Below are 46,672 nucleotides of genomic sequence, written 5' to 3'. Positions count from 1 at the left end.
CCGCCGGCGCCTGGCCGGCCGAGCGGGCGCGGGCGGCGCGGGCCAGGCGACGGGCCACCGGATCGTCGTCGACGGGCGTGGCCAGCACGCGGGCCTCGGCGACCGCGGCGACCAGGCGCTCCAGGTCCTGCGGGCGCGACAGGCGGTGGTCGCCGTCCTTGATCAGCGAGAACACCACGTCGTCGCTCTTGAGGGCGTTGGCCAGTTCCAGCGCGTGGGTCCACGGCACGTCGGCGTCGGCTCCGCCTTGCAGCACGCGCACGGGAACCTCGATCGGCACGGGGCCGGGCAGGATCGACCAGCGGGCGCCGTCCTCCAGCAGGTCGCGGGTGATGGCGTAGCCGCCGTCGTCGTACTCGGACGGGCGGATCCAGAAACCATCGCGGGCGATCGCGGCCCTGGCCTCGTCGGAAAGCTCGGGCTCCATCAGCTTGTCGGTGAAGTCGGGGGCGGGCGCGATCAGCACCAGGGCCTTCACCCGCTCGGGCCGGGCGATGGCGGCCAGGCACGCGAGCCACCCGCCCATGGACGAGCCGACCAGCACCAGGGGCCCTTCGGTCAGTTCGTCGATGATCGCCAAGGCGTCGGCGCGCCAGCGGCTGATCGTGCCGTCCTTGAAAGCGCCCGACGATTCGCCGTGGCCGAAATAATCGAACCGCACATAGGATCCGCCCGTGGCCAGGGCCTGGTCTGCCAGCGCCTGAGCCTTCGTGCCGGTCATGTCGGAGTGAAATCCGCCCAGCCACACGACCGTCGGGCCCTCGCCGTCGATCCTGCGGTAGGCGAGACGTTGATTTTCCTCGCGCAGGTGGAAATCACGGACTTCGGTCATGGCGCGGCCTTGTTCGTTTCGCTAACTAACCCCTCCTAACCTCTTCAGAGCGCGGCGTGTCCATCCTTCCCGATGATTTCACCCTGCTGCAGGTGACTCCGGAACTGGAAACAGGCGGAGCCGAGCAGACCACGATCGACGTCGCGCATGGCGTGGTGGCCCAGGGCGGCAAGGCCCTGGTGGCGACGCGCGGCGGCCGCATGGCCGCGCGGCTCGAGGCCGACGGCGGGCGTCTGGCCCAGATGCCGGCTCAGTCGAAGAACCCGCTGGTGATGCTGGGCAACGCCGCCCGCCTGATCGACCTGATCCGCCGCGAGAAGGTGACCCTGGTCCACGCCCGCTCGCGCGCCCCGGCCTTCCCGGCCCTGTGGGCGGCGCACGCCACCAAGGTTCCGTTCGTGGCCACCTATCACGGGGTCTACAACGCCAAGTCCGCGCTGAAGCGCTGGTACAATGCGGTGATGACCAAGGGCGACCTGGTCATCGCCAACTCCGACTACACCCGCGCCCACGTCATCGCCGAGCACGGCATCCATCCCGACAGGGTGGTGGCCATTCCGCGCGGGGTGGACCTGGCGCGCTTCGAGCCCAGCTTCGTCTCGGGCGAGCGGGTCGAGGCCCTGCGCAAGGCCTGGGGCGTGGCCGGCGACGAGCGGCGGCTGAAGGTGCTGCTGGCTGGACGCTTGACCCGCTGGAAGGGCCAGGGCCTCGCCATCCAGGCGGTCGCCCGCCTCAAGGCGCTGGGCGATGCGCGCGTGCTGCTGCTGCTGGCCGGCGACGACCAGGGCCGCAAGGGCTATCGCGCCGAGCTGGAGCACATGATCGCCCAGGCCGGACTGGAAGACAGCGTCAGGCTTGTCGGCCACTGCGACGACATGCCGGCCGCCTATCTGCTGGCGGACCTGGCCATCGCCCCGTCGCTGGAGCCGGAGGCCTTCGGCCGCACGGCGGTCGAGCCGCAGGTGATGGGCCGCCCGGTGATCGCCGCCGACCATGGCGCCACGCGCGAGACGGTGGTTCCGGGCGAGACCGGTTGGCTGGCCGCGCCGGGCGACGTAGAGGCCTGGGCCCAGGCGCTGAACGACGCCTGCGAGGCCGGCGCGGCCGGGCGCCAGGCGATGGGCATGGCCGCTCGCGCGCGTGCCCGGCGGTTGTATTCTGTGGACGCGATGGTCGAGGCGACCCTTAAGGTCTATGCGCGCGTCATGGCCGCCCGGGGGAACGGGGCGGGAGTTTCGGAGTCGAAGGGTTGAGCAAGGAGATCAAGAAGGTCCTGGTCATCAAGCTGGGCGCGCTGGGCGATTTCGTCCTGGCCCTGGCGGCGATGAAGAAGATCCGCGAGGCCCACCCGCGCGCCAAGATCACCCTGCTGACCACGCCGCCTTTCGAAGCCCTGGCGCGGCTGTCGCCCTATTTCAACGCCGTCGAGGTCGACGGCCGTCCCAGCGACGCGGGCGACCTGTTCAAGATGCTGGGCCGCATCCGCAAGGCCAAATACGACCGCGTCTACGACCTGCAGACCAACAACCGCACCGGCTGGTACTTCCAGGCCCTGCGCCCATTCCCGCCGCAGTGGTCGGGGATCGCCAAGGGCGCGAGCCTGCCCCAGCGCGGCCGCGCCCGCCAGCACATGCACACGCTGGAGCGGCACGCCGACCAACTGCGTCAGGCCGGCATCTGGCCCGATGCGCCGACCGAGCCGGGCAGCGCCCCGCCGCCGGACCTGTCGTGGATCCTGCGCAAGCACAAGGACGCCCGCCCCGTCGCCGGCGCCGTGACGCCCAAGCCCTATGTGCTGCTGGTGCCCGGCGGCTCGGCCCACCGGCCCGAGAAGCGCTGGCCGGTCGAGAGCTACGCCCAGCTGGCGGCGCTGCTGAAGTCCAAGGGGCTGGACATCGTGATCATCGGCGGTCCGCAGGAAAGCGCCATGGCGCGCCAGATCCAGAAGGCGGCCGGCCAGGCCCGCGACCTCACCGGACGCACCGACTTCGCCCAGCTGGCGGTGCTCGGCGCCAAGGCCGCCCTGGTGGTCGGCAACGACACGGGTCCCACCCACCTGCTGGCGGCGGCCGGCGCGCCGACCATCGCCCTGTTCTCCGACGCCTCGGATCCGGCCCTGTGCGGCCCTCGCGGCCATGTGGCGGTGATCAAGTCGCCGGACCTGAAGGCCCTGCCGGTCAGCACCGTGGCCAGCACGGCGATCTCGCTGCTGCCCCGCTAGGATCGCCGGCGCATGAATACCCGGGCGTCCTCGTCGAGGCCCCGCGCCAGGTGCTCGGTCCGGATCGCGGCCATGCCGGGAGTCAGGTCGCGCACCACCTCGAAGCCCAAGCGGGCGTAGTAGGGCGCATTCCACGGCACGTCGCGGAAGGTCGATAGCGTCAGGTCGCCGCCGTTCGCCCGCTCGGCGACGGCGTCCAGCAGGGCTGCGCCAATGCGCCGGCCGGCCAAGGCGGGCAGCACGTCCAGCTGTTCCACATAGAGCCCGCCCTCCAACTGGCGGAACATCACGAACGCGGCGACTGTTTCCCCGATCTCGGCGACCAGCAGGCCGCCCTCGACGATTCGCCGGGCCAGAAGCGGTGCGGGCGTCGGCTCGTCGGCGGCGACGGCGTCCATCAGGCCCAGGAAGCGCTGGGCCGATGCGCGTTCGAGGTCGCGGATCGTCTCGATCTCGACGACGCGCGCGGGACGTTGCAGGATGGGCGCGGGGGCGCTGTTCATCTGGAACCAAGCCGGAAACTGGACGGTTTAGGGTTCCGAGTTAACGAGGAGTCCGTCAATGCGCATCACCCCCGGCAAGCCGTACGCCCCCCGCGCCCTGCCTGGCCGCGAAGCGTTCCAGCCGGACACCAGCGGCAACAGCGCCGGCGCCCAGCTGGCCATCGGCCTGGCCCTGGCGGGCGGCGCGGTCCTGGCCGCCTCGCTGCTGGGCCGCCGCCACGAGCGGGTGATCGACGACGAGGAATACGCTGTCGGCTACGCCGAGATGCACGAGCCGGTCGCCCATCAGCCCAAGCCTCTGACCAGCCTGCTGCTGCCGCCGCTGTTCATCGCCATGACCTTGTCTGGCCTGCGCACCTGGAACGCGCCGTCCAGCCCCGCCCGGACCCGGGCCCTGACGCTGTGGAGCCTGACCCAGGGCTTCAACGCCCTGTGGCTGGCTTTCGGCACGAAACGGGGCGGCGGCCAGCTGGCGGTGGCCACGGCCTCGCTGGGCGCATCGGCCGCCTATGCGGTGGAGGCGCGAAAGGTCGGGGGCGCGTCGGCGCCGGATCTTGGCTGGCTGGGCGTGGCCAACGCCCTGACCGCCCAGCTGTGGCGCCGCTCGCCGGTTCGTCCCACCTTGCACTAGACGTGCCGGCGCGGCTTTCTCCCAGCCTTCGGGGTGGGAGAGGTCATGCGGATTCGCTTCGGTTATCTGGCGCTCGCAATCGCGCTTTTCGCGGTCGAGGTGGTGATCGCGCTGTTCGTGCGCGATGCCTTGGTGCGACCCTACATGGGCGACGTGCTGGCTACGGCGATGGTCTATTTCGGCCTGCGTGGCGTGACGCCCCTGGGGCGGATCGGTGCGGCCGCGGGCGCCTTCGGCCTGGGGGCGGTGGTCGAGATCGGCCAGGCGCTCCATATTCTCGACCTCGTGGGTCTCGGCGCCAGCCGTTGGGCGCGCGTAGTGTTCGGAGGGGTGTTCGATTTCAAGGACCTGGCCTGCTACGCGATCGGTGTCGCCCTGGCCATGGCGGTCGACCGGCGGCAACAGAGCGAGCCGTTCGCCGCCAGATGAGGCGCCGGGCTGCGCACTCACGGTTCACGGCGCCGCTCAACCGTGCATTGATATGGTGTCCACAGGCGCTCCACAGGGCTCGCAGAACGGTGGTATTGACTTCCTCTGCCTAACCTTTACGCATTCGCCCCGGCTTTTGAGATCGCCTCTCACGAGCGCGCCGCCAGGGGACGGGCGGCAGAAAACAAGCCTGTTGCGGGGGGAAGCGGTTGGCCTTCGACGACGCGACCTATGACGACGGCGTGCTCGCCGTGCGGAGGCCCGACGCGTCGGCGTGGCGGCCGAAAGCCACGCGGCCGGCCTGGCGTCTGGCCGAGATCGGCGTCGCGGGCGGCCTGACCGCCCTGCTGCTGGTCTTCTTCTGGCTGGACCTGCGCCCCGATATAAAAGTCGCGCACCAGCAGCCATTCTTCTGGCTGAAGATGGCCTATACCGCCGCGCTCGCGGCTGCCGGCTTCGACGGCCTCGTCCGTCTGATCCGCCGCGGTCCGCCGGCGCCCACGGCGATCGTCGTAGCCGTCATCGCGCTGCTGATCTTCGCCGTCGGCGGGGCCACCGAGGCGACGCAGTTGGAGCCGGCCAGGCTGGCCCGCCTGTTTTCGCCAGCCTCCGTGGGTGCGTGCTTCTTCAACATCATCGCCCTGGCCCTGCCGACCCTGCTGCTGTCCCTGACGGTGCTGCGCGGCGTCGAGAGCGAGCGTCCGATCCTGGCGGGCTTCGCGGCCGGAGTCTTCGCCGGCGGCGTGGCCGCCAGCGTCTACGGCCTGCATTGCCCGCACTCGACCTTCGTCTTCGTGGGCCTCTGGTACCTGGGCGGCGTGCTGTTGTGCGGCCTTGCCGGCGCCGCCCTCAACCGGCTAGCCGCGCTTTAGGACGGCGGCGATCACGGCGCGGAAAGCTCTGGCAGCTGTTGGCCTGGGCGGTCAGCAAGAAATGTCCGGAAAGCGCCATGAGACGAAAAAGGCCCTCCCGGCGAACCGGAAGGGCCTTCGTTTCCGCCTGGGCGGAAAGGCTTATTCGGCGGCGGCCTTGCCGGCCGGAGCGCCGAACTTGGCGTTCAGCTCGCCCGAGATGTAGCGCTTGGCCATGGCCGCGGTCGACAGAGCGCGGATCTTGCCGGCATGGCCGGCCGAACCGAACTGTTCGAAGCGGTCCTGGCAGACCTTGCGCATGGCGTCCTTGGCGGGCTTGAGATAGGCGCGCGGGTCGAACTCGTGCGGCTTCTCGATCAGGATCTTGCGCACGGCGCCGGTGATGGCCAGGCGGTTGTCGGTGTCGACATTGACCTTGCGCACGCCGTGCTTGATGCCGCGCTGGATTTCCTCGACCGGCACGCCCCAGGTCTGGGGCATCTCGCCGCCATAGGCGTTGATGATGTCCTGCAGTTCCTGCGGCACCGACGACGAACCGTGCATCACCAGGTGGGTGTTGGGCAGGCGGCGGTGGATCTCCTCGATCACGTTCATGGCCAGGACGTCGCCGTCCGGCTTGCGCGTGAACTTGTAGGCGCCGTGGCTGGTGCCCATGGCGATGGCCAGGGCGTCGACGCCGGTGGCCTGCACGAAGTCGACGGCCTGGTCCGGATCGGTCAGCAGCTCGTCGTGGCTAAGCTTGCCCTCGAAACCGTGGCCGTCCTCGGCCTCGCCCATGCCGGTCTCCAGCGAGCCCAGTACGCCCAGTTCGCCCTCGACCGACACGCCGCAGGCGTGGGCCATCTCGACCACCCGGCGGGTGACGTCGACGTTGTACTCGTAGCTGGCGGGGGTCTTGGCGTCCTCCATCAGCGAGCCGTCCATCATCACCGAGGTGAAGCCGTACTGGATCGCCGTGGCGCAGGTCGCCGGGCCGTTGCCGTGGTCCTGGTGCATGCAGACCGGGATGTGCGGGTAGATGTCGACCAGGGCGTCGATCATCTTGGCCAACATGATGTCGTTGGCGTAGTTCCGCGCGCCGCGCGAGGCCTGGATGATGACCGGGCTATCGACCGCGTCGGCGGCCTCCATGATGGCCAGGCCCTGCTCCATATTGTTGATGTTGAAGGCGGGCAGCCCGTACTCATGCTCCGCCGCATGGTCCAGCAACTGCCTAAGCGTGATCCTCGCCACGTATTTCTCCTGCAAGCTTTGAAGTCGTTGGGTTGGTTCTTGTTCTTGGGGCGCGACGCTTTTGCGTTCTTTGCCCTGATTTCTCGGGGCCGGTTCCTCGTCCGGCGTCCCGAGAGCGGAAGCCCCGGCTCCCGAAAGGCTCGGGGCGGGGCGTCCGACTTGAATGCTGGTCCCGTGGCCGTCCTCGGCTCGCCGGGATCCTCCCTTTAGGCTTCGAGAGCCGCAACGCCCGGAAGCGTCTTGCCCTCCATCCATTCCAGGAACGCGCCGCCCGCCGTCGAGACGAAGGTGAAGTCGGCCGACACGCCCGCGTGATTCAACGCCGCGACGGTATCACCGCCGCCGGCAACCGCTACGGTCTTACCCGATTTCGCGAGGGCCGCGGCGTGTTTCGCCGCCGAAACGGTCGCTTCGTCGAAAGGTTGCACCTCGAACACGCCCAGCGGGCCGTTCCAGATCAAGGTGACGCTTTGGTCCATGGCGGTCAGCAGCTTCTTGGCGCTTTCCGGGCCGGCGTCGAGGATCAGGTCGTCGGCCTGGACTTCGCCGAGTTCGCGCACGGCCGTCTCGACGCCCGGAGCGACCTTCTTGGCCACCACAACGTCGACCGGAAGCAGCAGCTCGCAGCCGGCGGCGTCGGCCTTGGCGATGATTTCGCGGGCGGTGTCGGCCAGGTCCTTTTCGCAGAGCGAGCCGCCGACGTCGTGGCCTTGGGCGTAGAGGAAGGTGTTGGCCATGCCGCCGCCGATGGCCAGGCGGTCGAGCTTGGCGACCAGGTTGTTGAGCAAATCAAGCTTGGTCGAGACCTTGGAGCCGCCGACGATGCCGATCACCGGCTTCTTGGGGTTGCCCAGCGCGGCGTCGAGCGCTTCGAGTTCGCGCTGCATGGCCAGGCCCGGATAGGCCGGCAGCAGCCTGGCGAGGCCCTCGGTCGAGGCGTGGGCGCGGTGGGCGGCGCTGAAGGCGTCGTTGACGTAGACGTCGCCGTTGGCGGCCAGGGCCTTGGCGAATTCGGGATCGTTCTTCTCTTCGCCGGCGTGGAAGCGGACGTTCTCCAGCAGCGCCACGCCGCCGTTTTCCAGGCCGTTGATCACTTCAGCGGCGGCCGGACCGACGCAGTCCGAGGCGAAAGCGACCGGCTGTTCCAGCAGCTTGCTCAGCGGCTCGGCCACGAAGCCCAGGCTCATCTCCGGCACGACCTTGCCCTTGGGGCGGTCGAAGTGGGCGAGCAGGACGACCTTGGCGCCTTGCTTGGAGAGGTAGTGGATGGTCGGCAGGGCCGCGCGCAGGCGGGTGTCGTCGGTGATCCGGCCACCGTCGACGGGCACGTTGAAGTCCACCCGGACCAGGGCGCGCTTGCCGGCGAGATCGGCGGTGTCGAGGGTGCGGAAGGTCATGGATGAAATCCTGAAAGTCTGTGCGTTGGATCCTCGTCCTTCGACAGGCTCAGGATGAGGATCCAAGAGCGGGCATCTGAGTAGCCCTCATCCTGAGCCTGTCGAAGGACGAGGGCGGCCCCGCGAGAGGCCAAGGAAAACCCCCGTCCCTTTCGGGGCGGGGGTTTTTGAAGGCCTTAAAGGAACTTCGCCATTTCCAGAGCGGTGTCGCTCATGCGGGTCGCGAAGCCCCATTCGTTGTCGTACCAGCTGAGCACGCGGGCCAGCTTGCCCTCGATGACCTGGGTCTGGGGCAGGGCGGCCGTCGAGCTGGCGGCGATGTGGTTGAGGTCGCTCGAGACCAGCGGGTCGGTGGTCACGGCCAGGACGCCCTTCATCGGGCCGTCGGCGGCGGCTTGCAGCGCGGCGTTGATCTCGGCGATCGAGGTCTCGCGGCCGGCGACGACCTTCAGGTCGATGACAGAGACGTTCGGGGTCGGGACGCGGATCGACGAACCGTCCAGCTTGCCCTTCAGTTCCGGCAAGACCAGGCCCAGGGCCTTGGCGGCGCCGGTCGAGGTCGGGATCATGCTCAGGGCCGCGGCGCGGGCGCGGTAGAGGTCCTTGTGCATGGTGTCCAGCGTCGGCTGGTCGCCGGTGTAGCTGTGGATCGTGGTCATGTAGCCACGCTCGATGCCGAACAGGTCGTGCAGGACCTTGGCCACCGGGGCCAGGGCGTTGGTGGTGCACGAGCCGTTCGAGACGATGATGTCGTCGGCGGTCAGGGTCTCGTGGTTGACCTTGTAGACGATGGTCTTGTCGGCGCCGTCAGCCGGGGCCGAAACCAGCACGCGCTTGGCGCCGGCCTTCAGGTGCAGGGCGGCCTTGTCCTTGGCGGTGAAGATGCCGGTGCATTCGAAGGCGATGTCGACGCCGAGGTCGCCGTGCGGCAGCTCGTCGGGGTTGCGGATCGCAGTGACCTTGATCTTGCCGGTGCCGACGTCGATCCAGTCCTCGCCCGAGGTGACGACGCCGGGGAAGCGGCCGTGGACGCTGTCGTAGCGCAGCAGGTGAGCGTTGGTCTCGACCGGGCCCAGATCGTTGATCGCCACCACCTCGATGTCACGGCGGCCGTGCTCGGCGATGGAGCGCAGCACGAGGCGGCCGATACGGCCAAAGCCGTTAATGGCGACGCGAAGGGCCATGTGGTCTTTCTCCTCACGATCGGACCCGCTCGGAAGCGAGCGGCGTTCCTTGATTTTGCAGGGGGTTTCGCGGTCGAAAGCGGCGAAGTCAACCCCAGGAACGCTCACAAGACATTAGCTATTGTTGTGACGCTCGTTACATCGCCCAATTGTGGTCACGCCGGCTGGCGAAGTCGGCGACGATCTATATGTTGCGCCGCATGATGGGAACTTGCCGATGACACCGGGCGAAGGAAGCGCCCTCGACCTGGCCGCACGGCGGCTGGAGCGCGCTGTCGCGAACCTGGAGCAGAAAATCGCCGCTGAACGGGCCGAGCGAGCGCAGGCCGCCGCCCAGCCGGCGTCGGGCGATCTGTTCGCCGCCGCGCCGGCCGCGACCGACGCCGCGGTGGTCGAGAAGGCCGCGCGGCTGGCCGCCGATCTGGAGGCTGCCCGCGTCCGCGAGCGCGCCCTCGAGGAGGCCGGCGAGCAGGCCAGCGAGGCCCTGGGCCGCGCCATCGCCGAGATCCGCGCCGCCCTGGGCGACGAGAGCCTGATCGGCGAAGGCGTCCACGACGACGAGGAGGGCTCCGCGCCCGCCGATTTCGTCGAGGACGAAGCCGAAGACGAACCTGAAGCGTTGTACGACGAGGACGACCCGCCGTTCGACCCCGACCCGCCCGCGAAGGCCTGAGCCCATGGCGCAACTGACCATCCACGTGAACGGCCGTCCTTACAGCGTCGGCTGCGAAGACGGCCAGGAGGCCCACCTCCTGGAGATCGCGCGCCTGTTCGACCGCCAGGTTCGTCAGGTCAGCCAAGAGGTCGGCCAACTGGGCGAGACGCGCCTGTTCCTGATGGGCGCCCTGCTGCTGGCCGACGAGCTGTCGGACCTGAAGCTGCGACTGGCCCACAACCAGTCGGAACTGGCCCGTCTGCAGAACGAACAGACCCGCGTCGAAATCCGAGCCATCAAGGCCATCGACGCCGCGGCCGAGCGCATCGAGAAGCTGGCGGCGGGGTAGGGCGCTCCCTGCCTCTCTCTTGAGGATGTCGGGCAGGCGCGGGCCAGAGCTGACGCCCGCGTCGTGACGCGCCGGGCGCGAAGGTTTCCTTCCGTGACCAATCCAACGCCCAGCCGCGGTCGTCTGGCGTATCGCTTGACGATAGGTATTTAAGGAATTAGCTATTTATCTGTGGGGGCTGAGTTCCAGCGTCAACGTTCCGGGGGCAGGCATGGCGCGGTTCAATTTCGAGGGGCTCTTCGGCGGAGCGCGCTACATGCTGGTCTCGTTCGTGGTTCTGCTCGGTCAGCACCTGATCCTTCTGGCGCTCGTGTGGTGGTCGCGCGAGCCGACCGTTCCGCCCTTGTGGATCTGGATCAATCCTGGTCGCGAGCTGGTGTTCGGAGCCTTCATGGGACGTGAGAGCCTGGCTGCCGCGACGCTGCCCGTGGGCGTGGTCGTGACGCTGGCGGCGGACGCGCTGCTGATCGGCCTGGCTTTCCGGCGCGCCCGTTACGTCCGGGGCCCCTCCTGGATCCCGATCCTGACCATCACGCCGGTGCTGCAGCTGCTGGTGATCACCTGGCTGGCGGCGGCGCCCGCGCGGCGCGGGCCGCTCGAAGACCGGCCGTCGCGGGCCGCCCGCACGGTGGCGTTCGGCCTGCTGGCGGGCGTTGGCCTTACCCTCTTGGTGGTCGCGTTCTCGGTCCTGCTGCTCGGAACCTACGGGTACACCCTGTTCTTGGCCGCGCCATTCGTGATCGCCCTCGTCATCGGATACATCGCCAACAGGCCGGAGCAGGCGAGCAGGCTGAGGACGTCGGGCTTGGTCTCGAGCGCCTTCCTGCTGGGAGGACTGGCGCTGATCGGATTCGCGTTCGAAGGCCTGATCTGCCTGGTGATGGCCTCGCCTCTGATCGCGCTGATGGGTTGGATCGGGGCGCTGACCGGCCGCAGCCTGGCCGGCATGGGGCGGCCAGGGCGAGGAACCACCCTCGCCAGCGTCGCGGTGCTGCCGATCCTGCTGGCGGGCGAGGCCCTGGCGCCGCCGCGCGACGACTTCGAGAGCGTGGAGTCGATCGAGATCGCCGCCCCGCCCGCCGCCGTCTGGGACTCGGTGGTGCACATGGGCCCGATCCCCGGGGCTCCCGCCGCGCCCTTCCGCTGGGGGCTGGCCTATCCGATGCGGGGCGAGATCCAGGGCGAGGGCGTGGGCGCCATCCGTCGCGGCGTCTTCTCGACCGGTGTGGCCTATGAGCGCGTCACCGCTTGGGAGCCGGGCAGGCGGCTGGACTTCATCGTGCTCAGCGATCCGCCGTCGCTGAAGGAGCTTTCGCCCTACGAGCAGGTGAACGCGCCGCATATGAACGGCTATTTCCGCACCCGCGACGCGCGCTTCTCGATCACGCCGCTGCCGGGCGGGCGAAGCCGCCTGACCCTGGCCACGCACCACGACCTGGATCTGGCGCCGGCCGCCTACTGGACGCCGATGGCGCAATGGGCGGTGCACGCCAACAAGCAGCGGGTGCTGCACCACTTCCGCAGGCAGGCGGAGGCAGGGCGCGAAGACGTGGGCGCGACGCCTGCGACATCGATTCCGGAATAGGGCCCTATCGCCGAAGCCTCCGAACCCCTATCTTGTCAGGCGGCGGGTCGTGCTGCGGCTCTCGTCGAAGATTTCTAATCCCAGGGACCTTAATCTCTCTATCGGGATCTGTTCCCTCCCGTGGCCGTGGCTGCGGGAACACGGAGCCCACCTGTATCTAACAGGTTCGAGTGGATTGAAACGTCTTCACGGTTCTTCGCGGCGCCGCCACCCTTTCCCTTTATGCCCGTCGTTCGGCTAGAAGGTCGTGATGACCATCGCCGATCCCGCCGCCGCCAAGGCCGCCCTGCGCGTCTTCGTGCGCAATCGCCGCAAGCAACTGGCCCTTGAACACCCCGAAGCCGACTGGATGGCGGTGGACGTGGCGCGCGAGCCGTTGTCGGCGCGTTTCCCGGATCCGAAAGGCAAGGTCGCCGCGCTCTATCACGGTCTGGGCTCGGAGGTTTCCGCCCGCGCCCTGGCCGACTGGATGGCCGAGCAGGGCTGGTCGCTGGCCCTGCCCAGCGTCGAGGGCGCCGATCCGCACGGCAAGGGCGGGCGGATGGTCTTTCGCGCCTGGACCCCGGGGGAGCCCCTGGCCCGCGACGCGATCGGCCTGGTCGCGCCGATCGCCGAAAAAGCCGTCGTTCAGCCCGACCTGGTGATCACGCCGCTTCTGGCCTGGGATCGCGAGGGCCGGCGTCTGGGGCAGGGCGGGGGCTATTACGACCGGGCGCTGGAGGCCCTGCGCGGTCGCAAGGAGGTCTTCGTCCTGGGCCTCGCCTACAAGGGCCAGGAGACCCATGGCCTGCCCGACGAACGACACGATCAACGATTGGACGCGATCTTGACCGAAAACGAGTATATCGAGGTCCGAAAGGACTGATCGATCATGCGTTTTGCTTTCTTCGGCGACGTCGTCGGCAAGTCGGGCCGCGACGGCCTGGCCGACCACCTGCCGGGCCTCCGTCGCCAACTGGGCCTTGAGTTCGTCATCATCAACGCCGAGAACGCCGCCGCCGGCTTCGGCATCACCGAGAACACCGCGCGCGAGCTGTTCGACGCCGGGGCCGACTGCCTGACGCTGGGCAACCACAGCTGGGACCAGCGCGAGGCCCTGACCTATATCGTGCGCGAGCCGCGCCTGATCCGTCCGGCCAACTATCCGGTCCTGTCCGACGCCCCGGGCCGCGGCAGCCACCTTTTCCAGACCGACAGCGGCAAGACCGTATTTGTCGTGAATCTGCTGGGCCGGGTGCACATGGACGCGATGGACGATCCGTTCGCCGCCGCCGACCGCGAACTCGACAAGGCGCCGCTGGGCCAGGTCGCCGATGCGGTGATCGTCGACATGCACTGCGAGGCCACCTCCGAGAAGATGGCCATGGGTCACTATTGCGACGGCCGCGCCAGCCTGGTGGTGGGCACTCACACCCACGTGCCGACCGCCGACTGCCAGATCCTGACGGGCGGCACCGCCTACCAGACCGACGCGGGCGCCTGCGCCGACTACGACAGCGTCATCGGCAACCAGAAGGAAGAGCCCCTGCGGCGCTTCACCACCAAGATCAGCGGCGGCCGCTACCAGCCCGCCAGCGGCCCGGCCACGGTCTGCGGCGTGTTCGTCGAGACCGACGACCGCACGGGTCTGGCCGTCCGCGTCGAGCCGATCCGGGTCGGCGGGCGGCTGAAGCAGAGCATTCCGCAGGTCTAGAAACCCTCTCCCGGAGGGGAGAGGGAGGGGCCCGCCGCGAAGCGGTGGGAGGGTGAGGGGTGACGCCGCCAACCGCGAAAACCCCGATTCCTCTGCTTGCTGTCTTCATGTCGCCCCTCAAGCTGGCGTCATGGACAAGCTCGCCAACGCCGCCGCCTGCGCCGCGCCCAGACCCTCGCCGAGGAAAAGCTCTGGGCGCTGTTGCGTGGTCGCCGCCTGGGCGGGTTCAAGTTCCGTCGCCAGATGCCGATCGATCGGTACTTCGCTGATTTTGTCTGTCGTGATGCGAACCTGATCGTGGAGCTCGATGGGGCTTCCCACGAAGATCGCGAGCTTCACGACATGGAGCGGACCGTGGCTCTCCAGCGCTGTGGTTATCGCGTGCTGCGCTTCGGCAATGAGTTCGTCCTGACCGACCCTGGCGAGGTGCTGCTGGCTATCGGCGCGGCGCTCCGGCTGAAGGCGTGACCCCTCACCCTCCCATGCTGCGCATGGGTCCCTCCCTCTCCCTCCGGGAGAGGGGCAAATCCATACAATCCACTCACGCTTGCATCCGTCACGATCTCCGGCCCAACCTCCTTCCGAGGCAAGCACAGGAGCCCTCAATGACCGATACCGCCGTCTACACCGCCAAGGCTCACGCCGTGGGCGGGCGCCAGGGAACCGCCAAGACCGACGATGGTCACCTGGACGTGCAACTGGGCTATCCCAAGTCGCTGGGCGGCAACGGCGAGGGCACCAATCCCGAGCAGCTGTTCGCCGCCGGCTATGCGGCCTGCTTCCTCGGGGCGCTGGGCCTGGTCGCCCGCAATCAGAACGTCAAGCTGGGCGAGCACAGCCTCGACAGCGAGGTCGACCTCATCAAGGACGACGTCAGCTTCCACATCGGCGTGCGCCTGACCCTCAACGCTCCCGAGGTCGACCGCGCCGTGGCCGAGGACCTGCTGCACAAGGCCCACCTGGTGTGCCCCTACTCCAAGGCCACCCGCGGCAACGTGGTGGTGGAGCTGAAGGTCGCCTGATCGCGCTTCAACGATGGAATGGGCGCGACGCGAGCGCCGCCTGGGGTGACAAGATGCATCTCCAGGCGGTAGAAGCGCCGCCAACCCATTCCATCGTCAGATCAGAGAAGAGCCTCCGAATGGCCGGCCACTCGAAATTCAAGAACATCATGCACCGCAAGGGCCGCGCCGACGCCGCGCGCTCCAAGCTGTTCTCCAAGCTGTCGCGTGAAATCACCGTGGCGGCCAAGACGGGCCTGCCCGACCCGGCCATGAACCCGCGCCTGCGCCTGGCCGTGAACAACGCCAAGGCCGAAAGCCTGCCCAAGGACGTCATCGAGCGCGCCATCAAGAAGTCGCAGATGGGCGACGCGGCCGACTACACCGAGATCCGCTACGAGGGCATGGGCCCCGGCGGCGTCGGCGTGATCGTCGAAGTTCTGACCGACAACAAGAACCGCGCGGCGTCGAACGTCCGCTCGCTGTTTTCCAAGTACGGCGGCAATCTGGGCGCCACCGGCTCGGTGACCTTCAACTTCGACCGCCTGGGCCAGATCGAGTATCCGGCCGCCAAGGCCAGCGAAGACGACATGATGGAAGCCGCCATCGAGGCCGGCGCCCAGGACGTCGAGAGCGATATGGGCGAAGAGGGCTCGGGCCACACCGTCTACACCGCCTTCGAGGACCTCAACGAAGTGTCGTCGGCCCTGGAAGCCAAGTTCGGCGAAGCCTCCTCGACCAAGATCGTCTGGAAGCCGAAGCTGCTGAACGAGGTCACCGGCGACAGCGTCGCCACCCTGATGAAGCTGCTGGACGCCCTGGACGAGGACGACGACGTCCAGAACGTCTATTCCAGCGCCGACATCAGCGAAGAAGAGCTGGCGAAGCTGGGCTGATCTTCGAGCATCGACGACAGGGCGGCCGCTTCGGGAAACCGAGGCGGCCGTTTCCTTTTGCGGCTTCCCCTTTGCGGGCCGCGCCCGCTCTGCTATCCCCTCGCTCCATGAGTTTCGTTCGGAAGATCGCGCGAATTATCCGCCCGGCGTGACGCCGCAGGACGAGACCTCCAGCGCGCGCCGGGTTCACCCGCCCCTCTCCCGACATTCCAGAGCTGGATAGCCTTCCCATGGCCGATGACGCCGCGCCCGCCCGCGACTACCGCGAAACCGTCTTTCTTCCCGACACGCCGTTCCCGATGCGCGCGGGCCTGCCCAAGAAGGAGCCCGAGATCCTGGAGGGCTGGGCGGCCCTGTCCGACAAGGGCCTCTACGGCGCCGTCCGCGCCAGGCGCCAGGCCGACGGCGCCCCGCTGTTCGTGCTGCACGACGGTCCGCCCTACGCCAACGGCGCGATCCATATCGGCCACGCGCTGAACAAGACGCTGAAGGACTTCGTGGTCCGCTCGCGCTTCGCGCTGGGCTACGACGTCGACTACGTGCCGGGCTGGGACTGCCACGGCCTGCCGATCGAGTGGAAGATCGAGGAGAAGTTCCGCAGCCAGGGCCGCCGCAAGGACGAGGTCCCGGCCGAGGAGTTCCGCCGCGAGTGCCGCGCCTACGCCGCCGGCTGGATCGAGGCCCAGAAGGTCGAGTTCCAGCGCCTGGGCGTGCTGGGCGACTGGTGGAACCGCTACGCCACCATGGACTTCGCCTCGGAAGCCAAGATCGTCGAGGAATTCCACCGCTTCGCCCTGAGCGGCCAGCTCTATCGCGGCTCCAAGCCGGTGATGTGGAGCCCGGTCGAGCGTACGGCCCTGGCCGAGGCCGAGATCGAGTATCACGACCATGTCTCGCCGACGGTGTGGGTGAAGTTCCCGGTCGTCGAGGGCTCGGACGCGACCCAAGGCGCCAAGCTGGTGATCTGGACGACCACGCCCTGGACGATCCCGGCCAACCGAGCGGTCTCCTACAATCCCGATATCCCCTACGCGGTCTTCGAGGTGAAGGCGCTGGAGGAAGGTCTGGAGTTCGAGCCCTGGGCTAAGCCGGGCGATCGCCTGATCGTGGCCGAAAAGCTGGCCGAGGAGGTCTTCAAGGCCGCCAAGGTCGCCGCTTTCGAGAAGATCGAGAGCGTCGACTGCGAGGGCATGGTGCTGGCGCACCCGCTGGCCGACCTCGACAGCCACTACGGCTTCGCCGTGCCGCTGCTGGCCGGCGACCACGTGACCGACGACGCGGGCACCGGCTTCGTTCACACCGCGCCGGGCCATGGCGCCGACGACTATCAGGTCTGGCTGGCCCACGGTCATCGCGAGATCCCCGACACCGTCGACCCGGACGGCGCCTATTATCCGTCGGTCGCTTTGTTCGCCGGCCTCAAGGTGCTGGAGACCGAGGGCAAGAAGATCGGCAAGTTCGGCCCCGCCAACGGCGCGGTCATGGACAAGCTGATCGAGGCTGGAAACCTGCTGGCGCGCGGCCGCGTCTCGCACAGCTATCCGCACAGCTGGCGCTCGAAGGCTCCGGTGATCTTCCGCAACACCCCGCAGTGGTTCATCCGCATGGACCACGAGGTCGAAAGCCTGGGCGGCAAGACCCTGCGCGAGACGGCTGTCCAGGCCATCGCCGATACCGCCTTCCATCCCGACGCAGGCCGCAACCGCATCGGCGCGATGGTCGAGACGCGTCCCGACTGGCTGATCAGCCGCCAGCGCAACTGGGGCACGCCGCTGGCGATGTTCGTCGACAAGCACACCGGTCACCCGCTGGTGGACGCCGACGTCAACGCCCGCATCCTGGCCGCCATCAAGGAGGGCGGCGCCGACGCCTGGTTCACCCGCCCCGACGCCGACTTCCTGGGTAACCACGACCCGGGCCAGTACGAAAAGGTCGTCGATATCCTCGACGTCTGGTTCGACAGCGGCTGCACTCACGCCTTCACCATCGAGGGGCGCGAGGACAGCGCCTGGCCGGCCGACCTCTACCTGGAAGGCTCCGACCAGCACCGCGGCTGGTTCCAGTCCAGCCTGCTCGAAGGCTGCGGCTCGCGCGGCCGCGCGCCCTACAAGGCCGTCCTGACCCATGGCTTCACCATGGACGAGAACGGCGAGAAGATGAGCAAGTCCAAGGGCAACACGATCGAGCCCCAGGCCATCACCAAGGAGTCCGGCGCCGAGATCCTGCGGCTGTGGGCGGCCATGGTCGACTATTCGGAGGACCAACGGATCGGCAAGACGATCCTGGCCACCACGACCGACGCCTATCGCAAGCTGCGCAACACCATGCGCTACCTGCTGGGCGCTCTGGCCGGCTTCACCGAGGAAGAGCGGGTCAGCGACTATGCCGAGTTCCCCCCGCTGGAGAAGTTCATCCTGCACCGCCTGTGGGAGCTGGATGGCCAGGTGAAGGCCGCCTATGAGACCTATCGCTTCAGCGACGTGGTCCGCCCGCTGGTCGACTTCTGCCAGGGCGATCTCTCGGCGCTGTTCTTCGACATCCGCAAGGACAGCCTCTATTGCGACGCGCCGACGGCACTGCGCCGCCGCGCCTATCGCACCGTGCTGGACTACGTGTTCGACCGTCTGACCATCTGGCTGGCCCCGCTGGCCAGCTTCACGATGGAAGAGGCCTGGACGACCCGGTTCCCCGAAGCCGGCCCGGTGGCCCTGCGCGTGATCCCGGAAACGCCGGCCGCTTGGGAAAACCAGGCCGAGGCCGCCCGCTGGGCCAAGGTCGAGACCGTCACGGGCGTCGTCACCGGCGCCCTGGAGGTGGAGCGACGCGAAAAGCGTATCGGTTCGGCCCTTGAGGCTGCGCCGGTGGTTTACATCGCCGACGCCGATCTTCTGGCCGCGTTCGAGGGGCTGGACGCCGCCGAAGTGTTCCGCACCAGCGCCGCGACCCTGGTCGCCGGCGAGGGCGGCGCGTTCGCGATTGACGAGGTCAAGGGCGTGTCGGTGGATCCGGTCAGGGCCGAGGGCCAGAAGTGCGCCCGTTCGTGGCGCATCCTGCCGGAAGTGGGAACCGACCCCCGCTATCCGGAGCTTAGCCTTCGCGACGCCGAAGCCGTGGCCCTCTGGGACGCGGCGCGGGCTTAAGGGCGCGATTTAGTTTCCTTCTCCCCTTGCGGGAGAAGGTGTCGCCGCAGGCGACGGATGAGGGGTTGAAGGCGCGGTCAGCCGCGCACGGCGCCGCCGGTGCGACCCCTCATCCGACCTGCTGCGCAGGCCACCTTCTCCCGCAAGGGGAGAAGGAAGATCGGGATGGAACGCACTTGGCCGCTTTGAAGATCACCCGCCTGGGCTGGACCGCCTACGCCGTCGCCGTCGCGACGGTGGTGCTCGACCAGATCTCCAAGCTCTGGGTGCTGGGCCTGCTGGGCTCGGCCCAGGGCTCCAGCGCCTCGCTGCTGGGTCCGGTCAAGCTGACCATGGTCCATAACTACGGCATGAGCTTTGGCCTGTTGCGCGACCACGCCGAATGGGGCCGCTGGCTGCTGACGGTGTTCTCGGCGGCGGTGGTGATCGGCCTGGGCGTCTGGGCGCGCAAGGCCGTTCGGCCGCTGACGGCGCTGGGCCTGGGCATGATCATCGGCGGGGCGATCGGGAACAACCTGATCGACCGGGTGATCTACGGCTACGTCGTCGACTTCATCGACGTGTCGCGACTCTATTTCCCGTGGGTGTTCAACGTCGCCGACTCGGGCATCTCGATCGGTGTCGCTTTCCTGTTGCTGGACAGTTTCATCGGTGAAGAGAAGAAGCTGTCGCACCAGACGGAATAGGGGCCAAACCAGGGCTTAGCGCCCAAGCAAGGCCACAAATCCGAAGGACATTGGCGCCCGCCTTCGGATGTCGTATCGAGGGCGTCCGATTTTCGGCCCCGGGGGCGGCCGCTGGAGCATGGGTTCATGAAGTTCAACCGGGTTGCGACCCTGAGCGTGCTGGCCGCCGTGGCCGCCACCGGTCTGGCCGGCTGCCAGTCGGCCTCGAAGGCCCTGGGCATGAGCAAGGTGGTCCCCGACGAGTTCCGCGTCGTCACCAAGGCTCCGCTCGTCGTTCCGCCCGACTACAGCCTGCGCCCGCCGGCGCCTGGCGAACCGCGCCCGCAGGAACTGCAGCCGGAAAGCGCCGCCCGTCAGGCGCTGCTGGGCCAGAGCCTGGCCGCCAACCGTACGGACGGCGAGAAGCTGCTGGTCTCCAAGGCCGGCGTCGACAAGGCCGACCCGCTGATCCGCTTCGTCGTCGACGACGAGAACGGCGACCTGGCCCACAAGGACGAGAGCTTCGCCAAGAAGGTCATGTTCTGGCGCAAGGACGACAAGACCGCTGGCGCGGTGACGGCGGCGGAAGCCGGCGCCACGGCCCCGGTGCCGGTCGACGCGGCCGCCGAAGAGGCGCGCCTGAAGACCCTGACCGGCGGCGGCGCGATCATCATCAGCCGCGACAAGCAGGGCAAGATTAAGCTGCCGGGCCTCTAAGGTCCGCAGCGATCGAGCTTTTGGAATTCGACGGCCCGGAGGTTCTGCTTCCGGGCCGTTTTCTTTTCGAGGTCAGTCGCGAGACGTGCGTTCCAGGATGGCGCGCAGTGTCTGGGCCTTCTGCGGCAGATCGGACGACAGCCGAGAGGCCATCTCACGAAGGCCTACGGCATAGGCTTCGCCGCCTTCGGCGATCTGGTGGGCGCGCTCGGCCAGGGCGATCAGGTCCCGTTCAAGGGCCTCGACTTCTTCTCGGGCCAGTTGGCGGGCTTCTTGTTGCAGGCGTTGCAGGCGCTGGGCCGTCGTCTCCGGCCCGCGGGTCAGATTGTAGACTTCGGCGCCGGCGGTTTCTTCCGGCACGACGGTCAGATGCGGACCGCTCATCGTCATCGGCTCCTCGAACTCACGGAACCCCCATGCGATGACAATGAACCTACAAGCCTTGCCGTTCCTGCAAAAAAGCGACGTTCCTTGCGAAGCTGGGCGTTTGTGGCGCACGAGCCACATAAGGTGTTTGGGCTAAGCCTGGCGACTAGGTCTTGGGCGCGGCGGCCTGTTCGTCGCCCTTGGCCTCGCACGGGCCGACATAGACGCTCTCGCTGTGCAGCCGCATGGTCTTGGACGCGCCGTAGGCCTGGACCTTCATCTCGAGGTCGGTCGTGGTGCGGGTTTCGAAGTCGCCCTTCACGACGCCGGAAAGGCTGTAGGTGATAGCGTCCTTGCGGCAGGTCAGCTCGATCGTGAAGCCGTTGATGACGGGCGTGACCTGGGGCGCGCCGCAGGGCGCAGCCTTGGCCGCCTCGGCCGCCGGATCGTGGCCCTCTCCGACGCACTGGGTGGTGCTCTGTTCGCCGCTGGGCGTGCCGGCCGTGGTCTTCCAGAGGCCGGCGCGCAGGGTCTTGGGCGGCCCGCCGGCCGCGGGGGCCGCTTCGCTCTGCGCCGACGGGGCGCTCGCGCCGGCGGCCGGGGCGGCGGCCTTGTCGTCGTTGCGCGAACAGCCGGCCGCCGCGAGGACGGCCAGGAGAAGGGCGAGGCGGGCGGTGGTCGTCATCGGCGTACTGTCCCGAAAAGCGATGCGCGGCGAAGCGCTTCGATCCGAACAATACCCGGACGCACCGCCCGGTTGCCAGGGGATCAGCCGACGGCGGGCGCGTAAGTCGCGGGGGCGGCGGTCTGGACCGGCGCGGGCGCCGGGGCAGGGGCCGGTTGCGGCGCAGGACGGGTGAACTTGACGCTGCGGCCCTGGAAGTCCGCGCCGCTTTCCATGGCCAGTTGCTCGTGGGCGATGTCGCCCTCGACCTTGGCGGTGCCGTAAAGGCGCACCTGGCGGGCGGCGACGGCCCCGATGACCTTGCCGTGAATCTCGACGGCCTGGGCGGCGATCGAGCCTTCCACGCGGCCGTTCGGGCCCAGCACCAGCTTGCCGACCTTGATGTCGCCCTGGACGATGCAGTCCAGGTGCAGTTCGCCGTCGCCGGACACGTCTCCGCGGATGGTCAGGCCCTGGGCGATCAGCGAGGCGGGCTTGGGGCGCGGCGCCGGCGCGGGCGCGGCGGCCTGGGCCTGCGGGGCGGGCGCCGGAGCGACCGCCAGCGGCTCCAGGGCCAGCGGGGCGGGGGCGTCTTTCTTCTTCTGGAACATGAGGCGGCGGCTTTCTCGAATTGGGTCGCTTGCCGCCTTACGGAGCAAGTGCGGCGCCAGTTCGAAAGCGCGGTTTCAGGCGCCTGTCTTCACCAGGGGCGGCGCGCGGCCACGGTCTCGAAGAACAGGCGGAAATCGCCCATCAGGCTGTAGAGTGGATAGCTGAAGGTGGCCGGGCGGTTCTTTTCGAACACGAAATGGCCGACCCAGGCGAAGCCGTAGCCGACCAGGGGCGCGACGAGGAAGAACCATGGGCTGACCGTAAAGCCCATCACCAGGCTGACGATGACGAGGCCCGTGCCGACCACGTGCAGGCGGCGGCTGGTGCGGTTCAGATGTTCGGACAGATAGAAGGGATAGAAGGCGGCGAAGGTGCGATAGCGCTCCTCGCCCGCGGCGCGGTTATCGCCGGCTTGGTCGGCGTGCTGGCCCATGGGGCATGTCCTCCCGGTCGATGTGGCTCGACCTTGCGCCTAGGAGAGGACGGTCCGTCTTCTGATGCAAGGGGTCTCGTCGAGAGCGGCCCCCACCGCCCTCGAACGAAGGATCCTCAGCCCAGCGGGCTGACGTAGGGGCTGACGAGGCCCAGCGGCACGGCGGTCGAGTTCTTGACGCCGCGGATGACGATGCGGCTCTCGATGTTCGACACCAGGCCCAGCGACAGGATCTTGTCGCGCAGGAATTCGTCGAAGGCGTGCATGTCGCGAGTGACGATGCGCATCTCGTAGTCGGCCGCGCCGGTCACGGTGGCGCATTGCACCACCTCGGCCCACTTGGCGACCGCGTGCTCGAAGGTCTCGAGGTTTTCCTTGGTCGGCAGCGACAGCTTCACCGTGCAGTAGACCTCGAAGCCCAGGCCCAGCTTTTCGCGGTCCAGGATGGTGACGCGGCGCTGGATGACGCCGGCGTCTTCCAGCCGCTTGATACGCCGCCAGCACGGGCTGGAGGACAGCCCCACTCGCTCGGCGATCTCGGCGACGGACAGTCCGGCGTCGTGTTGGATGAGATCCAGGATCTTGGCATCCACGGCGTCGAGTTGTTCGGACAAGAATTCCTCCCCCCAGAGGGTGTTTGACGCGTCGATCTTGCGCAAAGCCCGCCCGAGTCGGGCACGCCTTGGGCAAACAATTTCCGCGCTTCTATAAGATATTGCCTTACGGGCGAAAAGACCCGGGAGGAAAATTTTTGCCATGCGGCACTCGGAAGTCACGCTCGACGACAAATATGTGCTCGAAGATGGTCGCGCCTTCATCACCGGCGTGCAGGCGCTGCTCCGTGTGCTGCTCGACCGCAAGCGCCTGGATCGACTCGCCGGGCTGAACACCGCCGGCTTCATGTCGGGCTATCGCGGCTCACCCCTTGGGGGCCTCGACCAGCAGGCCGCGCGTATAAAGAAACTGCTCACCGCCCACGACGTGGTCTTCAAGGAAGGCCTCAACGAAGACCTGGCCGCCACAGCGGTCTGGGGCAGCCAGCAGGCCAATCTCTTCCCTGGCGCGACGCACGATGGCGTCTTCGGCATGTGGTACGGCAAGGCGCCGGGCGTCGACCGCACCGGCGACGTCTTCAAGCACGCCAATTTCGCCGGGACCTTCCCGACCGGCGGCGTCTTGGCCGTGGCCGGCGACGACCACGCCTGCAAGAGCTCGACCCTGCCGTCGCAGTCGGAGTTCGCCTTCCAGGACTTCGAGATCCCCGTGCTGTCGCCCGCCGACGTGCAGGAGGTGCTCGACTATGGCCTGCTCGGCATCGCCATGTCGCGGTTCTCGGGGCTGTGGACGGGCCTGATCGCCCTGGCCGACACCATGGACAGCGGCGTGACCATCGACGTCTCGCTGGGCCGCCACCAGGCGGTCATCCCCGACTTCGCCATGCCGCCGGGCGGCCTGGGCATCCGGCTGAAGGACCAGCCTATGGAGAAGGAGCGTCGTCTCCGCCTCCACAAAATCCCCGCCGCCCTGGCCTTTGCCCGCGCCAACCAGATCGACCGCGTGGTGCTGGGCGCCTCGCACGTCCGTGTGGGCAAGGCGCGCCTGGGCATCGTCTGCCAGGGCCAGGCCTACAAGGACGTGCTCGAAGCCTTCTCGGCCATGGGCATAAGCCTGCAGGAAGCCGCCGACCTGGGCGTCTCGGTCTACAAGGTGGGCATGCCCTGGCCGCTGGAGCCGCTGGGCCTGCGCGCCTTTGCCGCCGGCCTCGAGACCCTGATGGTCATCGAGCACAAGCGCGCCCTGATCGAGCCTCAGGCCCGGGCGGCGCTCTACGACCTGCCGGCCCAGGCCCGGCCGCGCATCATCGGCAAGACCGACGAGAAGGGCCATCCGCTGCTGTCGGAGCTGGGCTCGCTGTCGGTGGCCGAAATCGCCCTGGCCATCTATGACCGCCTGCCCGACGGGCCGCACATGGAGCGGGCGCGGGCCTATCTGAACCGCGTCTCGGCCGCCGGCGTCGCCGCCGTCAGCCTGGCCTCGGACCAGGCCCGCAAGCCGTTCTTCTGCTCTGGCTGCCCACACAACACCTCGACCAAGCTGCCGGAAGGCAGCCGGGCGCTGGCGGGCATCGGCTGTCACTACATGGCCGGCTTCAACGACCCCTCGACCGACCTCAACACCCACATGGGCGGCGAGGGCCTGACCTGGGTGGGTGCAGCCCCCTTCACCACCGAGAAGCACGTCTTCCAGAACCTGGGCGACGGCACCTACAACCACTCCGGCTCGCTGGCCATCCGCGCCGCCGTCGCGGCGGGCGCCAACATCACCTACAAGCTTCTCTTCAACGACGCGGTAGCCATGACCGGCGGCCAGCGCGCCGAAAGCGGCTTCACCCCGGCCCAGATCACCCGCCAGCTGGCCAGCGAGGGCGTGGCCAAGACGGTCATCGTCGTCGACGAGCTGGAACGCTATGCCGGGGTCAGCGACCTGGCCCCCGGTGTCGAGGTCTTCCCGCGGTCCGAGCTGATGACCGTGCAGAAGGCCCTGCGCGACACGCCCGGGACCACGGTGCTGCTCTACGACCAGACCTGCGCCACCGAGAAGCGCCGCCGCCGCAAGCGCGGGACCATGGCCAAGGCGACCCAGAAGGTCTTCATCAACCCGCTTGTCTGCGAGGGCTGCGGCGACTGCTCGGTGAAGTCCAACTGCGTGTCGGTCGAGCCGCTGGACACGGCCTTTGGCCGCAAGCGCAAGATCAACCAGTCGAGCTGCAATCAGGACTATTCGTGCGTTGAGGGCTTCTGCCCGTCCTTCGTCACACTGGAAGGGGCCGAAAAAGCCGGCGAGAAGGCCAAGCCCGCGCCGCTGTCGGCCGATTCCACGCCCCTGCCGGCCTTCGAGGAGTTCCACGGCGTGCGCCGGATCATCTTCACCGGCGTCGGCGGCACGGGCGTCACCACCGTGGCTTCGATCCTGGCCATGGCCGCTCACGTCGACGGTCGCGCCGGCAGCGTGGTCGACATGACAGGCCTGGCCCAGAAGGGCGGCTCGGTGTTCAGCCACGTCAAGATCGGCGAGACCGAGGAGACGGTGGTCGGCGGCCGCGTGCCCGCCGCCAGCGCCGACGTGCTGATCGCCTGCGACCTGCTGGTGGCCGCCAGCCCCGAGGCCCTGGCTCTCTACGCCAAGGACCGCACCATGGCCTTCGGCAACAGCGACTTTGCCCCCACCGCCGACTTCGTCACCAGCCGCGACGTGAAGTTCGACGGCGGCGCCATGGCCCGCCGGGTGAAGGCCGCCACCAAGGCGTTTGACGCCTGCCCGGCTCAGCGCCTGGCCGAGAGCCGGTTCGGCGACGCCATCTACGCCAACATGATCATGGTCGGCTTCGCCTGGCAGCGCGGCGTGATCCCGGTCTCCAGCCGCGCGCTCTACCGGGCCATCAAGCTGAACGGCGTGGACGCCGAGGCCAACCTGCAGGCTTTCGAGCTGGGCCGCCAGATCGCTTTCGACCCGGCCGCGGCCGGCGACAAGCCGACCGACGTCCCCACGCCCCAGACCGAGCCGCTGGACGCCCTGATCGCCCGTCGGGTGGAAGACCTGGTCGCCTACCAAGACGCCCATTACGCCGCCCACTACGCCGAGCGCATCGCCAAGGTGCGCCACGCCGAACTGGCGGTGGTCGGGGAGGGGGGCGAGCTGCCTCTGACCCGCGCCGCGGCGACCAACCTCTACAAGCTGATGGCCTACAAGGACGAGTACGAGGTCGCCCGTCTCTATACCGACGGCCGTTTCGCCAAGGAGCTCTCCGCAACCTTCAAGGGCGGCAAGGCCAAGGTCTGGCTGTCGCCGCCGCTGATCGCGCCCAAGGGCAAGGACGGCAAGCCCAGGAAGATCGCCTTCGGCGGCTGGATGCTGGACCTGGCCTTCCCGATGATCGCCCGGATGAAGGGCCTGCGGGGCGGGGCTTTCGACATCTTCGGCAAGACCGAGGAGCGGCGGATGGAGCGCGGCCTGATCGCCGACTACGAGGTCACCCTCGACCGCCTGATCGCTGGCCTGCGCTCGGAGAACAAGGCGCTGGCGGTCAAGCTGGCCGAGGTTCCGTCCGAGATCCGCGGCTATGGCCACGTCAAGGAAGCCGCCGTCGAGAAGGCCAGGGCGACGGCCGCCAAGCTGTGGGGGCAGTGGGAGGGGTGATCTCCCTCCCGGGCCGAACACGCCGATGGGCGGCGCGGCTTTCCAGCTGAGCCCGCGCCCTCATGGCCAGGTTCGCCGCGGTGCTCAACGCCTTGGCGAGCCTGGCTCGGCGATCGCCTTTCCTCGCATCAGCGCATAGAGGCCCAGCGCGACCAGCAGCAGCACCCCCGCCGTGAGCGGCGCGGCGACGGGACCGGTCGCCACCCGCACGATGATAAGGCCAAGACAGACGACAGCGCCCAGGACCGGCACGAAGGCTGGCGGCTCGAAGGCGCCTGTCTTCTCGCCCGGTCGCCGCCGCAGGACCAGCAGGGCGATATTGACCACGGTGAACACCGCCAGCAGCAGCAGGGTGGTGGCCTCGCCCAGCTGGGTGACGCCGCCCGAGACCACCAGCACCGCGATGATCGCCAGCAGCACGAGGATGGCCACGTGCGGCGTCCTGCGGGCCGTATGCACTCTGGACAGCGGCGCGGGCAGGCGGCCGTCGCGGGCCATGCCGTAGAGCAGCCGCGAGGCGGTGACGTAGTTGACCAGGGCGCTGTTGGCGACGGCGAAGACGGTGATGATGATGAAGGTCCAGCCCGGCAGCCAGGGTGCGGCGGTGGTCATCACGTGGGCCAGCGGCGCCTTGGCCTCGCCCAGCTCGCGCCAGGGAACGACAGAGACCGCCGTAACCGCCACGCCGATATAGAGCAGGGCGGTGATCCCCATCGCCAGCAGAATGCCCAGGGGCAGGTCGCGGCGGGGGTTCTTCACCTCCTCGCCGACATTGATCGAGTCCTCGAAGCCGACGAAGGCGAAGAAGGTCAGGGCCGCGCCCTGGACGATCAGCAGCGGAACCAGGCCCGTGGATGCGCCCTGCGACGGGGCTGGGACGTCGAACAGGTCCTGGGCGCCCCAGAATCGCGCGCCCACGATGATCACCAGCAGGAGGCCGCCAGCCTCGACGAAGGTGCAGACGAGGTTGGCCCAGATCGACTCCTTGATGCCCCGAAAGACGATGCCCGCCATCAGCAGGGCGTAGGCCAGGGCGATGACCACCGGCGGCACGGCCGCCAGCGGCGCGAAGCCACTGAGGTTCTCGCCGATCACCCAGGCGCCGGCGGCGATCGAGGTCAGGCCCGAGCAGGCGGTGGCCATGCCGACCAGGTGGGTCAGCAGGCCCCGGTCGAAGGCCCGATGGGTGACATAGGCCGCCCCGCCCGCCCTCGGATAGCGCGAGGCCAGGCACGCGTAGGACAGGCCCGTCAGCAGGGCGGCGACCAGGGCCACCAGGAACGAGGCCCAGACCATTGATCCGACCTGTCCGGCGGCCTTGCCGATCAGGCCGTAGATGCCCGCGCCCATCATGCTGCCGGCCGCGTAGAGGGTCATCTGCATCGGGCCGATGGCCCTGACGAGCTCCTGCCTGGGCGCGGCGGCGGTCTGATCTGTCATCGGCGAGGCTTCCTCGTGTCCTTGAAGGCAACGCGAGGGATGCGCCGGGGTTCTGCCGGGCGAGCGGTGGCGTGGCGGGCGGGGCGTGTTAGGCTTGGGCCATGAACAGGCCGATCAATCTAAGGCAGGTGACGGTGCGCTTGAACGACGAAGATGCGGCGGATCTGCAGGCGCGCGTCGATCGGGGCGAGTTCGCCTCGCTTGAGGAGGGGGTGGCGGCGGAACTGGCCGAGTTGAACTATCGGCGGGCCGTGGACATCGTCGGCGGCTCGGACAAGCTCGAAGCCCTGCTGGACGATCTGGAATCCGAGGCCATCGATCTGGACGAATGCGTCGACGGGCAAGCCTTTCTGTCCGAGATGCTGGCCGACCTGGAGGCGCGGGCCAAGGCCGCCGGAGAGTGAGCCGAGGCTATGTTCTGACGCGGCGGGCGCAGCGCGACCTGAGCCGGAGCCGCGACGACATCGCCGAGGACAGCCCGCGCGCGGCGGCCCGCTCGCTTCATTGCCAACCTGTTCGAAGAGTTCGACCGTCTCGCGGCCTTTCCGCTCATGGCGCAGACCGTGGCCAGTCATCCGCGGTTTCGCAGGCTCCCCTATGGAGCCTACGTGATGTTCTACGAGATCCTGGACGCACAGGTCGTGATCCGTTCCATCGAACATTCCGCCACCCTGAAATGATCGCGACGACATGACCCAAGACTTCGATTTTGACGCCGTCGTCGTCGGCGCGGGCGCTGTGGGGCTGGCCTGCGGTTATGCGCTCTCGCAGCGCGGGCTGGTGGTGGCGGTGCTGGAGGCCGAAGGGCATATCGGCCAGGGCGTGTCGTCGCGCAATTCCGAGGTGATCCACGGCGGGCTCTACTATCCGACGGGCTCTCTGAAAGCGCGGTTGTGCGTCGAGGGCCGGCGGCGGCTCTATGCGTTTCTCGACGCCCACAAGATGGCCTACAAGAAGTGCGGCAAGCTGGTGGTGGCCACCAGCGACGACGAGATCGGCCGCCTCGACGCGATCTGGGACCAGGCCCTGGCCAACGACGTCGAGGGCATGGAACGGCTCTCGGGCGCGCAGGCCGTGGCGCTGGAGCCGGGCCTCAACGCCCACGCGGCCCTGCTGTCGCCGGAAAGCGGCGTGTTCGCCAGCCACGACTACATGCTGGCCCTGCACGGCGAGATCGAGGCCGCCGGCGGGGCGGTGGTGTTGTCGACGCCGTTCGAGGGGGCGACCCCGCTGGAGGGCGGCGGTTTCTCTTTGCGGGCCGGCGGCGCCGAGCCGACGGCCCTGACCTGTCGCCTCCTGGTCACCGCCCCGGGCCTTTCGGCGCAGGACGTGGCGGCGACCATCGAGGGCTTCCCCAAGGATCAGATCCCGGCCGGCCACTACGGCAAGGGTGTCTACTTCCGCCTGATGGGCAAGGCGCCCTTCCAGCGGCTCGTCTATCCGCCGCCGATCCACGGGGCGCTGGGCACCCACTATCGCAACGACATGGGCGGCCAGGCAGTGTTCGGACCCGACCTCGAATACGTGCCCGCGCCCGACTATTCGGTTGATCCCGCCCGCGCCGAGGCCTTCGCCGCCTATATCCGCAAGTTCTGGCCCGGCTTGCCCGACGGGGCGCTCACCCCCGACTATGCCGGCGTGCGGCCCAAGATCCACGGTCCCGACGAGCCCCAGCCTGACTTCCAGTTGCGCGGCGCGGACACCCACGGCCTGCCGGGCCTGGTGGCGCTGTTCGGCATCGAAAGCCCGGGCCTGACCAGCAGCTTGGCGATCGGCGAGGCCGTGGCCGAGATGCTTTCCTAGGCGGCGGAGCAATCGCCGAAATCGCCCACGCTTCGGCCGGCGCGCCTGCTTTGAGTCGTCTGGCTGACACCAATCCCCGCCTCGTGCGTTAGCTCCGAAGGCTGTTCTACGGAGAGGGCGATGGTGGACGATTTCATCGACAGGCTGACTTCACGCCTGGTGCGCGGTGCGGGTCTGGTCATGGCCGCGGCGATCGCGGCGGTGTCGGGCGCCATGGCGGTGTTCGCCTTCCTGGCATCGCTGGTCGGTCCGGCCTGGGCCCACGCCATCGTGGCGGCCATCGCCGCGGCGGTGGTGGCGGTCTGGGCCTTGGCCCAGTCCAATCAGCAGGCCAAGGAACGCAAGGCCCCGATCGAGGAGCGGGTGGCCGACATCATCCTGGCCCATCCGACCGCCTCGTTCCTGGCGGGCCTGGCCGCTGGCGCCCTGGTCAAGGGCAAGCCTTCGGAGGCCCGCAAGGCCTGGCGGGCCCGCCGCGACGTGGACTGACGCGCTCAGCCCTTCGGGACGATCCTGATCACCTTGCCGTCGTCCTCGTCGGTGACGGCCCAGACCGCGCCGTCGGGGCCGACCACGACGTCGCGGATGCGCTCGCCGAACTCGACGGCGATGCGCTCCTCGCCCACCACCTTGTCGCCGTCCAGCGTCAGGCGGGCGATGTGGTGGTCCTTCAGCGAGCCGACCAGCAGGCTGCCCTTCCAGGCCGGGAACAGCGCGCCTTCGTAGAAGGCCATGCCCGAGGGCGCGATCACCGGATCCCAGTAGTAGATCGGCTGCTCCAGGCCTGCCCTGGCGGTGATGCCCTCGCCGATAGGCTTGCCCGAATACTCCTCGCCGTAGGTGATGGTGGGCCAGCCATAGTTCTTGCCGGCGCGCGGGATATTCAGTTCGTCGCCGCCCTTGGCGCCATGCTCGACGGTCCAAAGCTCGCCGGTCTTGGGATTGATGGCGGCGGACTGCAGGTTGCGGTGGCCGATCGACCAGATCTCGGGCTTGGCGCCCGCCTGGCCGACGTAAGGGTTGTCGGCGGGGATCGAGCCGTCCGGCTTGATCCGCACCACCTTGCCCAGGGTGCCGTCGAGGTTCTGGGCCTGGCGGCGGCCTTCGAGGATAGAGCGCTCGCCGGTGGTGATGAAGAGGGCGCCGTCGCGGGCGAACACCAGGCGGCCGCCGAAGTGCAGGGCTGAGGCCAGGGTCGGGGTCTGGCGCCAGATGACCTGCACGTTCTCGAGCTTGGGCGCGGCGCCGGGGACCAGCTTGCCGCGCGCCACGGCCGTGCCGTTGCCGCCATCGCGAGGCTCGGCGTAGCTCCAGTAGACGAGGCCGTTCTGGGCATAGTTCGGATCGATGGCCAGGCCCAGCAGGCCGCCCTGGCCGTTGGCGTCCACCGCCGGCAGGCCGGCTACGGCCGTCGACAGCGCGCCGTCCTTGGCCAGCAGGCGCAGGCGGCCGGCCGCCTTCTCGGTAACCAGGGCCGAGCCGTCGGGCAGGAAGGCGATGGCCCAGGGGTGGTCCAGGCCCTTGGCCACGACCTGCACCTGATACTCCACGCCTGCGGCCTTCAGCGGGGCGCGGGTCTGGCCGGCGAATGCGGGCTTCTGGTCGGGTGCATTGGCGGGCCGGATCTCGACGGGGCCGCCGTCGGCGGTTACGGCCGGGGCGCTGCTGTCTTGGGCCTCGCCGGGGCCGCAGGCGGCGACGGCGAGCAGGGCGGAGGCGGCGAAGATTAGGGAAGAACGCATGGGGCGACCATAACCGCCTTTTCCTCCGGCGGGCGAGGGGGAGGCTGCCCATTTTCCATATCGCCCGCGCGCTCTGTCTCTCGGGCCTTGTCGTGCATTGACACCGGGGGCGGCGCGGGGAAGCTTCCCGGCCTTTCCCGCCGTTTCCCGGAGCCTGCCTTGACCGCCATCCTGCACGCCATGCTGGGCAAGGGTCTGGGCGGCCTGGAACAGGTGTTTCTCGACTACCAGCCGATCCTGGAGGCCTGGGCCGCGCGCCGGGGCGGGATCTGCGCGGGCGTGGTCCGTTCGGGCGGCGCGGTCGCCAGGGCGCAACAGGGGCGCAGCCCGCCGCTGCTGTCCATGCCCGCCCATACCGACTGGGACCCCCTGACCCTGGGCGTGGCCAGGCGGATCGTGCGGGCGGTGAAGCCGGCGATCATCCTCAGTCACGGCCAGCGCCCGGCCCGCCTGTTCGAGAAGGCCGCGCCCAAGGATGCGCGCCTGGCCATCTGCGTGCACAAGCCGGTGTTCGAGGTCGACACCACCCGCACGGACTACATCTGCGTGGGGCGCCATCTGGCCGACCTGGCCGTGGAGAGGGGCGTTCCGGCCAGCCGCGTCCACTTCGTGCCCAACGCCGTGAAGATCCCGACCGTGCTGGCGCAGCCCTTCGCCGAGTCCGGCCGGCCGCCGCGCATCCTCGCCGCCGGTCGTCTGCATGCCAAGAAGGGCTTCGACGTGCTGATCGCCGCCGCGGCCCTGTTGCGCGATCGTGGGCTGGCCTTCGAGGTCGAGATCGCCGGCGAGGGCGACGAGCGCGGCAAGCTGGAGGGCCTGATCGCCGAGCACGGCCTGGCCGGGCGCGTGCGGCTGGTCGGATGGCGCGACGCCTCGGCCTTCCTGGCCACGGGCGACGTCTTCGCCTTTCCGTCCTACCAGGAAGGTTTCCCGCTGGTGCTGCTGGAGGCCATGGCGGTGGGCCTGCCCGTCGCCGCCAGCGCCATTCCGGGGCCGGACGAGATGATCGTCGAGGGCGCCAGCGGCCGCCTGTCGCCGCCGGGCGACGCCGCCGCCCTGGCCGACGCCCTGGCCGGCCTGATCGCCGACCCCGCAGCGTCGATCGCTTTCGGCCAGAAGGCTCGTGCGGACGTACTGGCCCACTACGGCCCCGACAGTCTGGCCAGGCGCTTGAGCGCAGTTGTGGATGAGATCGCAAACCGGGCTTGAAGCCCGCCCCGGTTTGCGCTTATAAGCCCGCTCCGCTTCGGCGGCTGGGTAGCTCAGATGGTTAGAGCGGTGGATTCATAACCCACAGGTCGGCGGTTCGATCCCGCCCCCAGCCACCAACGGTTCGTCCAGACAATCCATTGAATTCGCGTCGCTCTTCTGGCGTCTGGTGCGTGCGTCCGCATGTCCCCAGCGGTGAATCCGATGGGTATGTTTCGCGCGGCGGCTCCTTTGATTTCGAAGGCGTACCGGCAACGAACCAAGCTCTGCCCGTGGCGGTCGTGAGGACGGGGTGGTGCCCCCTGGGTTGTGCGTTCGATTGCAACGCAACTTAAAGAAATGTAAGTATGGTCGATAAACGATAAATCGCGATCGGGAAGTCGACTATGATGAAATCTGCTGCTGTTCTCGCCGCGGCCGCCTTCATGGCGACTGCGGGCGTCGCCGGTTCCGCTTCGGCCGCGACGTTCACGCCGAGCCCGGTAACGAACTTGACCATGACTGGGGTCCTGTCGGTCGCTCATCCCCAGGCCAGCGTGATCGACTGCAATGTCACGCTGAAGGGCAGCATCGCCAGCGGCGGCGCGACCGCGACGATCACCGACGTGCTGCTCGAGCCGGGTCCGTGGACATGTGGCTGGGTGTTCACCGCCAGCGGTACGCCTTTTGGATCGTTTTGCCGACCAGCACGTCCTCGGCGATGATCTGGATGGGTTTCTCACCGCCCTGGAATTGCAGTGGGGCCACGACCGTTGGCTGGACGAACGGGTCGCCCAGCACGGTCAATTTCTCGGGCGCGACCGTTCCCGGAACGCCCGGCTGCACCATTTCCGGCACGCTGAGCGTCTCGCATTCGGTGACCATTATGTGATGGCGGGCGCGGTCAGGACGCTGCGGCGTCCTCGGCTGCGTACACCGTCGCCAGGCGGAAAATCTCGTTGCGCACCGGTTCGGGCAGGGCGACGGCGGCTTCCATGAAGGAGGTTGCCTCGCGCAGGCCCATGAAGCGGGCGATCAGGCTTTCACCACCGCTGGCGACGATCTCGACGCCTTCGAACAGCGCGCCCACCGGCAATGACAGCACCCCGGCCACCTCTACCAGTTTCGAGGCGCTGATGCGGTTCTCGCCGGTCTCGTACTTCTGGATCTGCTGGAAGGTCAGGCTGAGGGCTGCGCCCAGTTCCTCCTGCGAGACTCCAGCCGCGCGGCGATGGGCGCGGATCATCGCGCCGACGTGCCGATCGATCGGGTGCGGAGGAGGCGGGGACGCCATGACGTCATTTCCGTATACGAAAATCAACGTTTTGGCTTTGCCTCGCGGGCGTCGAAAAAACAAGCGCTTAGGCCGTACGACCCATGCGATTGTTCCATTCGGTCAAGTTCCCCCAGGTGAAGGTCAGGCCGACAGCACCGCCAGCACCCCCTCGGGCACGCCGTCGCGGCGCACGGTGGCGAGGGCCAGCTCTACCGTCCGCTCGGCGCCGTCCTTGACCAGCAGGGTGACGGGCAGGCGGGCGGGCGCCTCGCCCTGCAGTGCGTGCTCGACCGCATGGGTCAGGGCGCGGCGCTCGGCCGGGCGGACGATGTCGCTGAGCCGGCAGTCGCGCAGCTCGGCTTCGGAAAAACCTGTCAGCCGCAGGAAGTCAGCGTCCATGGCCGCCAGCACGCCGCGGATGTTGAGGCGGGCGGTAGCCACGCCTGGCAGCACCGACAGGGCCGTCTCCAGCGCCGCGGCGCGATCCAGCCGCCCGCGCAGGTCGCGCTCCTCGGTGCGATTGATGAACAGCGCCGCCACGCCGCCGGGATAGGGGAAGACCCGCACGCCGAAGCTGCGGCCCGACTGCACCGTCGATTCCGACTCGAACTCCAGCGTCTCGCCGGTGCGCAGCACGCGGCGGAACTGCTCGCCGATCAGGGCCTGCACCGGCGCGCTGAACACCTCGGTCCAGGCGAGACCCACGAGCTGGGCCGCGCTGGCGCCCTTGAGGTCTTCGAAGACGGCGTTGACGGCGGTGATCCTCAGATCGGGATCCAGCGCCACGAAGGCCTCGTTCAAGTGGCCGAGAATGGCCGAGCGGGCCGTCTCGGCCGACTGCAGCTCGGAATCGTTGTCGAAGCCGGCCGGTCCTTCGGCCAGGCCCGCCGCCGCGTAGTGCTCGGCCGAGATCATCACCACCCGGGGGCGCCCGTGGTGGGTCACGATGACGGGGCCCGACAGGGCCACGTCCTGCCATTGGCCGAAGTTTCTGCTGATTTCCCCGGCGGTCACCCGCGCTGGTGCGATGTCGCGCGACTTCATGTCACCCTCTCCAGATCCACGGAAAATCCGGACGCTGTGCAATCAATGAAACAAACTCTCGTAATGGTTGGTCGGTTGCGACTTAAAGTTACCGTCGAGCGAGTAAGGGAACAACGGTGTTATCCCAGCGGCACAACGTCGCACTAAGGCCAAGTTCGAACTTACGCGAACTTCGAATAACACGGATTTTCCGCGAGAACTCGCCGACAGCCAAGGTCGACCTAGGCTTCTCCCAAGAATGAAATGATGTCGGGAGGCGCCGATGCGCAGGCCTCAGTTCTTCAAGAGTTTTGCCAAGGACCGCACCGGGACCGCGCTGGTCGAGTTCGCGCTGGTCTGTCCGATGCTCATCGTTCTCGTGGTCGGAATGCTCGGCTGGGGGTCCTATTTCTGGATGGCCCACTCGGTGCAGCAGGTGGCCAACGACGCCGCCCGCGCGGCGGTGGCGGGGCTGACGGGCGCCGAACGCGCGTCCCTGGCCAAGGCCGCCGCCACCGAAGGCGCGGCCGACTATGCCGGCCTCGACTCGGCTCTGGTGAAGACCACCGTCACCGAGCGCTCGGACCGCACCGTGGTGTCGGTCTCTTACGACGCCTCCCAGACCGTCGTGTTCGCCTTCTCCAAGATCGCCCCGATGCCGTCGAGCATGATCACGCGCCAGGCCTCGGTCCGCCTGGGAGGCTATTGAATGCTGCGCCATTGGCTTCGCAATCAGGAAGGGGGCGTGGCGATCATCGCCGCGGCCGCCCTGACCGGCGGCGTGGGCCTCGCCGCCATGGCCGTCGACCTGGGCTCGGTCTACCTGCAGGCGCGGCGCCTGCAGGGCGTGGCCGACCTGGCCGCCCTGGCCGCGGCCGGCGACATCGCCCGCGCCCAGGCCGCCGCCGACGCCACGGTCGAGATCAATCCGGTAGGCGGGGCGGTGACGGCCGAGGTCGCCCGCGGGCGCTACGATCCCAGCGCCGCCGGCGGGCCTGGCAAGCGTTTCACGGCCAGCGAGGTAGAGCCCGACGCCGCCCGCGTGGTGCTCAAGGGCGAGGCCAACCTCTATTTCGCCCAGGCCCTGCTGGGAAAGAAGTCGATCCCGATCCGCCGCCAGGCCACGGCCACGCGCGCCGATCTCGCCAGCTTCTCGATCGGCGCCCGGCTGGCCAGCCTCGACGCCGGGGTCGCCAACGCCCTGCTGAGCGGGCTGACCGGCAGCAAGGTCAGCCTTTCGGTGATGGATTACGACGCCCTGGCCCAGGCCGACGTCGACCTCTTCACCTATCTCGACGCGCTGGACACCAAGCTGGGCGTCAACGCCGCCAGTTACGATGATTTGCTGGCCACCGATGTGAAGACCGGCAAGGCGCTGTCGGTGCTGGCCGACGTGCTGAACGCCGCCGGCGAGAGCCGAGCCGCCAGCGCCGCCACGGTGCTGGCCTCGGCCACGGCCTCCAGCGAGAGCATCAAGCTGAGCACCCTGGTCGATCTTGGCCCCTACGGCCGCCAGGATCACGTGGCCGGCGGCTCCAGCGCCGGGATCGGCGCCGACGCCATGCAACTGGCCAACGCCATGCTGATGCTCAGCAATGGTGAGCGCCAGGTACAGCTGGACCTGGGAACGGCGATCCCCGGCCTTGCCGACGTCGACGCCTGGCTGGCGATCGGCGAGCCGATGAACAACTCGCCCTACATGACCGTCACCCAGGACAAGTCGGTGGTCATTCGCACGGCTCAGACCCGGCTCTACATCGAGGCCAAGCTGCTGGGGTCGGGCGTTCTGGGCGGCCTGGCCCAGGTCAAGGCGCCGTTGCTGGTGGAGCTGGCCTCGGGCGAAGCCAAGCTGGCGGCGCTGGACTGCAAGGCCCGCACGACCACCCTGGCGGTCAAGCCCAGCGTCGGCTCGCTGACCATCGGCGAGATCGACACCAGCAAGCTGTCGAACTTCAAGCAGGGCCTCAGCCCCAGCAAGGCTCGTATCGTCCAGGCCCCGCTGTTCACGGTGGACGGCGCCTCCAAGGTCGATCTCGGCGGCGCGACCTATCGCAACGTGGTGTTCAGCAGCGCCGACGTGAAGGACGGCACGGTCAAGACCGTGAAGACCAACGACCTGGTGTCGACCACCGTCGCCACGCTGCTGGGCAACCTGTCACTGGACGTCAATCTGCTGGGCCTGCAGCTGGGGCTGGGCGAGTCGGCGATCCTGAGCGCCCTCAAGCCGGTCCTGACGGCCGCCGCCGGGCCGCTGGACCTGGCCATCAATCGCCTGACAGCCCTGGTCGGCGTGGGCCTGGGCGAGGCCGACGTGCGGGCCAACGGCATGCGCTGCGGCGCTCCAGCCCTGGTGGCCTGAAGATTTCGAACCCCGAGGAAGGAAAGCGTAGTTCAGTCATGTCCAGGACGTCGTCGCACAAGCAGGGACAGAAGCCGGTTCAGGCGCAGGGGGCGGCGCAGTCCTGGCCCGGCCTTGGAGACGCGCCCGAGGACGCGCCCACCGGGCCGTTCGGTCGCCGCGGGGTGTCCGACGCCGAGCTGGCCGCGCCCTCGGTGCTGCACTCTACCTTCCAGCCGCCGAGCATCCGGACCCGCCTGCATGTGCTGTGCGCCCTCTACGCCCACACCCCTTCGCCGGCGCGCCGCCTGGAGCTGCTCGATAGCCTGGAAGGCCAGGTGCTCGAGCTGGCGCACCTGATGGCGCTGGACCTGCTGGCCAACGGCTGGCGTCCCGAGCCGGGACGCGACGCAGCCTGATGCGCGCGGATCCATCCACGGCGAAGCTTAGGTAAACGCCAGAAAAACCGACAAAACCGACGACCGATTAACCGCACCATGCGTTGTTGAGGTCATGTCGAGGTTTGATTCAGGCACGGGGGCCGATCGTCGCGCTGCGCCGCGCCTGAACACCAACAGGTCGGGCAAGGTGCTGTGCGGCGCCTTCGCCTGGGACTGCGTGATCAAGGACCTTTCGGACGGCGGCGCGCGCATCCTGATGTTGTCGGGGTCGACCCCGCCAGCCAGCGTGCAGCTGGTCGACCTGGTCGGCGGCTTCGCCCACGACGTGAAGGTGGCCTGGCGCAAGGACCGCGAGCTGGGCCTGACCTTCCTGCGCAGCCACGACTTGCGGGGCCTGGCGCCGGCCAGCCTGCAGACGGCCAAGCGGATCTGGCTGGCGGCGCAGAGCAGGGCCAGCACGGGCTGAACCCGTGTTCGCGCATAGAAAAAGCCTCGCCTGGGGGGAGGCGAGGCTTTTCTAAGCTTTACTCGGTGATCGCGAGGATCAGGCGTCGGCGCGGGCGGCCTCCTCGGCCATGGCGCGGACGAGGTCCAGCACTTGGCGACGGACGCGGCCGCGGTTGATCTTCGGGAACACTTCGGCCAGTTCCAGGCCTTCCGGCGTGGTCAGGAATTCCTGAACGACGCGTTCGGCGTGGTGACCGACTTCATCCTCTTCGGCGCCGCTCATCGGATCGGCGAGACCGTCGAAGAAGAAGGACACCGGCACCTGAAGGGTGCGGGCGATTTCGTACAGCTTCGAGGCGCTGACGCGGTTGGCGCCACGCTCGTACTTCTGGACCTGCTGGAACGTCAGGCCCAGGGAATCGGCCAGTTGTTCCTGGCTCACGCCCAACAGCTTGCGACGCATACGGACTCGACCGCCGACGTGCAGATCGACCGGGTTGGGTCGCCGGCCTTCGGTTTCTTCACTCAACTTTTTCGCCTCCAACGGTTGTTTGTGTAAAATGACACGACCGGGGCGTTGGCGATAGCCGAGCTAGGACAGGTGCGGCGCTACGTCGCTGAGGTGGAGCTTGGGCCCCGCCTAAGCGTTAAGCTGAAACTCCGATTTCTGATCACGGTGATTCCAGATCCGCCGAGCGCGCCCGCTGGCGTCGTGCAAGCGGTACAGCGCTTCTGCGGAAAGGGTTTCGTCGCGCTCCGAACCCGGAAGAATCTGGGGCGTCATCGCCCGCAGCACCTGACGCTGCACGGCGGCGAGATCGCCAAAGGCCCGCAGGTCGAGTTCGTCGACGTGATAGCCGACAGTGGATTCGATGGCGATCGATTCCCGCACTCTCTGCAACAGTTCCCGTGACAGGAGAATTTCCGAGCCGGCGACGACGCCGTACTCGTAGGGGCGGGGCAGTCCGACCAGGCGGGTGTCGATCGGCGAGTTCATGATGCCGGGGTACAGCGCCATGTCGATCATGCCGACGAAGCGGGTGACGTTGTTGACCAGCGCCAGCTCCATGGCCGCGGCCCAGGCTTCGAACACGCGGGTTCCCCGACCCGGGCCCTTCTTGGCGCGATAGGCCTCGGTGGTGAACAGGCGGCTGGCCTCCCAGACGTCGCAGCCCTTCTTGGGCGTCTCGCCCGGCGCGATCAGCTGCGGATACTTGTCGGCCAGCATGCAGCGATCGTCGGTGGGCCGCAGGCGCAGGCCGACCTCCAGCTGCATGTCGTCGTCGAAGCCCAGCAGGTAGATGGCGCGGGAGTCGTCGTAGTCGTCGACTTCGCCGCCATCGAGCACGACCAGGTCGACCCAGCCGTTCTTCTCGACGCACTGCTTGCGGCGTTCCTCGTGCATGGCCCACAGCTGGGGCCCGTAGAGGTGGCGGTTTTCGCAGGTGATGATGTGGATCATGGCTGTCCCCCGTTCTGGACAGCCCGCATTAGGCGGCATGATCCGCCCAACCGCCGATAGGCCAAACGGCCTATGCGACACGCCGCCCCCAGTCCGTGGGGTCATTTACCTATGATCGGGCAGGGCGCTTCTGTGCGCTGACGCACACCTTGGGGCAAAAGGGCTCCGTGAAGCGAGGCCCTACACGCGCGAAGCGATATGTCGAATATTTAACAGATGATCGATGCGCATTCAAGGTTGTGAAATTTCATATTCCAGCGTTACGCGTGCGGGCGGTCAGCTGGCCTTAAGCAGGCCAAGCTCGCCGGCCTTCATGACCGCTTCCTGGCGCTTGACGACGCCCAGGCGCTTCTTGGCAGCCTCGATGTGATGGTGGACGGTGCGCGGCGACAGCTCGAGGATCGCCCCGATCTCCCAGTCGGTCTTTCCGCGGCTGGCCCAGTACAGGCACTCGGCCTGGCGCTCGGAGATCACCCCATAGTCGGGCTTGTCGTCCTGCATTTCCCAATGCTTGAGCATAATGGTGCCGAACACGGTGGCCAGGCTCTCGACCACGGCGCGGTTGGCCGGATCGGTGTCGGGCGCGTTCGTGGCCATGCGGATCAGCACCTCGTGGCCGGCCGGGCCGAACACCCGCACAACATAGCCGTCGTTCATGCCGAACTCGGAGGCCTCGCCCCACATGGCCTGCGCCCGCTGGTCGCCCAGGGGCTTGGCGTCCGACCAGGCGAAGGCCTTGCTCGACTTCAGCAGCAGCTTGACGCACGGATCGTGGACGACGTGGCGTTCGCCCCAGTAGCGGGCGTCCCAGGCCTCGAAATCCTGGCGCGACAGGGCCGGCGGCTCCTTGCCGTAGCGCTCGGCGTTGACCAGCGTGGCGGCGAAGCGGTCGTAGCCGAAGGCGGCCAGGGCGCGACCGAAGTGAGCTTCGACATCGGCCGGCGCATCGTAGTGCGGCGCCTTGCTCAGGAATTCCCAAGCCTGCTGTTCGGCCGAATTCAACACGACGCCAACGCCTCCCGCTCCTTCATCAACTTAGAGGCGTCATGATGAACGCGCCAGTAGCGGCGTCGATGTGTCGCGGACTCTACTCAAGCAAACACTAGGGACAACTTCCCGTAGGTGAGCTTTCGCCAAGGTTGAGGGCGGCCGTATACTGTCGGCGAACCGTTCAGGCGGCTTCCTGCTCGTCCTCGCCGCCCAGCAGGGCGCTCAGCACGATGGCCAGGCGCTCGGGCTTGATCGGCTTTTCGACCACGTCCTGCATGCCGGCAGCCAGATAGACCGCGACGTCCTCGGAACCGGCGTTGGCGGTCAGAGCGACGATCGGGGCAACGCCGGCTGGGCCGGGCAACTCGCGGATGGCGCGGGTGGCGGCCACCCCGTCCATGCGCGGCATCTTGATATCCATCAGGATCAGGTCGAAGCGGCCGGTGCGGGCGGCTTCCACCGCCTCGACGCCGTCGGCCACCTGCTCGGAGGTGCAGTCGAACATCTCGCACAGCGCCTCGGCGACCATGCGGTTGGTGGCGTTGTCGTCGACGATCAGGATGTGGGCCGGACGGGCCGAGACGCTGAGATCCTCCTCGTCCTGACCGGTCTCGACCTGGGCGGCCGGGGCGGTGAGGGCGAAGCGGAGGGTCAGGCCGGCGCCGCGATTGGGTTCGGCGCGCACCTGGCCGCCCATCTCGCGCAGCACGCGGTGAGCCAGGGCCATGCCCACGCCCAGGGCCATCTCGGCGCGGTCGTCCATGCGCCCTTCGCCGAGCGGGTCGAACACGCGGGCCAGGCGCTCTTCGGCGGTGACGGCGGCGGCGTTGTCGCGCACGTCGCCTTCCAGGCGCAGGCGGCCGTCGTCGAGACGGGCCCGCAGGCTGGCTTCGATCACGCCGCGGCCGTGGGCCAGGGCGCCGTCGATCAGGGCGTCGAACACCTGCAGCAGGCGCGAGGGATCGACCAGGGCGGCGGCCTCGGGCTCGCCGTCATAGGAGAACAGCAGGGTGGAGCCGCTTTCGGCCGCGCGCGGGGCCCAGCGGGCCTCGACCGCGTCGGCCAGATCGCGCAGGCGGGTCGGCTCGGGCGACAGCGACAGGCCGCCGGTCGCGGCGCGGTGCAAGTCCATGGCCCGGCCCAGAATGTCGCTCATGTCGCGGCTGGTGTCGCTGATGGCGCGTACGCAGGCGGCCGCATCGGGCGCCAGGCGCTGCTGCTCCAGCCGGTCGGTGAAGGCCTGGACGCCGTCCAGGTGCAGGCCAATGTCGTGCGCCATGCGCTCGACCAGGCCCATGGCCTCGCGGGCCTCGCGCTGCTTGCGGCGGTGCGAAGCGAGCAGGGAGGCCAGGCCGCCGACGCCCACATACTGGCCGTTCTCGTCGGTGGCTACGAAGGCGGTGCGGAAGACGGGGGTGGCGCTTTGGGCCAGGGTGTCAACGAAGAGGCCGGGCTCCATGCCGACGCGCACGCTGCGCGGCTCGGGGTCCATGACCTCGGAGATGGGGCGCGCGTTCAGGTGCTCGGCGGCCACCAGCATCTGGCCGACGAAGACGTCGCGATAGACGAGACCGATCGGCGCGCCGTCCTGCGTAACCGCGAGGGCGGCGAGGGCGGGTTCGCTCGCGAAGATCTCCAGCACCGTCCGGCAGGACGTGCTTGGGTCGACCGGATTGCGGCGATCGATGAGGCGGGCGAGCGTTTCCATGCGGCCGGGGGCTGGCGTCGGGGGAGTTCACAGCTTGGACGACCTGGCCTTGCAGAGTCGTTAAGTCACAGCACTGAAAGCAGAAGGGGCGGAGGATTTGCATCCGCCGCCCCTCGCTCTCGAGCCGATCCGGCCCGATCAGGTCACCAGGTCTTGGTCAGGCTGACCCCGTAGAGGCGGGGCTCCAGCGTGTAGACGTTGGTGAACAGGCCCGAGGTGTCGTCGGTGGTGTAGGCGTCGGTGATCGGCGTCTTGTTCAGAAGGTTCTTCACATAGGCGTCGATCGACAGGCCCAGTTCCGGCTTCTCGATCTTGAGCGTCAGGTTGACGTTCTCCCAGGATTTCAGCCGGTCGTACTCGGTGTTGTAGATGCGGGCGTACTGCTCGCTCTGCCGGTAGTAGTCGCCGCGCACGGTGGCGGCCCAGCCCGACGGCAGGTCCCAGGTGTATTGGGCGCCGAGCGACAGGGTCCAGTGCGGAGAGTTGGGCAGTTCGTTGCCCGACAGGTCGGCGGCGCGGCCGTCGATCGAGGCCCCGGCCGCGTAGTTGTAGAGGCCCACGCCGTTGGCCAGGGTGTTGGCCGTCAGAGCCACCGTCACCAGGCCCGTGGCCTGGGCCGGGGTGAAGCCCTGCGAGATCAGCGCGCCGGCCAGGGTCGAGGCCCCCGCCGCCGGGCCGCCGGCCGCCGCCAGGATGGTCTGCACCGCCGTGGCCTGGGCCGCGGTCAGGCCCGCCCCGCCGCTGGCGGTGGGCAGGGTGTAGAGGGTGTTGGCCAGGTTGCTGTAGTAGCTGCTGGCCCCCACGCCAGGCCCAGCGCAGGCCAGCGGCAGGGTGCCGCCCAGGCCCGCGCCGATGATGGTCGCCACGCCGGCGGTGGTCAGCACGCAGTTGCTGCCGAGCGCGGCGGTCGGCCGGGCCGCCTTGACCAGGGTCAGGGCCGGGTCGTTCTGGGTGCGGTTCATGACGTCGATCGACGACACGCCGTCCTTGATCTGGGTGTTCAGGTAGCCGACGTTGGCGTTGAGGCGCAGGCCCTTGACCGGCTGCCACAGGGTTTCCAGCTCGACGCCCCAGACCTTGGCGTCGATGTTCTCGTTGACCGAGGTGCGGTTGACGATCTTCGAGATCTGGTAGCCTTGGTAGTCGTAGTAGAAGCCTGTGGCGTTCAGCAGCAGGCTGCCGCCCATCAGGGTGTTCTTGGCCCCGATCTCGTAGGCGTTGACGAATTCCGGCTGGTAGGTCGCCGCCACGCCGGCCACGCCGATGGCCCCTGGCGGATTGGCGCCGCCGCCCTTGTAGCCCTTGGAATAGAAGGCGTAGAGCAGGGTCTCGTCGGTGAACGGCAGGTTGGCCTTGTAGTCGAAGCCGAGGCGCCCGGTAAGCTCCTTGAAGTCCGACTTCTGCTGCGCCGGCGTGCCGGTGACCAGGCCGTAGCCCGGGGCCAGCAGGGCGGTGGAGATGTTGTCGGTGGTCTTCTTGTCGCGCGTCTGGCGCAGGCCCAGGGTGAATTTCAGGTCCTCGCTGGCCTGCCAGTAGACCTCGCCGAACAGCGCCGTAGCCTTCAGGTGGTAGGGCGTGCGGTTGTCGAAGTAGTTGTGGCCCTGGCCATTGGGCGTCGGCGAGGTGTCGATGCCGATGCAGTTGGCCGTCGTGGTTGGATTGCAGTTCGGGTTGCCGGTGTTCTGGAAGTTCAGCGCCAGGGCCGAGATCGTCAGGCCGTTCGACACCACGTAGTAGTCGGTCGTGCCCTTGTAGTCGAAGTAGATGCCGCCGATGTTGAAGTTGATCGGCCCGTCGAAAGCGGACTGCAGACGGAACTCCTGGCTGATCTGCTTGGCGTTCGACGATGAGATGTCATAGGTCAGGAAGGTGTTGGCCGTGCCGGTCTGCGGGTCGGTGAAGTTGCCGCCCGGCGTCAGGGCCGTGCTGTTGAACGTGCCTGGCGAGATGTTCCGGAAGTAGTCCTGCTTGGAATAGACCTCGCTGTTGCTGATCGAGCTCAGCGACGTGAAGGTCAGCTGGTCGGTCAGGTCGTAGGCGAAGTTGAACTGGTAGACGTCCGAGGTCGATCGGTAGATCGGGTCGAAGCGGGTCTCGATCTCGCGCAGGTCGCGGGTGACCGTGTCGCCGGCGTTCAGGTCGCCGCTGGTGAAGCCGACCAGGTTGCCCAGCACGCCGTAGAGCGTGCCCGAGGTGTTGACCGTGCCATAGGCGGCGTTGCTGTACAGGCTGGCCGAGGCGCAGCCTTGCGTCAGGTAGCGGCGCGATGTGCCGGTGGCCACGCCGCCGACCGTAGCCGGCCCATCGTCCTTGGTGCAGAGCTGCTTGCCGATGCGGGCGCGGTTGTCGTCTTCCTTGAAGTGCTCCCACATCAGGTTGACGCGCAGGCGCTCGTTCGGGTTCACCGCCAGGCTGACGCGGGTGGAGTAGAGGTCGCGGTCGTCGACCTTCTTGTTGTTGAAGGTGTTGGTGACGAAGCCGTCGCGCTGCACGAGGGCGCCCGCTATGCGCAGGGCCATCTTCTCCTCGACGATCGGGATGTTGACCATCCCGCGCACCTTCCTGGTGTCGTAGTTGCCGTACTCGACGCGGCCCAGGGCCTCGAAGCGGTCGGCCGGCTTGGCGGTGATGATGTTGACGACGCCGCCGGTGGCGTTGCGCCCGTACAGCGTGCCTTGCGGGCCGCGCAGCACTTCCACCCGCTCCACGTCGTAGAACTCGGCCTCGAACAGGTTGCTGGCCTGCAGTGGGGCGTTGTTGAGATGTACGCCGACGCCGTTGTCGGCCGAGACGCCGACGCCCTTGGAGCCGATGCCGCGGATCTGGAAGTTGAAGCTGTTGGTGAAGTTGCTCTTGCCGAAGCTGACGTTCGGGATGGCCTGCTGCAGGTTGGGGCCGCCGTCGATCTTCTGGGCTTCAAGGCTGTCCTGGCTGAAGGCCGAGACCGCGATCGGCACGTCCTGAAGGGCTTCTTCCTTCTTCTGGGCGGTGACGACCAGTTCCTCGATCACGTTGTCGGAGGCCGGCTTGGCCGGAACCTGTGTCTGGGCGAAGGCGGCCGGGGCGGCCACGGCGGTCAGCACGGCGGCGGAAGCGCCCATGGCCAAGAGGCGCCGCAAGCGCGGGGTCTGCGTCATTCGAAATCCCTCCCTGGACGCGATGACGCCTTGTTGGCGGCCCCTATCCGCGTCCCGTTGTTTCCTCGTCGCCGCACGTTTTCATTGTCGTATCTCCGTTGCGGAGATCGGCGCGCAGGTGTCCGGCAGACCTGCTTCGACTTTGCGAGATTGCATACTTGCGTTCTTTGACTGTCAACTGGCGTCGCTGTAAGTAAACAGCGATAGGTTACGGCTTTTCACTTTCCGCAACGTCACCTGATTGTTGAAATTTCACGTTTTCGCAGAAATTAGAAAAACGGGTGTATCGCCTGACGTATGGTCAAGCGTGCGGATAGGCTGAATACAGCGAGGAAATCCGCTCCCCCACGGGGCGTATCTTGGCCTATTCCCGTAAAAGGTACAGCGCAAAACGGCGTTCCTTGAAGGGTGGCGGCGTCCGTTCGTGCGCCGCCGTTCCAGCCGAGGGCAAGGTCGTGTACAGGAGCGGGCATGTCCGCATCTCCTAAGTCTTCTTCGCCTTCGGCGCCCGCGGGCGCCGCCCTGGTGCTGTTCTCCGGCGGCCAGGATTCCAGCGTCTGCCTGGCCTGGGCGCTCGAGCGCTATGCGCGCGTCGAAACCCTGGGCTTCGACTACGGCCAGCGCCATTCGGTCGAGATGGAGGCCCGCAAGGCCGTCCGCCGCCAAGTCGCCGCCCGCTTTCCGCACTGGGCCGATCGCCTGGGCGAGGACCATGTCCTCGACATCAGGAGCTTCGGCGCCGTCGCCCAATCAGCTCTGACCGCCGACCGCGCCATCGAGATGACCGAGCGCGGCCTGCCGTCGACCTTCGTGCCCGGCCGCAACCTCGTCTTCCTGATCTACGCGGCGGCCCTGGCCGATCGCCGGGGCATCGACGCCCTGGTCGGCGGCATGTGCGAGACCGACTTCTCGGGCTATCCCGACTGCCGCCGCGACACGCTGGACGCCATGCAGAGCGCCATGAACTTGGGCATGGACCGCAATTTCCGCGTCGAGACCCCGCTGATGCACCTGACCAAGGCGCAGACCTGGGCGCTGGCCAAGCAGTTGGGCGGCGAGGACCTGGTCGACCTGATCGTGGTCGAGAGCCACACCTGCTACCAGGGCGAGCGCGGGCAGCTGCACCCGTGGGGCCACGGTTGCGGGCAATGCCCGGCCTGCGAGCTGCGCGAAAAGGGCTACGCCGAATGGGACGCGGCCGGGCGCGAGGTCCTGGTCCCGTGACCTATTCCGTCAAGGAGATCTTCCTGACCCTGCAGGGCGAAGGCGGCCAGGCGGGCAAGGCGGCCGTGTTCTGCCGCTTTTCGGGCTGCAACCTGTGGACCGGCCGCGAGCAGGACCGCCACAAGGCCGTCTGCACCTTCTGCGACACTGACTTCGTCGGCACGGACGGGGAGGGCGGGGGCAAGTTCGCCACCGCCGACGCCCTGGCCGACGCGGTC

General features: G+C 68.2%; 49 protein-coding genes, 1 tRNA gene, 1 other RNA gene and 1 pseudogene (1 of these 52 cut by a window edge). 31 read left to right on the top strand and 21 right to left on the bottom strand.

Going from position 1 to position 46,672, the window contains the following annotated elements; all coding sequences use genetic code 11:
- The coding region (locus tag DDF67_RS05970) for an alpha/beta fold hydrolase (protein WP_109100006.1) at positions 1-832 on the bottom strand (832 nt) is incomplete at its 3' end.
- Positions 833-888: 56 nt separating this feature from the next.
- On the opposite strand from DDF67_RS05970, the gene DDF67_RS05965 reads away from it, so the two are divergent.
- On the top strand, positions 889-2,085 hold the full coding sequence (locus tag DDF67_RS05965; protein WP_109100005.1) for a glycosyltransferase family 4 protein: 1,197 nt from the start codon (positions 889-891) through the stop codon (positions 2,083-2,085).
- Positions 2,082-3,053, top strand: coding sequence for a glycosyltransferase family 9 protein (locus DDF67_RS05960; RefSeq protein ID WP_109100004.1), 972 nt, complete (start codon positions 2,082-2,084; stop codon positions 3,051-3,053). The genes DDF67_RS05965 and DDF67_RS05960 overlap by 4 nt, the downstream gene beginning before the upstream one ends.
- On the opposite strand, the gene DDF67_RS05955 is transcribed toward DDF67_RS05960, so the two are convergent.
- Positions 3,050-3,556 (bottom strand): GNAT family N-acetyltransferase, encoded by a 507-nt coding sequence (locus DDF67_RS05955; protein ID WP_109100003.1) that lies wholly within the window; start codon positions 3,554-3,556, stop codon positions 3,050-3,052. The two genes, DDF67_RS05960 and DDF67_RS05955, sit on opposite strands and share 4 nt — an antisense overlap.
- A 58-nt stretch (positions 3,557-3,614) precedes the next feature.
- Between DDF67_RS05955 and DDF67_RS05950 the strand changes: the two genes are divergently transcribed.
- From DDF67_RS05950 to DDF67_RS05940, 3 genes are all read left to right on the top strand, one after another.
- Positions 3,615-4,187: a TspO/MBR family protein gene (locus DDF67_RS05950; protein ID WP_109100002.1), complete on the top strand. Its 573-nt coding sequence runs from the start codon at positions 3,615-3,617 to the stop codon at positions 4,185-4,187.
- Between the two features lie 45 nt (positions 4,188-4,232).
- Positions 4,233-4,616, top strand: a complete 384-nt coding sequence (locus tag DDF67_RS05945) for a ribosomal maturation YjgA family protein (protein ID WP_109100001.1) — start codon at positions 4,233-4,235, stop codon at positions 4,614-4,616.
- A gap of 209 nt (positions 4,617-4,825) precedes the next feature.
- Positions 4,826-5,488 carry a DUF1109 domain-containing protein gene (locus tag DDF67_RS05940; protein WP_109100000.1) on the top strand — a complete coding sequence of 221 codons (663 nt, stop codon included), beginning with the start codon at positions 4,826-4,828 and terminating at the stop codon, positions 5,486-5,488.
- A 141-nt stretch (positions 5,489-5,629) separates the two neighbouring features.
- Here the strand turns inward: DDF67_RS05940 and fba are convergent, their stop codons facing one another.
- Both fba and DDF67_RS05930 read right to left on the bottom strand, forming a co-directional pair.
- Positions 5,630-6,721, bottom strand: a complete 1,092-nt coding sequence (gene fba / locus DDF67_RS05935) for a class II fructose-bisphosphate aldolase (protein WP_109099999.1) — start codon at positions 6,719-6,721, stop codon at positions 5,630-5,632.
- A gap of 206 nt (positions 6,722-6,927) precedes the next feature.
- Positions 6,928-8,118, bottom strand: a complete 1,191-nt coding sequence (locus tag DDF67_RS05930; RefSeq protein WP_109099998.1) for a phosphoglycerate kinase — start codon at positions 8,116-8,118, stop codon at positions 6,928-6,930.
- Positions 8,119-8,138: 20 nt separating this feature from the next.
- On the opposite strand from DDF67_RS05930, the pseudogene DDF67_RS26395 reads away from it, so the two are divergent.
- A pseudogene (locus DDF67_RS26395) lies at positions 8,139-8,251 on the top strand (hypothetical protein); the annotation flags it as partial.
- A 43-nt stretch (positions 8,252-8,294) separates the two neighbouring features.
- Here DDF67_RS26395 and gap read toward each other — a convergent pair.
- Entirely contained in the window at positions 8,295-9,302 is a 1,008-nt protein-coding gene (gene gap, locus DDF67_RS05925; RefSeq protein ID WP_109099997.1) for a type I glyceraldehyde-3-phosphate dehydrogenase, read from the bottom strand.
- A 217-nt stretch (positions 9,303-9,519) separates the two neighbouring features.
- Here gap and DDF67_RS05920 point away from each other — a divergent pair, with 217 nt between their 5' ends.
- The 12 genes from DDF67_RS05920 (at position 9,520) to DDF67_RS05865 (ending at position 20,003) form a co-directional block, all read left to right on the top strand.
- The gene (locus tag DDF67_RS05920) at positions 9,520-9,975 is read left to right on the top strand and encodes a DUF4164 family protein (protein WP_109099996.1); all 456 of its coding nucleotides are present in this window, start codon (positions 9,520-9,522) and stop codon (positions 9,973-9,975) included.
- 4 nt (positions 9,976-9,979) lie between these two features.
- Positions 9,980-10,306 (top strand): cell division protein ZapA, encoded by a 327-nt coding sequence (locus DDF67_RS05915; RefSeq protein ID WP_058348093.1) that lies wholly within the window; start codon positions 9,980-9,982, stop codon positions 10,304-10,306.
- 211 nt (positions 10,307-10,517) lie between these two features.
- A complete protein-coding gene (locus DDF67_RS05910) occupies positions 10,518-11,891 on the top strand; it encodes a hypothetical protein (RefSeq protein ID WP_109099995.1) in 1,374 nt (457 codons plus the stop codon).
- 46 nt (positions 11,892-11,937) lie between these two features.
- Positions 11,938-12,100, top strand: a non-coding RNA gene (ssrS, locus tag DDF67_RS05905) — 6S RNA.
- 41 nt (positions 12,101-12,141) lie between these two features.
- A complete protein-coding gene (locus DDF67_RS05900) occupies positions 12,142-12,756 on the top strand; it encodes a 5-formyltetrahydrofolate cyclo-ligase (RefSeq protein ID WP_109099994.1) in 615 nt (204 codons plus the stop codon).
- A 6-nt stretch (positions 12,757-12,762) separates the two neighbouring features.
- Positions 12,763-13,584 carry a TIGR00282 family metallophosphoesterase gene (locus tag DDF67_RS05895; RefSeq protein ID WP_109099993.1) on the top strand — a complete coding sequence of 274 codons (822 nt, stop codon included), beginning with the start codon at positions 12,763-12,765 and terminating at the stop codon, positions 13,582-13,584.
- Between the two features lie 96 nt (positions 13,585-13,680).
- A complete protein-coding gene (locus tag DDF67_RS05890) occupies positions 13,681-14,052 on the top strand; it encodes an endonuclease domain-containing protein (protein WP_109099992.1) in 372 nt (123 codons plus the stop codon).
- Positions 14,053-14,189: 137 nt separating this feature from the next.
- Entirely contained in the window at positions 14,190-14,606 is a 417-nt protein-coding gene (locus tag DDF67_RS05885; protein ID WP_109099991.1) for an organic hydroperoxide resistance protein, read from the top strand.
- Between the two features lie 119 nt (positions 14,607-14,725).
- Positions 14,726-15,481, top strand: a complete 756-nt coding sequence (locus tag DDF67_RS05880; protein ID WP_109099990.1) for a YebC/PmpR family DNA-binding transcriptional regulator — start codon at positions 14,726-14,728, stop codon at positions 15,479-15,481.
- Positions 15,482-15,711: 230 nt separating this feature from the next.
- Positions 15,712-18,621: an isoleucine--tRNA ligase gene (gene ileS / locus DDF67_RS05875; RefSeq protein WP_109099989.1), complete on the top strand. Its 2,910-nt coding sequence runs from the start codon at positions 15,712-15,714 to the stop codon at positions 18,619-18,621.
- A 176-nt stretch (positions 18,622-18,797) separates the two neighbouring features.
- Entirely contained in the window at positions 18,798-19,307 is a 510-nt protein-coding gene (gene lspA, locus DDF67_RS05870) for a signal peptidase II (RefSeq protein WP_109099988.1), read from the top strand.
- 126 nt (positions 19,308-19,433) lie between these two features.
- Positions 19,434-20,003: a DUF3035 domain-containing protein gene (locus DDF67_RS05865; protein WP_109099987.1), complete on the top strand. Its 570-nt coding sequence runs from the start codon at positions 19,434-19,436 to the stop codon at positions 20,001-20,003.
- Positions 20,004-20,075: 72 nt separating this feature from the next.
- Here the strand turns inward: DDF67_RS05865 and DDF67_RS05860 are convergent, their stop codons facing one another.
- From DDF67_RS05860 to DDF67_RS05840, 5 genes are all read right to left on the bottom strand, one after another.
- The gene (locus tag DDF67_RS05860; protein ID WP_109100011.1) at positions 20,076-20,387 is read right to left on the bottom strand and encodes a hypothetical protein; all 312 of its coding nucleotides are present in this window, start codon (positions 20,385-20,387) and stop codon (positions 20,076-20,078) included.
- A gap of 148 nt (positions 20,388-20,535) precedes the next feature.
- On the bottom strand, positions 20,536-21,054 hold the full coding sequence (locus DDF67_RS05855; RefSeq protein WP_109099986.1) for a DUF3617 family protein: 519 nt from the start codon (positions 21,052-21,054) through the stop codon (positions 20,536-20,538).
- An 83-nt stretch (positions 21,055-21,137) separates the two neighbouring features.
- Positions 21,138-21,644 carry a bactofilin family protein gene (locus tag DDF67_RS05850; RefSeq protein ID WP_109099985.1) on the bottom strand — a complete coding sequence of 169 codons (507 nt, stop codon included), beginning with the start codon at positions 21,642-21,644 and terminating at the stop codon, positions 21,138-21,140.
- An 89-nt stretch (positions 21,645-21,733) separates the two neighbouring features.
- Positions 21,734-22,078 (bottom strand): Mpo1-like protein, encoded by a 345-nt coding sequence (locus DDF67_RS05845; protein ID WP_109099984.1) that lies wholly within the window; start codon positions 22,076-22,078, stop codon positions 21,734-21,736.
- 116 nt (positions 22,079-22,194) lie between these two features.
- Positions 22,195-22,692 (bottom strand): Lrp/AsnC family transcriptional regulator, encoded by a 498-nt coding sequence (locus tag DDF67_RS05840; protein WP_058348122.1) that lies wholly within the window; start codon positions 22,690-22,692, stop codon positions 22,195-22,197.
- A gap of 142 nt (positions 22,693-22,834) precedes the next feature.
- Here DDF67_RS05840 and DDF67_RS05835 point away from each other — a divergent pair, with 142 nt between their 5' ends.
- Positions 22,835-26,275, top strand: a complete 3,441-nt coding sequence (locus DDF67_RS05835; protein WP_109099983.1) for an indolepyruvate ferredoxin oxidoreductase family protein — start codon at positions 22,835-22,837, stop codon at positions 26,273-26,275.
- An 84-nt stretch (positions 26,276-26,359) separates the two neighbouring features.
- On the opposite strand, the gene DDF67_RS05830 is transcribed toward DDF67_RS05835, so the two are convergent.
- Positions 26,360-27,715, bottom strand: coding sequence for an APC family permease (locus tag DDF67_RS05830; RefSeq protein ID WP_109099982.1), 1,356 nt, complete (start codon positions 27,713-27,715; stop codon positions 26,360-26,362).
- Between the two features lie 101 nt (positions 27,716-27,816).
- Between DDF67_RS05830 and DDF67_RS05825 the strand changes: the two genes are divergently transcribed.
- The 4 genes from DDF67_RS05825 to DDF67_RS05810 all read left to right on the top strand — a co-directional run bounded on the left by DDF67_RS05825 (position 27,817) and on the right by DDF67_RS05810 (position 30,007).
- Positions 27,817-28,119, top strand: a complete 303-nt coding sequence (locus tag DDF67_RS05825; RefSeq protein ID WP_109099981.1) for a hypothetical protein — start codon at positions 27,817-27,819, stop codon at positions 28,117-28,119.
- Between the two features lie 99 nt (positions 28,120-28,218).
- On the top strand, positions 28,219-28,395 hold the full coding sequence (locus DDF67_RS25980; protein ID WP_332888317.1) for a type II toxin-antitoxin system RelE/ParE family toxin: 177 nt from the start codon (positions 28,219-28,221) through the stop codon (positions 28,393-28,395).
- Positions 28,396-28,405: 10 nt separating this feature from the next.
- Positions 28,406-29,518, top strand: a complete 1,113-nt coding sequence (locus tag DDF67_RS05815) for an NAD(P)/FAD-dependent oxidoreductase (protein ID WP_109099980.1) — start codon at positions 28,406-28,408, stop codon at positions 29,516-29,518.
- A 120-nt stretch (positions 29,519-29,638) separates the two neighbouring features.
- Entirely contained in the window at positions 29,639-30,007 is a 369-nt protein-coding gene (locus DDF67_RS05810; protein WP_109099979.1) for a hypothetical protein, read from the top strand.
- A 5-nt stretch (positions 30,008-30,012) separates the two neighbouring features.
- On the opposite strand, the gene DDF67_RS05805 is transcribed toward DDF67_RS05810, so the two are convergent.
- The gene (locus tag DDF67_RS05805) at positions 30,013-31,260 is read right to left on the bottom strand and encodes a PQQ-dependent sugar dehydrogenase (protein WP_109099978.1); all 1,248 of its coding nucleotides are present in this window, start codon (positions 31,258-31,260) and stop codon (positions 30,013-30,015) included.
- 159 nt (positions 31,261-31,419) lie between these two features.
- On the opposite strand from DDF67_RS05805, the gene DDF67_RS05800 reads away from it, so the two are divergent.
- Both DDF67_RS05800 and DDF67_RS05795 read left to right on the top strand, forming a co-directional pair.
- On the top strand, positions 31,420-32,469 hold the full coding sequence (locus tag DDF67_RS05800; RefSeq protein ID WP_109099977.1) for a glycosyltransferase: 1,050 nt from the start codon (positions 31,420-31,422) through the stop codon (positions 32,467-32,469).
- Between the two features lie 42 nt (positions 32,470-32,511).
- Positions 32,512-32,588: transfer RNA gene (locus DDF67_RS05795), tRNA-Met, on the top strand.
- A gap of 212 nt (positions 32,589-32,800) precedes the next feature.
- Here the strand turns inward: DDF67_RS05795 and DDF67_RS25480 are convergent.
- The 4 genes from DDF67_RS25480 to DDF67_RS05780 form a co-directional block, all read right to left on the bottom strand.
- Entirely contained in the window at positions 32,801-32,968 is a 168-nt protein-coding gene (locus DDF67_RS25480) for a hypothetical protein (RefSeq protein ID WP_158278002.1), read from the bottom strand.
- Between the two features lie 146 nt (positions 32,969-33,114).
- On the bottom strand, positions 33,115-33,333 hold the full coding sequence (locus tag DDF67_RS05790) for a hypothetical protein (protein ID WP_109099976.1): 219 nt from the start codon (positions 33,331-33,333) through the stop codon (positions 33,115-33,117).
- A 19-nt stretch (positions 33,334-33,352) separates the two neighbouring features.
- Entirely contained in the window at positions 33,353-33,742 is a 390-nt protein-coding gene (locus DDF67_RS05785; protein WP_109099975.1) for a helix-turn-helix domain-containing protein, read from the bottom strand.
- A gap of 123 nt (positions 33,743-33,865) precedes the next feature.
- Positions 33,866-34,768, bottom strand: coding sequence for a PAS domain-containing protein (locus tag DDF67_RS05780; RefSeq protein WP_109099974.1), 903 nt, complete (start codon positions 34,766-34,768; stop codon positions 33,866-33,868).
- Positions 34,769-35,030: 262 nt separating this feature from the next.
- Between DDF67_RS05780 and DDF67_RS05775 the strand changes: the two genes are divergently transcribed.
- The 4 genes from DDF67_RS05775 to DDF67_RS05760 all read left to right on the top strand — a co-directional run bounded on the left by DDF67_RS05775 (position 35,031) and on the right by DDF67_RS05760 (position 37,952).
- A complete protein-coding gene (locus tag DDF67_RS05775; RefSeq protein WP_109099973.1) occupies positions 35,031-35,456 on the top strand; it encodes a TadE/TadG family type IV pilus assembly protein in 426 nt (141 codons plus the stop codon).
- Positions 35,457-37,106, top strand: a complete 1,650-nt coding sequence (locus DDF67_RS05770; RefSeq protein WP_233247554.1) for a pilus assembly protein TadG-related protein — start codon at positions 35,457-35,459, stop codon at positions 37,104-37,106.
- A gap of 38 nt (positions 37,107-37,144) precedes the next feature.
- Entirely contained in the window at positions 37,145-37,504 is a 360-nt protein-coding gene (locus DDF67_RS05765; RefSeq protein WP_199229168.1) for a hypothetical protein, read from the top strand.
- A gap of 94 nt (positions 37,505-37,598) precedes the next feature.
- Positions 37,599-37,952, top strand: a complete 354-nt coding sequence (locus tag DDF67_RS05760; RefSeq protein WP_109099972.1) for a PilZ domain-containing protein — start codon at positions 37,599-37,601, stop codon at positions 37,950-37,952.
- Between the two features lie 78 nt (positions 37,953-38,030).
- Here DDF67_RS05760 and DDF67_RS05755 read toward each other — a convergent pair whose 3' ends face one another.
- The 5 genes from DDF67_RS05755 to DDF67_RS05730 all read right to left on the bottom strand — a co-directional run bounded on the left by DDF67_RS05755 (position 38,031) and on the right by DDF67_RS05730 (position 45,230).
- Positions 38,031-38,462: a helix-turn-helix domain-containing protein gene (locus tag DDF67_RS05755; RefSeq protein ID WP_058348070.1), complete on the bottom strand. Its 432-nt coding sequence runs from the start codon at positions 38,460-38,462 to the stop codon at positions 38,031-38,033.
- A gap of 111 nt (positions 38,463-38,573) precedes the next feature.
- Entirely contained in the window at positions 38,574-39,395 is an 822-nt protein-coding gene (locus tag DDF67_RS05750; RefSeq protein ID WP_109099971.1) for an acyl-homoserine-lactone synthase, read from the bottom strand.
- 276 nt (positions 39,396-39,671) lie between these two features.
- Positions 39,672-40,400, bottom strand: a complete 729-nt coding sequence (locus DDF67_RS05745; RefSeq protein ID WP_109099970.1) for a helix-turn-helix transcriptional regulator — start codon at positions 40,398-40,400, stop codon at positions 39,672-39,674.
- Between the two features lie 166 nt (positions 40,401-40,566).
- Positions 40,567-42,093, bottom strand: a complete 1,527-nt coding sequence (locus tag DDF67_RS05740; RefSeq protein WP_109099969.1) for a response regulator — start codon at positions 42,091-42,093, stop codon at positions 40,567-40,569.
- Between the two features lie 143 nt (positions 42,094-42,236).
- The gene (locus DDF67_RS05730; protein ID WP_158278001.1) at positions 42,237-45,230 is read right to left on the bottom strand and encodes a TonB-dependent receptor; all 2,994 of its coding nucleotides are present in this window, start codon (positions 45,228-45,230) and stop codon (positions 42,237-42,239) included.
- A gap of 471 nt (positions 45,231-45,701) precedes the next feature.
- On the opposite strand from DDF67_RS05730, the gene queC reads away from it, so the two are divergent.
- Together queC and queE are read left to right on the top strand one after the other, a co-directional pair.
- Entirely contained in the window at positions 45,702-46,454 is a 753-nt protein-coding gene (gene queC / locus DDF67_RS05725) for a 7-cyano-7-deazaguanine synthase QueC (protein ID WP_109099968.1), read from the top strand.
- Positions 46,451-46,672, top strand: the 5' end (the start) of a protein-coding gene (queE, locus tag DDF67_RS05720; RefSeq protein ID WP_109099967.1) for a 7-carboxy-7-deazaguanine synthase. Its footprint extends 411 nt past the window's final position; only the first 222 of its 633 coding nucleotides appear in the window; it begins with the start codon at positions 46,451-46,453; the stop codon falls past the right edge of the window. Before queC ends, queE begins: the two co-directional genes overlap by 4 nt.

Origin of the sequence: Caulobacter endophyticus (assembly GCF_003116815.1) — a bacterium.
Lineage (GTDB): Bacteria > Pseudomonadota > Alphaproteobacteria > Caulobacterales > Caulobacteraceae > Caulobacter > Caulobacter endophyticus.
Note: the sequence above shows the minus strand (reverse complement) of the source record. Positions and strands in the feature narration are given on the sequence as shown.

What these genes read in the sequence shown, in the direction of transcription:
- DDF67_RS05865 (WP_109099987.1), top strand. Translation starts at nt 19,434, where the DNA reads ATGAAGTTCAACCGGGTTGCGACCCTGAGCGTGCTGGCCGCCGTGGCC.
- DDF67_RS05850 (WP_109099985.1), bottom strand. Translation starts at nt 21,644, where the DNA reads ATGTTCCAGAAGAAGAAAGACGCCCCCGCCCCGCTGGCCCTGGAGCCG.
- DDF67_RS25480 (WP_158278002.1), bottom strand. Translation starts at nt 32,968, where the DNA reads ATGGTCAAGTTCGTTACCGGGCTCGGCGTGAACGTCGCGGCCGAAGCG.
- DDF67_RS05740 (WP_109099969.1), bottom strand. Translation starts at nt 42,093, where the DNA reads ATGGAAACGCTCGCCCGCCTCATCGATCGCCGCAATCCGGTCGACCCA.
- DDF67_RS05760 (WP_109099972.1), top strand. Translation starts at nt 37,599, where the DNA reads ATGTCGAGGTTTGATTCAGGCACGGGGGCCGATCGTCGCGCTGCGCCG.
- DDF67_RS05750 (WP_109099971.1), bottom strand. Translation starts at nt 39,395, where the DNA reads ATGATCCACATCATCACCTGCGAAAACCGCCACCTCTACGGGCCCCAG.
- DDF67_RS05920 (WP_109099996.1), top strand. Translation starts at nt 9,520, where the DNA reads ATGACACCGGGCGAAGGAAGCGCCCTCGACCTGGCCGCACGGCGGCTG.
- DDF67_RS05855 (WP_109099986.1), bottom strand. Translation starts at nt 21,054, where the DNA reads ATGACGACCACCGCCCGCCTCGCCCTTCTCCTGGCCGTCCTCGCGGCG.
- DDF67_RS05810 (WP_109099979.1), top strand. Translation starts at nt 29,639, where the DNA reads ATGGTGGACGATTTCATCGACAGGCTGACTTCACGCCTGGTGCGCGGT.
- DDF67_RS05910 (WP_109099995.1), top strand. Translation starts at nt 10,518, where the DNA reads ATGGCGCGGTTCAATTTCGAGGGGCTCTTCGGCGGAGCGCGCTACATG.
- DDF67_RS05805 (WP_109099978.1), bottom strand. Translation starts at nt 31,260, where the DNA reads ATGCGTTCTTCCCTAATCTTCGCCGCCTCCGCCCTGCTCGCCGTCGCC.
- gap (WP_109099997.1), bottom strand. Translation starts at nt 9,302, where the DNA reads ATGGCCCTTCGCGTCGCCATTAACGGCTTTGGCCGTATCGGCCGCCTC.
- DDF67_RS05765 (WP_199229168.1), top strand. Translation starts at nt 37,145, where the DNA reads ATGTCCAGGACGTCGTCGCACAAGCAGGGACAGAAGCCGGTTCAGGCG.
- DDF67_RS05945 (WP_109100001.1), top strand. Translation starts at nt 4,233, where the DNA reads ATGCGGATTCGCTTCGGTTATCTGGCGCTCGCAATCGCGCTTTTCGCG.
- DDF67_RS05835 (WP_109099983.1), top strand. Translation starts at nt 22,835, where the DNA reads ATGCGGCACTCGGAAGTCACGCTCGACGACAAATATGTGCTCGAAGAT.
- queC (WP_109099968.1), top strand. Translation starts at nt 45,702, where the DNA reads ATGTCCGCATCTCCTAAGTCTTCTTCGCCTTCGGCGCCCGCGGGCGCC.
- DDF67_RS05770 (WP_233247554.1), top strand. Translation starts at nt 35,457, where the DNA reads ATGCTGCGCCATTGGCTTCGCAATCAGGAAGGGGGCGTGGCGATCATC.
- DDF67_RS05785 (WP_109099975.1), bottom strand. Translation starts at nt 33,742, where the DNA reads ATGGCGTCCCCGCCTCCTCCGCACCCGATCGATCGGCACGTCGGCGCG.
- DDF67_RS05930 (WP_109099998.1), bottom strand. Translation starts at nt 8,118, where the DNA reads ATGACCTTCCGCACCCTCGACACCGCCGATCTCGCCGGCAAGCGCGCC.
- DDF67_RS05780 (WP_109099974.1), bottom strand. Translation starts at nt 34,768, where the DNA reads ATGAAGTCGCGCGACATCGCACCAGCGCGGGTGACCGCCGGGGAAATC.
- DDF67_RS05950 (WP_109100002.1), top strand. Translation starts at nt 3,615, where the DNA reads ATGCGCATCACCCCCGGCAAGCCGTACGCCCCCCGCGCCCTGCCTGGC.
- DDF67_RS05775 (WP_109099973.1), top strand. Translation starts at nt 35,031, where the DNA reads ATGCGCAGGCCTCAGTTCTTCAAGAGTTTTGCCAAGGACCGCACCGGG.
- DDF67_RS05915 (WP_058348093.1), top strand. Translation starts at nt 9,980, where the DNA reads ATGGCGCAACTGACCATCCACGTGAACGGCCGTCCTTACAGCGTCGGC.
- DDF67_RS05830 (WP_109099982.1), bottom strand. Translation starts at nt 27,715, where the DNA reads ATGACAGATCAGACCGCCGCCGCGCCCAGGCAGGAGCTCGTCAGGGCC.
- DDF67_RS05880 (WP_109099990.1), top strand. Translation starts at nt 14,726, where the DNA reads ATGGCCGGCCACTCGAAATTCAAGAACATCATGCACCGCAAGGGCCGC.
- DDF67_RS05955 (WP_109100003.1), bottom strand. Translation starts at nt 3,556, where the DNA reads ATGAACAGCGCCCCCGCGCCCATCCTGCAACGTCCCGCGCGCGTCGTC.
- DDF67_RS05845 (WP_109099984.1), bottom strand. Translation starts at nt 22,078, where the DNA reads ATGGGCCAGCACGCCGACCAAGCCGGCGATAACCGCGCCGCGGGCGAG.
- DDF67_RS05860 (WP_109100011.1), bottom strand. Translation starts at nt 20,387, where the DNA reads ATGAGCGGTCCGCATCTGACCGTCGTGCCGGAAGAAACCGCCGGCGCC.
- DDF67_RS05825 (WP_109099981.1), top strand. Translation starts at nt 27,817, where the DNA reads ATGAACAGGCCGATCAATCTAAGGCAGGTGACGGTGCGCTTGAACGAC.
- DDF67_RS05730 (WP_158278001.1), bottom strand. Translation starts at nt 45,230, where the DNA reads ATGACGCAGACCCCGCGCTTGCGGCGCCTCTTGGCCATGGGCGCTTCC.
- DDF67_RS05885 (WP_109099991.1), top strand. Translation starts at nt 14,190, where the DNA reads ATGACCGATACCGCCGTCTACACCGCCAAGGCTCACGCCGTGGGCGGG.
- DDF67_RS05900 (WP_109099994.1), top strand. Translation starts at nt 12,142, where the DNA reads ATGACCATCGCCGATCCCGCCGCCGCCAAGGCCGCCCTGCGCGTCTTC.
- DDF67_RS05815 (WP_109099980.1), top strand. Translation starts at nt 28,406, where the DNA reads ATGACCCAAGACTTCGATTTTGACGCCGTCGTCGTCGGCGCGGGCGCT.
- DDF67_RS05895 (WP_109099993.1), top strand. Translation starts at nt 12,763, where the DNA reads ATGCGTTTTGCTTTCTTCGGCGACGTCGTCGGCAAGTCGGGCCGCGAC.
- ileS (WP_109099989.1), top strand. Translation starts at nt 15,712, where the DNA reads ATGGCCGATGACGCCGCGCCCGCCCGCGACTACCGCGAAACCGTCTTT.
- DDF67_RS05790 (WP_109099976.1), bottom strand. Translation starts at nt 33,333, where the DNA reads ATGGTCACCGAATGCGAGACGCTCAGCGTGCCGGAAATGGTGCAGCCG.